We start from the raw sequence: 54,328 nt of genomic DNA on the forward strand, positions 1-54,328 counted from the left end.
AGCGCGCGCTCGTCGAGAAGGGCGGACGCATGGAGTGGGTGTCCGGAAGCATGGGGTCGAAGGCGACGATGCTGTACCCGTGTTCGGTGCTGAAGGGCCGAGGCGCGTCGGCGAACCAGATTTCGATCGCGTTCGCGGGCGAAGGCCAGAACATTGACACCGGTGCGAAGGTCTATCACAACGCGCCGCATACGAACTCGACGATCGAGTCGAAATCCATCAGCAAGGACGGCGGGCGCACCAACTACCGGGGGCTGGTCCACATCTCGGAGGGGGCCGAACACTCCTCGACGTCGGTGGAGTGTGACGCTCTGATGTTCGACAACGAGTCGACGTCGGACACGATGCCGTACATGGAGATCGACGAGTCGAAAGTCGACGTGGCCCACGAGGCGACGGTGGGGAAGATCGGCGACGAGGACGTCTTCTACCTCCAGTCTCGAGGGCTCGACGACGACGACGCAAAGCAGATGATCGTCTCGGGGTTCATCGAACCCATCACCGAGGAACTCCCGATCGAGTACGCGGTCGAACTCAATCGGCTCATCGAACTCGAAATGGAGGGGAGCCTCGGATGACTGCGACGCAAGTCCACGAGACGATCTCGGAGGACACCGTCCGGGAGATCTCCGAGTCGCTGGGCGAGCCCCAGTGGCTCCTCGACGTGCGTCTCGACGCACTCGACGCGCTCGAAGACCTGGAGATGCCCGACGTGATCCGGACGCCGGGCCGCGACTGGACCAACCTCCACGGGCTCGACTACGAGAGTTTCGTCGACCCCCTGAACGCCGCCGAGGACAAAGACCAGGTCGGTCCCGACGAGGTCGACGTCCTCCCGTTCGCGGACGCGGTCGACGAACACGAACCGCTCCTGAAAGAGCACTTCGGGTCGGTCATCGACCCCCAGGAGAACTATCTGACTGCGCTCTCGACCGCGCTGTTCAGCACGGGCACGGTCGTTCACGTCCCGGAGAACGTCGACGCGGAGGACGTGACGATCCGGACCACCCAGAACTCCCAGTCGCTGTTCAACTACACGCTGGTGGTCACCGAGCAGTCGAGTTCGGCGACGATCCTCGAACGTCAGGACACCGGCGAGTCGGCCGACGGCGAGCAGTACTACAGCGGCATCGTCGAGGTCGCCGCGGGCGAGAACAGCCACGTCCAGTACGGCTCGCTCCAGAATCTCGACGAGGAGACGTACAACTACACGCTCAAGCGCGGTGACGCCGACGACTACGCCACGGTCAACTGGGTCGAGGGCAACCTCGGCTCGCGGCTCACCAAGTCCTCGGTCGAGACCGAACTCAACGGCGAGGGCTCGGAGACCAAGACGGTCGGGGCCTTCTTCGGGCACAACGACCAGCACTTCGACATCGCGGCCCGCGTGTGGCACAAGACGGCCCACACGACCGCCGATCTGGTGACCCGCGGCGTGCTCGACGACGACGCCCGGTCGGTGTACGAGGGCGTCCAGGACGTCGGTCGCGACGCCTGGGACACCAACTCCTACCAGCGCGAGAACACGCTGATGCTGTCGGACACCAGCGAGGCCGACGCTTCGCCGAAGCTCATCATCAACAACCACGACACCGAGGCGAGCCACTCGGCGACGGTCGGCCAGATAGACGAGGAAGATCTCTTCTACATGACCTCGCGGGGCGTCGACGACCGGTCCGCGCGGAACATGCTGGTCGAGGGCTTTTTCGTCCCGGTCCTCGAGGAAGTCGAGGTCGAGGAACTGCGCGAGGACCTCGAAGCGAACGTCGCGGCCCGGCTCCGGTAGCCGAGGCGGCCCGCCCTCGACGGTCCGACGCCGTTCGGCCCGAAACCGCCGACAACCACATCTGTTAAGTCCCCGAGAATCCGAGCTATCCACGATGACTGACGTATCGACGTTCGAGCGCGGGTGGTCGGCGTGAGCGTCGGCAACCGCGTCTCGAACGACCACCAGCTCGCTCGCCTGCTCCAGATCGGCGTGGTTCTGGAGGAAGTCGTCGAGGTGCGGGCGGCGCGTCACTACGAGACGCTGTCGGCCAACGAGCGCGACGCGGACGTCGAAACCCTGCTGGCCGACGCCCGGGAGGAGTCGGCCGACCACCGCGAGCGCCTCGAAGCCCTGATCGACCGGCTCGACGCCGATCCGGTGCCCTTAGCGGAGGTCGAGGCGCTGGTCGAGGCCCAGTACGCCCAGACGCGACCGGAGGACTTCGACGGCGTCCTCTACGATCAGCTCAACGGCGAGGAGACCGCGTACAAGTTCTACGACGACCTGATCGAAGCGATCGAAGCCAGCGAGGCCTCGTTCGCGCTCGACCGCGAGGAACTGCTCGCCACGTTAAAGGAGATCCGGGCGGAAGAGGCCGAAGGCGTCGAGGAAGTGACCGAATTTATGGAGGACCGAGCATGAACACGGCAGATCAGTATCTCAAAGCGATCTACCTCGTCCAGCGAATGGAAAACGGCCCGGCGTCGACCGGCGCGCTGGCCGACCGCCTCGACGTGAGCCCCGCCAGCGTCAACGAGATGATCGGCAAGCTCCAAGATCGCGGGCTCGCCGACCACGAGAAGTACAAAGGCGTCAGCCTCACCGACGAGGGGATCGAACACGCCCGCGAGGCGCTCCAGACCTACTGCATCATCGAGCGGTTCCTCCACAACGTCCTCGAAGTCGAGGAGTTCCCGAGCGAGGCCAAGGCCCTCGAGAGCGTCATCGACGAGACGGTCGCCGAGCGACTCGACACCATCATCGACCGCGAGCCCCAGTGTCCCGACTGCTTCGATCCGAAGGCGGACATGTGCGCCGAACTCGTCCCGGAGGGCGAGGCCGACTGACCGATCGCGGCCGCCGATTGCGATACGTTCAAGTGTTTCTTGGCGCTAGGGTGGACTGCAGTCCCGTGGTGTCGAGAGAATCGATAGATTCTCGAGGGTCACGGGACGACGAGTGACGCGAGGAGTCCCGTGGTGTAGTGGCCAATCATATGGGCCTTTGGAGCCTATGACGGCGGTTCGAATCCGCCCGGGACTACTTCTGCTGCGAGTAACACCGCAAGCAGGATATGAGTGTAGCAGAGATTTCATTTTCCATCCGGGACGCCGAACGCCACCGAAGGCTCTCGGAACAGATCGCACGTCGCCGAGACGTCCCGGACGGACTCCGTAGCGTCGGTGCGGGCGAGACGTCCTCGAATCGACGCCGCATGGATTTGGTAGACCTCGATTACCCCGATTTCAGCCCGCCGCTATTCGACGGCCAGCCGACCCATAACAAAGCCGCTCGGTCCCGTCGTTTCGCGTGCATGGTCCTCTCCACAACGTCGCACCGCTTGGCCGACCGGCGTCGGCGCCCGAACGCATGGAGCTGACTCTCCTCGCGGGAGCCGGTGTTCTCGCGGCGGGGCTCTGTGTCGTCGCCGTCCGGAGGGCCGGCCGACCCCGAACGGTCGTCTGGGCCCGACTGTGCGGGGCGCTGGTCGGGCTGGCGACCCGCGATCTGTTCCGACCGCGCCACCGCGGAGGTCCGCGACCGACGCCCCGCGATCGCTCCGCGAATCGCAGTCGGGCGGTCGCCGACGGCGGCGACGGCTCGGGACGCTCGGACGACGCGGCCCGGTCGTCGCTGGTCGCCAGACTCCGGCGCCGGGTCGACGGCTGGCTCGGCTGAGTCGGCCGTCGAAAACGGCTTCCGCCGACCCATGAGTTAACTGCCTCCGAACCCTCCGACCGCCCGTGACCGAACAGCGCTACCTCCCCGACGAAGACGGCGTGACGGAGTTCAAGGCGACGGTGACCGAGGCGACCGACGACTACGTGATCCTCGACGGGACCTACTTCTACCCCGAGGGCGGCGGCCAGCCCGCCGATAGGGGTTCGCTGTCGTGGGACGGCGGTCGCGCGGCGGTCCGAGACGTCCGGAAGAATCACGGCGACGTTCGCCACTACGTCGAGGAGATTGAGGGCGAAGTCCCCGAGTCGGGCGCGACGGTCCGCGGAGAGATCGACGCCGAGCGCCGGGCGGCCCACCGACGGATGCACACCGCCCAGCACGTCGTCTCGCGGGTAGTTCTCGACGAGTACGGCGGCGAGACCGCGGGCAACCAGATCCACGCCGACCGGTCGCGGATCGACTTCGAACCCGTCGCGTTCTCCGAGGACGACGTCGAGGCCATCGAGCGGACCGCCAACGAGATCATCGCCCGCGACCTCGCCGTGACGAAGGCCGAGCGCCCCCGGGCGGAGGCCGAGCGGCGGGTCGACGACGGCCGGGCGTTGCTCGATCTCATTCCCGACAGCGTCGACCCGCTTCGGGTGGTCGAGATCGAAGACTACGACTACTGTCCCTGCGGCGGGACCCACGTCGACAGCCTCGGGGAGATCGGCCGGATTCGGATCACCGACTGCGAGTCGAAGGGCGCCGACACCGAACGCATCGAGTTCGTGCTGGACGACGCGTAGGGGTCGAGTGTTCGAGCCGCGACTCCGGGACCGGACGGCGGCCCGGCCGGATCGCGTCGGACCGGATCGGGCGATCGAAGCGTCCGCGCCCTGACGGGACGGTGACACACCACACGCACAATCGACCCCGAGGGGATCGCCCGTAACGGGGCTGAGACGGGGCGGCGCTCGGCGAAGCGCCCGGAATCGCGGCGTCGTAACTCTAAAGAGTCAATCATTCGTTTATACGAGTAAGAATGAGTACCGAGCGCAGACAACCGGGGTGGTTCGGTGGGCGTTGAAATCAAGGAGTCGCCCGTCACCGACTCGGAGTTCGAGGCGATGCAGGACTTCGTCTACGAGTATCTGGCGGCGAGCGTCGAGAACGAAGAGGGCGGCGGTCGGATGCGGTGGTACCCGTGGCACTCCGCGGAGTACCGGTTCAACCACATCCTCAACGTGGTCGACCTCACAGAGACCATCGCCGAACAGGAGGGCGCCGACGTGGACGTCGCGCGGGTCGCCGCGCTGTTTCACGACATCGCCAAACTCGACGCCGATCAGGACGTCCACGCCGAGGAGGGCGCCCGGATCGCCCGGAAGTACCTCCAGACTCACGGCGACTTCCCCGAATCGTTCATCGAGGCGGTCTGCAAGGCCGTCGAGAACCACTCCTATCAGGGCGACCTGACCGACCTGCCCAAAGAGACCCAGTGTCTCATCGAGGCCGACCTGCTCGACAAGGTCGGAGCCAACGGGACGGCGCTGATGTTGCTCCGGATGGGCTACGAGGCCCGCACCCACATGGACGCCGCCGAGATGGTCGACCGGGTGATGAAGCGGGGCAAAGACGCGGCCGATCGGGTCGAGACCGACACCGCCGAGGGCATCGCCCACCGGCGGCTCAAGCGGGTCAAGTGGTTCCGCGAGTGGCTCGAAGGCGAGGTCCCCGAGATGGACCACGAGCCCGACTCCTCGCCACGGAGCTACGAGCGGCCGTAGTTCGGGGCGATCGCTCCCGCGCGGCGCGATCTCGCCAGGGCTAACGAGCGACCGGGAGACGTCGCGACCAGCGGTGAGCGAACCGACCGCCGCGCACGTAGCCGCGCGCCCGCGCCGAGTCGGACGGCGCCTACGTCGCGATCCCGACCGCCTCCGAGAGGAACGAGAGCCCCGCGAGCGCCAGCACCGCGGCGCTCGCGTAGGCGACCACAGGCGCGAGCGCGTCCACCCGACGGCCAGCCGCGACGAGCGCGGCGGGGAAGCCGGTGATCCAGACCGCGATGCCCGCAAAGAACCCGACGACGATCACCGGGCTCCCGGTCGCGACGGTGAGCCCGCCGAGCGCGTCGGTCGAGACGGTCCCGGGATCGAGCAGGCTCACGCCCGCGGTCAGCCACCACAGGATCTGGTAGGGGTTGGTGAGCGCGAGCACGAACGCCTTCCGGAACCCCTTGCTATCGTCGGCCACGTCCGTGGGGTCGCCCGTGAAGGCGTCGCTGGCGTCGCTGGCCGCGCCGTACGCGAAGTAAAGCATCAGGAGGCCGCCCGCGGCGAAGAGCGCGCCCTTGACGGCCGACACGTCCCGGACCACCGCGACGACCCCGAGCAGTGCCAGCATCAAAAAGCAGGCGTCGGCGGACATCGCGCCGAGTCCGGCTCGGAACCCCGAGCGCCACCCGCGAAGGACGCTCTCCTCGGCGATGATCGCGTTCATCGGGCCGGGCGGGGCCGCCAGCGAGAGGCCGAGCGCGACCCCTGCCAGCGCCGAGACCAGCGGTTGCACGAGTCACGAGTTGGCCCCCGTCCGTCAAAAGGCCTGCTACACCGGCAGACGCGTCGGCCGAGCCGACCTCAGACCGCCGCGAGGACCGCGGTCGAGACCCCGCCGACGATCTGCTCCCAGACCGAGAAGCCGGTCACGAGCGCGAGTGCGGTGTCGGCCGCGAAGAACGCGAACAGCGCGGCGGCGAAAAAGTGCGCCTTCCGGGCGTCGAACCGACCGGAGAACCGGTGGAAGAAGTAGGCGTTCGCGAGGCTCACCGGGATGATGGCGGCCATCTCGCCGACCCAGATTGCGGGGGTCGCGCCGAACCGGGCGGCCAGCCCGATCGTCACCAGTTGGGTCTTGTCGCCGAACTCGCCGGCGGCCATCAGCAGGAAGATCGGGACGAAGCCGCCGAACGACGACGAGAGGTCCCGGCCGAAGACGGTCGGGAGGTCGACGTCGGGCGAGAGCGTCGCGACCCCGCCGTCGGATTCGAGCCCGCCGGTGGCGTCGCGGGCGGGCGCCGACCGCCACAGCAGGACCGCGAACGCGAAAAAGAGGACCGCGGTGAACGCATCGAGGACGTTCGGCGGGAGCGCGTTCTTGAGCGCCTGTCCGAACAGGATCTCCAGCGCGGTCCACCCCGCGAACGCGGCGCCGGCGGCGCTCACGACGACGATCGGCCGGAACCGGGTCGAGAGCCCGGCGATGATGAACTGGACTTTCTCGCCGGGCAACACCGCCAACTGGGCGACCGCCGCCACGACCGCGATTTCGAGCCAGCCAGTCACGCGCCGCCCACCCCGGATTCGGGAGTCGCGGTCTCGGAGTCACCGCTCCGGACTCGGATCGACGCCGCGACCGACTCGGGGAGGCTCTGCTCGCGTCGGTCGTCGGGGGCGGCCTCGCCGCCGCGGATCCGAACGGTGACCATCCCGAACGGCGCGACATCGACGACCTCCAGCCGGGTGCCGGGCGCCACGCCCGCCTCCGAAAGGTATCGGAGCTCCTCGTCGTCGCGGTCGCTCACCCGGGCGACGACGACAGTCTCGCCCTCGCCGTGGTCGCTCAGGGGCGTGGTGTCGTCGTCCTCGATCGGGGCGAGGTCGGCGTTCGGGATCGGATCGCCGTGCGGGTCGACTTCGGGATCGCCGAGCGCCTCGGCGACCCGGCGCTCGAACTCCTCGCTGATGTGGTGTTCGAGCCGGTCGGCCTCGTCGTGGACCTCGCTCCACGCGTAGTCGAGGTGTTCGTTCAGGTACGCCTCCAGCAGTCGGTGGTGGCGCAACACCTCCAGCGCGACCGTCTCGCCCTCCGGGGTGAGCTCGACGCCCTTGTACTTCTCGCGCTCGACGAGTTCGCGCTCTTCGAGCTTCTCGACCATGCTCGTGACCGTGGGCGGGGTCACGTCGAGGTACTCCGCGATGGCGGAGGTGGCCACCGGGTCGCCGTCCTCGGTCTGGAGCGTGTAGATCGCCTTCAGATAGTCCTCCATCACGTCGCTCAACATCTTCGTGGGTCGTATTAGACTCGTCTAAAGTATAAATTTGTCTGTCCGTCACTTCGCGTTCGGTGTGGGCGAACTCAGGCGGTCGGTCGGCCGGGACGACGCCCCGACGGGTCGACCGGTAGCCGGCGACCTGCGAGTCGTGCGACCCGGCGGGCCGGGTCTGTCGGGACCCGTAGACGGCGTATAACTAACGGTCCGGCCGACGTCGGTGGGGGTATGTCGAAAGCCGACGCGAGTATCGGATGTCCGAACTGCGAGTCGCCCGCCGTCGACGTCTCGGAGGCAACCGACCGGACGGCGGCGTTCGGCGACGGCCAGCGCCTGAAGGGGACGAGCGTCGACTGTCGCAACTGCGGTGACGAGTTCGAGCTGTACTTTTACTGACTGTTTCGGTTCGTTCGACCTCAGAACGGACCGCCTGACGCGAGGGTAGACGGCGAATAACGATGTGGAACCCGGGCGTCGGTGAAGCCATGTCCGACTCCGAATCGAACGGACGCATCACCGAAAACCGCGACGACGGCCGACTCGAACTCCGGTCGAAGGGCTCGCCCGAGGCGTGGATCCAGTGTGAGAACCCGGCGATCGTCGAGCGCTAGATCCCCTTGCTCATCAGGTGGCTCCGGAGCACGTCGTCGTCCTTGTTGCCGGCGCCGGTGTTGAGCAACACTACGGTGTCGTCGTCGTCGAACTCCCCGCGGCGCGCCAACTCCCACGCCCCGCTGGCGGCGGCCGCGCAGGTCGCGCCCATCTCGAGGCCCTCCTGCTGGGCGACCGCGATCGCGCTGTCGAGGATCTCCTCGTCGCTGGTCGCGACCGCGCCGCCGTCGCTCTCCCGGAGCGCGTCGAGTATCATGGGGCTCGCGCCGGGGTCGGGGATCTCGATGCCCCCACAGATGGTGTCGGGGACCTCCCAGACCTCGTGGACGTCTTTGCCCTCCTCGAACGCCTCGACCACGGGCGCACACCCCGACGACTGGGCGGCGTACATCGCCGGGAGCTCGTCGGTCAGCCCGAGTTCGCGAAGCTCCGTCGCGGCCTTGTGCATCCCGACGAGCCCGACCCCGCCGCCGGTCGGGTAGACCACCGCGTCGGGCACCTCCCAGTCGTTCTGTTCGACGACCTCGTACAGCATCGTCTTCTTGCCCTCGTGGCGGTACGGCGTCACGAACGTCTTGACCGAGTACCAGTCGTCGCGGTCGGCCATCGCGTCGGCGTAGGCCTCGCCGGCGTCACCGATGCGGCCCTCGACGACGTTGAGGTCGCCGCCGTGGACGTTGACCATCGCCTTGTTGGTGAACCCCGCCCGCGAGGGGAGAAAGACGTGCGAATCGAGGTCGGCGCGGGCGGCGTAGGCCGCGGCGGCTTGGCCCGCGTTCCCCGCGGAGTTGAGCGCCACGTCGGTCGCGCCGTGCTGGACCGCCGCGGTGATCGCGGCCGCCTGCCCGCGGTCCTTGAACGTCCCCGTGGGGTTTCGCCCCTCGTCTTTGAGCAGGACTCGCCCGACCCCGAGCTCGTCGGCGAGGCTCGGACACTCGACGAGCTGGGTCGCGCCCTCGTCCATCGAGACGGCCGCAGACCGGGCGAACGGGAGCAACTCCTCGTAGCGCCACATCGACTCGAACGGCCGGGAGTCGAGCTCCTCGCGGGTCAGCTCGATCGCCTCGTAGTCGTACTCGGGGTCGAGGATGCCGTCGCAGTCCGGACATCGGTGGGTCGCGGTCCCGGCGTCGAACGTCTCGCCGCAGTCGACGCACGTCAGTCCGACGAACGCCTCTGTTGTCTCCATGCGCGGGGGGTTCGGAGTCGAGCGACTAATCGCTACCCCTTCGGGACCGACCCGGGCGCGGTCGCCGATCCCGGGAGCGCCGACTTTTATCAGCCCGATAACCATAGTGGGACACGATCGACGATGGCCGCGATCCAGACGACAGCGCTCACGAAACGCTACGGGGAGACCCTCGCGGTCGACGAACTCGACCTCTCGATCCCCGCGGGCACCGTCTACGGCTTTCTCGGCCCCAACGGAGCCGGCAAGACCACCACCATGCGGATGCTCACCGGGCTCGCGCGCCCGACCAGCGGCTCGGGCGCCGTCGCGGGCGTCGACGTCACCGACCGCGACGGTCTCCGTCCCCACATCGGGTACCTGCCCGAAGAGCCCCCGCTGTACGAGCAGGCGACCGGCTACGAGCAACTCGAATACGTCGCGGGCCTGCGCGGCATGGCCGACGACGCGACCCGCGACCGGATCGACCGGCTCCTCGGGGAGCTCGATCTCGCCGACGACGCCGCGACCCGGATCGCCGACTACTCGAAGGGGATGCGCCAGAAGGTCGCCTACGTGCAGGCGGTGCTCCACGACCCCGACGTGGTCTTTCTCGACGAGCCCACCTCCGGGCTCGATCCGCGGGCCGCCCGCACCATTCGGGAGATGATCCGCGGGCTCGCCGACTCGGGGACGACGGTCTTTCTCTCGACCCACATCCTGCCGGTCGTCGAGGCGGTCGCCGACGAGGTCGGTATCCTCTACGACGGCCGACTCGTCGCCGAGGACGCCCCCGACGCGCTCGCGCGTCGGGCCGAGGCCGGCGCGACAGGCACGCTCGAAGACGCGTTCCTCGACCTGACGGCGACCGACCCCGCCGCCGACGCGAGCGCGGAGGCGACGGATGGCTGAGCCGGGGTGGCCGCGCCACGCCCTCGACGTGGGTCTGTTCGAGTTCCGACGCTCGGTCCGGGCGATCTGGGCGGACAAGGCCCGGTTCGCGCTCATGTCGCTCGGCGTGGTGATCCCGTCGGCGTCGCTCGGCGCCTTCGTCGTGGTGTTCGCCGACGCGATTCGCGGGGTCGACGCGCTCGCGCTCCCCGCACAGCTCCGGGGCACCGTCGCGCTGTTCTGGCTGTTCGGGGTCTTCGTGGTCGGCCAGCGCGTGGCGTCGGCCCGCACCCGGGTCGACGCCGAGCCCCTGATGCTGACGACCGTCTCGGCACGCACGATCGCGGCCGGACTCGCGATCGCCGAGACCCTCCGGATCTTCGCCTACCTCGGGCTACCGGTCCTCGTGGCTACCGGGGCGGCGGTCTACCTGTTCGAGTCGGTCGCCAGCCTGGTGGCGGTGCCGGCGGCGGCGCTCTTGTTCACCGCGACCGCGGTCGTCGTCGGGTCGACCGCCGGCTACGCGGTCGCGCTGTTGGTCGCGACCTCGCGGTTCGTCGCCCGTCACAAGACGGTGCTGGGGTCGGCGGCCTCGCTGGGTGCGATGGGGCTGTACTTCCTGTTTCTCTACCCGGAGCTCGGCGGCGTCAGTCAGGCGTGGCTCGCGTGGCTCCCGGTTGGGTGGTTCGTCGACCTCGCGGCGGTCGGGACGCCGCTCGTCGGCTCCCAGACCCGGATGCTCGTCGTCTTACCGGCGAGCCTCGCGATCCTCGCCGCGGGCGGCGTCGCGGTCGAGCGGACCGCGGTCTCGCTCTGGTTCACCGATCCCGTGAGCGTCGAAGAGTCCGAGGGTCCCGCCCCCGAGACGTCGGGCGCGAGCCGACCCGACGCGCTCGCGGCGGCCGTCGCGCCGCTCGCGATCCCGCGGGCGGTCTCGGTCCCGGTCCGGCGGGTCGGCGAGTGGGCGCTCCTCCGGACCCGCCGGGACCCAAACCGGCTGACCTTCCTGTTTCTCCCCGTGCTGGCGGTCGGGAGCGCGATCATCAGCTCGGGGCTCCAGTCGGGCGCGATCGGCGCGCTTCTCGCCCCGATCGCCGCGGTCGTTGTGCCGTGGCTCGCGGGCGCGCTGTTCGCGATGAACCCGTTCGGCGACGAGGGCGCGGTGTTGCCGGTGACGCTCACGGCGGTCTCGGGCCGCCAGTTCGTCCGCGGGCTGATGGTGCCGGGGGCGGTCTACGGCCTGCCGATCGCGGTCGTCGCGACCGGCGCGGCGACCCTCGCCTCCCCGTACGGGCTCGCCGAGCGGGCCGGGCTGGTCGCGCTGGCCGCGTACGCGACGTGCGTCTCGGTCGCGGTCGCGCCCGCGATCGGGATGGCCCTGCCCCGGTTCAGCGCGATCAGCGTCGGCCAGAGTCGCGACGTGCTTCCGCCCCGGATGACCGCGGTGATCGCCCACATCGCGGTGACCGCACTCCCCGCGGGCTGGCTCGCGGCGCTCGTGGTCGCCCCGCGGATCGCACGGGCGGCGCTCGCGGTCGTCTTCGGCTTTCTGCCGGCGGTGGTGCTCGGACTCGCCAGTCGATCGAGCGACGGCGCGCTGGCGGCGGCCGGCGAGCAGTTCCGCGAGGTCGCGGCCCAGATTCAGGCGATCGGTCTCGATCAGTTGTGGGTGGTCGGCGCCGCGGTGGCGGTCGCCGGCGCGGTCGTCGCCGCCCTGCTGTACGCGAACGCGGTCCGCCGGTTCGACGGCTACGCGCCGCCGTGAGCCGGGCTACTCCCAGTCGGGCTCCCGGTCGTCGAGGAACGCCGCCATCCCCTCGCGCTGGTCGTGGGTGCCGAACAGGCCGCTCCACGCCCGTCGCTCGTAGCGCAGGCCGGCCTCCTGGCCGGTCTCGTGGGCCTGATTGAGCAGTTCCTTGGCCGTCCGGAGCGCGTAGGCGGGCTTGGCCGCGAGGTCGGCCGCGAGGTCGGCGACGTGGTCGTCGAGCTGATCGGACGCGACGACCTCGCCGACCAGCCCGTGCTCGTGGGCGTCCTGGGCGTCGATGCGCTCGCCGAAGAAGATCAGCCGACGCGCGATCTCGTCGCCGACCAGCCGGGGGAGCCGCTGACTGCCGCCCCACCCGGGGACGATCCCGAGGTCGATCTCGGTCTGGCCGACCACGGCGTCCTCGCTGGCGACCCGGAGGTCGGCCGCGAGCGCGAGCTCGCACCCGCCGCCGAAGGCGTAGCCGTTGATCGCCGCGATCACCGGCGCGGGGAACCGCTCGATCTTGTCGGCGACGCGGTGGCCCAGTTCGGCGTAGGCCTGCGCCTCGGGCGTCGAGAGTTCGCGCATGTAGCCGATGTCCGCGCCGGCGACGAACGCGTCGTCGCCCGCGCCGGTGAGCACGAGCGCCCGGGCGCCCTCCCGCTCGGCCTCCTCGAGCGCGTCCTCGATGGCTTCGAGGGTGTCGACGTTCAGCGCGTTCAGCCGGTCCGGTCGGTCGACGGTCAGGGTCGCGACGTCGTCGGAATCGAACTCGAGGCGAATGGTCTCCCAGTCGGACATACCCGTCGGTACGGACGCTCGCCGAATAATCCTTCCCTTCCGGAAAGCGGAAATATCACCCCGCCGTAGCGCCGACCGATGACTCTCTCGGAGGAGGCCCGCGAGCGGCTCGCCGATTTGGTGGAGCTACAGCCGACGAAGAACGCCGAGCTACAGGACCGCTGGGGTCTCGAAAGCGGGAGCGAGGTCCACGGCTACCTCGAAGACGAGCTCAAAGAGTACTACTACCGCGACGACAACAGCCTCATCCGGGCGACCGCCGAGGCCGCCGACCTCGTCGACGTCGAGCCCGGGGTCGAGAGCGACGAGGAAGGCGGGGTCCCCGACGTGATCCGAGTGCCTCGGCTCCAACAGCAGGTGTTCGAGGTCGTCGCGGGTCCCGACGAGGACTCGGAGAGCGTGGTGTCGGTGTTGAACAAGCTCCGGGAGGCGTTCGACGTCGACCCCGAGGCCGAAGACGTCCGGAGCGCGCTCCAGAGCCTCCGGCGAAAGGGGGTCGTGGAAGTCGTCTATCGGACCGTGCCGACGTTCCGGCTGGCGGTCGAGCGCGACGCGGTCGCCGTCGAGCGCTCGGATTAATCCGGGCGCTCGCGCTCGCGTCGCCGTCCGAGTAGTCGCCGAACCCCCTTTCCCGGGCCGCCCTCGATCGGCCAGCCGCCGGTCCGCCACTGGGGCGGCTCCGGGGAGAACTCCGGACACGACCCCGAACAGGCCGCCCCGGTCTGGTGACAGTCGTTCGCCCCGCAGTAGGGCAACAGCGCCCGGCCGTCGCGTCTGAGCTCGAAGTGCCGACAGTCCGGGCGCATCGTGTCGGCGAACGACCGCCACCCCGTCTCGTAGGCGCGCTCGGCGATTTCCAGCCGCTTGTCGGCCTTCCACTCGGGGTCGGCGTACTCGAAGGTCGCCGCCGAGGCGTCGTACTCGCCGCCCTCGGGACGGTCGAGGATCCGGGTGCCGGGCGCGTCGGCGTCCAGCGACCGGGGAAACCACTCGACGCTCGCCCGCGTCTGCGCGTCGCCCTCGGCGTCGACGGTCAGGATGCCCGCCTCGACCGGGACGCCCTCCAAGAGCGCGGGCTCGACGCGCTCGCCGGTCGCGCGGGTCGCCACCCACACCTCGTCGGCGAGCGACAGCGCCACGTCGTACTCAAGTTGAGAGCCCAGAGCGCGGGCCGCGCTCGCGTCGAGGTCGGGCTTGTTCTCGATCGCGACGATCCGGTCGACCCAGTCGGGGTAGGCCCACTTCCGGCGGATCTGGAGCCGGTTTCCCGACTTGCGGGTGTCCAGAATCCCGCGGTCGGCGGCGCGGTGGATCGCCTCCCGGACGTAGCGCCACGGGTAGCCGGGGTCGGCCAGCGCCTCGCGGTACCACGCCCACTCGGCCGGGGCGTCCCTGAGGACCGCGAGCAGGTCCGAGTCGAGGCGCTCGGGGCCGAAGTTCCGGCGCCGGGCGAGCCCCTCGGGATCGACCTCGACGACGATGGTGTCCCACCGGCGGCGTCTGGTCCCGAGCTGGCGGGCGACGAGCGCGGGACGCGCCGTCGACTCGCTCGGGGGCCACTCGCGTTCGGCCCACCGGCAGGTCCGCAACTCGAAGACGAACTCGGGGTCGGCGTCCGCGTCGGTCACGGTGGCGGTTGGCGTCGGGGCGGCCTAAGTGGTTCGGAACCCGGGGACGCTCCGGGCGCGAGTTCCGAGCGCGGCTGACGCTTCGAGGGCGTCGGCCCTTCGGGGCGACGACGACTCAGATGTCGCCGTTCTCCTCCTTCTCGTTGAGGAACTCGTGGGCGTCTTCGAGGATCTCGCGGGGGCCGTCCTGCGTGATCGTGTTGATCGCCTGATCGTAGTCGCGCCACTGGTGGTCTCGATGCTCGTGGGAGAGCTCGGCGCTCGCCTCGTAGGACTTGGCGACGAACAGGTGGACCGTCTTGTGGATGGTGTCGCCGTTGGCCTCGAAGACGTAGTCGTAGTCGTCGCGAAAGCCGTCGAGCAGTCGGAAATCCTGGATGCCCGACTCCTCTTTGACTTCCCTGATCGCGGTCTGCTGTAGCTCTTCGTCTCCCTCGACGCCGCCCTTGGGGAACTCCCAGTCTCCCGGTCGGCTCTTCAGGAGGAGGTATTCGCGTCGACCGCGGGTGTCCCGGTAGAGGATCGCACCCGCGCTCGTGGCTTGAACCGTCATTTGATGGGTTCTATACGGCGGTGCGTTAAGAGAATGTCGGAGACCCGCGCAGTCGAGGAGGTCCGCGAACCGAGAGCAGTCGATTTACGTACCTCGACGCTGAAGGGGACGGACACCCAGCACCCAGCCATGACCTTCGTAACCAGAATCCGACTCCAGAGCGGGAATCGCCCCGCGCTGGAGCACGTCGTCGACGAGATTCGCACGAAAGCAGAACGAAAGGGCGCCGAGCTCCGCGGCCCCCACTCGGCCCCGCCGACCGACCTCACGGTCCCCCTGTACAAGACGACCGACGGCGACCAGTCTCGCCACTTCGGCTCGTGGGACTACACCGTCTACACTCGCCAGCTCGAGATCGTGGGTCACAACGACCTCGCACGGCGGGTGGCCGAGTTCGACTTCCCCGAGGGCGTCCACGTCGAGGTCGAACTCGAACAGATCGAGCAGATGGCCTGAGCCGGCCCCGTCCCCGGCTCCGGCTCCGAAGCGACTCTCTTATTGTCTCTCGGCCGACCGTACCCCACATGCAGAACGTCTCCGCCGCGGGGCTGGGCATCGGCGACGACCACCCGCCCCGGATCATGGGCGTGTTGAACGTCAGCGCCGAGTCGCCGTACGACCCGAGCGTCTACGACGACCCCGGCGAGGCCGCGGCGTACGTCGACACCGAGCTCATCGACGAGGGCGCAGACATCGTCGACGTGGGGCTCGAATCGGCGAACAAGCGCTTCGAGGTCCTCTCGGCCGACCAGGAGCTCGACCGGCTCGACACCGCGATCGAAACCATCGAGAGCGTCTCTGGCGACGCGGTGTTTTCGATCGAGACGCGCTACGCCGAGGTCGCCGACGAGGCCCTCTCGCGGGGCTTCGACATGGTCAACGACATCTGTGGCTTCGCCGACCCCGAGATGCCCGCTGTCTGTCGCGAGCGCGACGCCGCGGTGGTGAAGATGGCGAGCCCGCCCGATCTGGAGCGGCCCGGGGCGGTCGAGAAGCCCGACGACATCTACGACGCCCTCGAACGGGGCGGGCTGACCGACAAGACCGTCGTCGACCCGGCGTTCGGCGGCTGGTCGGAGGCCAAGACGCTCGAAGACGACCGCGAGACGTTCCGCCGGCTCCGGGAGTTTCGCGGGCTCGACCGACCGATCCTCGTCTCGATCAACCGCAAGAACTTCCTCCGGGAGCTCGCGGGTCGCACGACCGAGGCGGCGCTACCGGTCTCGCTGGCGGCGACCGCGATGGCGGTCGAGCGTGGCGCCCACGTCGTCCGGACCCACGACGTGGCCGAGACCGCCGACGCCGCGAAGATCGGGTCGGCGTTCGCCCGCGACCGCGTCCGGGACACCGGCGTCGGCGTCGAGGAACTCGATGTGACGACCGCGGGCGAGGCGTCTCGGCACCTCCACCGCGTCGGCGCCGACGAGTCGGTCGCCGAGCGCGTCCCGGTCCGCGTCTTCGAACTGACCGGGCTCGCCGACGCCGACCGGGACGCGCTCGCGGCGGCCGCGGCCGACGCGGGCGTCGCGTTCGCGCCCGGCGACGCCGGCTGTATTCTGGCGGGGTCGCCGGCCGATCTCGACCGGCTTCGAACCCTCTCTACGGGCGGCTCGGACCGTCTCGACGCCGTCTTCGATGCTGTCAGCGAGGCCGAACGCTAAGAGAAAACTTATGCCGGGCGAAAAACAACCCCCGGTGGGAAGCCGGAAGGGCGTCCGCGGGTAGGGGTACTTGCAGACGAACTTCCGGCTCAGACGGTTCTGACAATGCACTACGACACCTGGAGCCCCGTCTATCGGGAGTTACTCGACGACTTGGGCTACGACCGGGCGGGCGACGAGCGGGCCCGCGATCGGCTCGCGGAGTTGACCGAGCCGTTCGACTGCGAACTGCTCGACGTCGACGGCGACCGAGTCGCCGTAGCTGGGGCGGGCCCCTCGCTGTCCGACGAACTCGACCGGGCCCGCGAGGCCGACGCGGTGGTCGCCGCCTCCTCGGCCGCCGACGTCCTCCGGGCGGCCGGCGTCGGGGTCGACTGCGTGGTCACCGACCTCGACAAGACCCCCGAAACCGCCCGCGAGCTCGCCGCCGAAGGCGTCCCCGTGGCGGTTCACGCCCACGGCGACAACGTCTCGGCGGTCGAGACGTGGGTCCCGCGGTTCGACGCCGAGGCCGTGCTGGCGACGACGCAGGCCGAGCCGGTCGGCCACGTCCGGAACTTCGGGGGTTTCACCGACGGCGACCGGGCGGCGTTCCTCGCTGACCACCTCGGGGCGGCCGAGCTCGCGTTCGTCGGCTGGGACTTCGACGATCCGTCGGTGAGCGCCGAGAAAGCCGAAAAGCTCGAGTGGGCCGCCCGCCTGCTCCGCTGGCTGGAGCGCCGACGCGGCGAGTCGTTCGCGGTGCTCGACGGCCGGCGCGCCGAGCTGGACGTGAGCGATTTCCCGGCGTAGCTGGCCGAGAAAAGTCGTGAGACGGTCGCTGGTCGAATCGAGCGCGAGCGATCGTTCGTCCGCCGCGGTCTCAGGGAGTCAACACGACCTTCCCGACGGTCTCGCGGCTCTCGATGGCCTCGTGGGCGGCCGCGGCGTCCGTCAGATCGAAGCTGTCGCCGACCACGACCTCCAGATCGCCGGCGGCAAGCAGTTTCTGGAGTTCGGGCACCGACTGGAGGACGCGCTCGGGAGTCCGTTCGAGCGCGTTGCCGAGGTGGAACCCCCGGACCGACTTGTTCTCGAACAGGAGGTCGGTGGTGTCGACCTGTCCGGGGACGCCGCTGGCGGCGCCGTACGTCACGATCCGGCCGAAGTGCGCGAGCGCGTCGACGCTCCGAGAGAACGCGTCGCCGCCGACGCCGTCGAGGACGAGGTCGACGCCCGCGCCGTCTGTCTCCTCGGCCACGACCTCGCGGAGGTCGGTCGTCTCGTAGTTGATCGGGTGGTCACAGCCCAGCCCCTCTGCGAGTTCGAGCTTCTCGCCGGTGCTCGCGGTGCCGAACACGGTCGCGTCGGCCGCGGCCGCGAGCTGGACCGCCGCGGTGCCGACCCCGCCGGCCGCGGCGTGGACGAGCACGTTCTCGCCGGCCTCCAGCCCGCCCCACTCGTGGAGGACCGCGTGGGCCGTCAGGAACTGCACCGGGAAGCCCGCGGCGGCCTCGAACTCCATCGACTCGGGCACCTCGAACAGCGAATCGGCGTCGGCGAGCGCGTACTCGGCGTACCCGCCGACGCCGGTCATCGCGACCACGCGGTCGCCCTCGGCGGCGTCGGCGCCCTCCCCGACCGCGTCGACGGTGCCGGCGGCCTCCATCCCGGGGACGAACGGCGGCGTCGGCCCGCCCTTGTAGTGGCCGCGCCGTTGCATGATGTCCGCGAAGTTGATGCCGGCGGCCTCGACGTCGATCCGGACCTGTCCCGCGTCGGGCTCGGGCGTCTCGGCGTCGATCACTTCGAGCGCGTCGCTATCGCCGAACTCCGTGACTTGGATCGCGTTCACCTCCGGTGGTTCGGCCGGCGGGCGGATAAGTGGCGTGCCCGAGGCAGGACGGGGCGCTACTCGAGGGTCTCGACCCCGGCGTCCGGGGCGTTCTGTTTCACGCTCCGGAGGCCCTGTTCGGCCTTCTGTTTCGAGGCGTACCCCTCGCCGGAGTCGGCGATGATGTTCCCGTTGTCGTGGACGAGTCGCCACCGCCACTCGTCGGTCTCGTCTCGGTACAGTTCGAAGGTGGCGTTGCTCATGGGTCGTCGGCCGAAGGCTCGGAGTCGCGATACAAAAGCGTTCCCCGCCGTCGACCGCGAGCGCGGATCTCGGCCGCGCCAGTCCGTGACGCGGTATCGCGGTTCCGGCAAGCCTCAAGGCGACGTGGCCACTACGAACGTTTCTCTGAACACGATGTGGAACACGACGCTTCGATCTCACTCTGCGGTCGGTCTGTTCGTCGGTCTCGCGGCCGTCTGGGGCACCGCGTATCTCGCGATTCAGGTCGGCCTCCGGTCGATCCCGCCGATCACCTTCGCCGCGCTCCGCTACGACGTCGCCGGGCTGGTGTTGCTCGCGGCGACCGCCGGGCTCGCGCTCCGCACCGGGAGTCGGTGGCGCCCTCGAACGCGCGAGGAGTGGGCACTGGTCGGGACGGGCGGACTGCTCGTCGTCGGCGTCCACTTCGCGCTGTTGTTCGCGGGCCAACAGTACGTCTCGGGCGGGGTCGGCTCGATCGTGATGAGCCTCTCGCCCGTCCTGACGCCGGCGTTCGCGCTGGCGCTGTTGCCCGACGAGCGCCCGGACCGCCGGCAGGTCGTCGGCGTGGCGCTCGGACTCCTCGGCGTGGTCGTCGTCGCCCGTCCGGACCCCTCGGGCGGCCAGACCGCCCTCGGCGTGGGGCTGATGGTCCTCTCGGCGGCGAGCTTCGCGCTCGGCTCGGTACTCACCCGCCGGTACGACAGCGGGCTCTCGCTGATAGCCGCCCAGGCGTGGACGATGCTGATCGGCGCGGCGTTTCTCGACCTGCTCGTGGTCGGACTCCCCGGCGAGTCGTTCCGCGCGGTCGCGCCGACGCCGACCGCGCTCGCGGCGCTCGCGTACCTCTCGATCGTCGCGAGCGTCGGGGGCTTTCTCGCGTACTTCCGACTGCTCGACCTGTTCGGACCCAACGAGGCGAGCCTCGTCAACTACGCGGTCCCGATGTTCGCCGCCCTCGGCGAGTGGCTCGCGCTCGGTCGCGCGCTCGCGCCGCCGACCGTCGTCGGGTTCGGGATCATCCTCGCCGGGTTCGGCGCGGTGAAGTGGCGGACGCTCCGCCGGGCGACGACCCCGACGCCCGACCGGCCCGCCGCCAGAGCACAGGCCGCGGACGCCGGCGCCGTGATGGTCCGGGAGAACGTCTACTACCGGGACGTCGAGTAGGCTACGCCTCGGGCGCGAGCGCGTCGAGGGTCGCTTCGACCTCCTCGGGCTCGGCCCCGCGCGGGAACGACACCGCCAGCCGGTCGACGCCGTCGATCGCTTCGAACTTCTCGAGCTGTGCGCGGGCCTCCTCGGGCGTCCCGACCGCGCCGAGGTCTTCGAGCAGGTCGTCGTCGATCGCCGCGAGCGCGGCCTCCTGATCGCCGTTGCCCCACGCCGCCGCGACCTCGTTCGCGGTCTCCTCGTAGCCCTGTCGGGCGAGCGCGTTCCGGTAGAACGTCCCCATCGCGCCGACGTAAAACGAGAGGTGCTGGCGGGCGAGCCGGCGAGCCCGCTCGCCGTCTTCCGAGACACAGCAGGTCAGCGAGACGGTCGTCCGCACCGCTTCGGGATCCCGGTCGCCGAGCTCGGCGCCCCGCCGGAGGTCTTCGATCCGGTCGCGCAGGCCGTCGGGGGTGAGCATCAGCGCGTGCCAGCCGTCGGCGAACCGGCCCGCGAGCTCGACCGACTTCGGGCCCATCCCCGCGGCGTCGATCGCCACCGGGGTCTCGGGCGGATCACACCGGAGTCGGAACCCGCCGAGGGTGAACACGTCGCCGTCGTAGTCGACCTGCTCGCCCGACAGCACCGCCCGGATCACGTCGAGGTACTCGCGGGTCCGCCGGAGCGGGCGGTCGAACTCGGCGCCGTGCCAGCCCTCGATGACCGCCGGCCCCGAGGGGCCGATTCCGAGCCGGAGCCGGCCGTCCGAGAGCTCCTGGAGCGTGGCGGCGGTCTGGCCCACCAGCGCCGGCGACCGCGAGTAGACGTTGAGGATCGACGGCCCGATGCCGACGGTGTCGGTGCGTTCGGCGATGGCCGAGAGGACGGTCGCGGCGTCCCGGCCCCACGTCTCGGGGAGCCAGACCCGTCGGTAGCCGAGGTCTTCGGCGCGCTGGGCGTAGCCGACGATGTCGGAGATGTTCGGCTGGGCGGCCACCGGCAAGTGGACGGTTCGGTCGGTCATAGGAGCCACCACGGACCCCGCCACCATAGTTCCGGTGTCAACTCCGCGACCGACAAACGGCGTTTATCGCGTCCGGGGTTTGCCCTCGGGTGCTCGCGACCCCGTCGATCAGGCGAAACCGGTACTCATTACGCTTTCGGTCGATGCGCGCTCTCTCCGTTTCCCGGTAAACCTTTTAGAGTTACACCCAACGACACAGTATGGACTTCTCGGTCGCGACCGCGCGAGCCCGGCGGCTCTCGCTGTCGACCGGCGAGATCACCGGCGCGGTCGGCGACTCGGTGACCGTCCTGCCGGTGGTGGTCGCGGTCGCGGCGCTGACCGAGCTCCGGCTCCCGGTGCTCCTGCTGTGGTTCGGCGCGTTCCAGATCGTCTGGGGACTGTGGTATGGCTCGCCGGTGTCGGTCGAGCCGATGAAGGCGCTGGCGGCGCTGGTGATCGCCGGATCGCTGACCGTCCCGGAACTCGCGACCGCCGGGCTCCTCTCGGGGGGCGTGCTCCTCGCGTTCGGGGCCGCTGGCGCGCTGGGCGCGCTCGCCGAGCGGGTCGACGACGCGGTGATCCGGGGCGTGCAGGTCGCGGTCGCGCTCGTGCTCGCCCGGACCGGGCTCGAACTCGGGGCGGGCGCCCCGACGGTCGCGCTGGGAGCCGCGGCGGCGGGCCTCGCGGTCGCGGCGGTCGGCTACCCCCGGGCGAGCGCGCTGGTCGTTCTCGCGCTCGGCGCCGGAGTCGCGGGCGCCGCGACCGGACTGCCGTCGGTCGCGATCCCCGACGTTCGTCCGAGTATCGCGCTCGCGCCCACCGCCGACGCGCTCGCGGCGACCGGCGCCCAGTTGGCGATGACCGTCGGGAACGCGGCGGTCGCGACCTCGCTCCTCCTCGAGGACCTCTACGACGCCGACGTCTCGCCCGACGAGCTGTCGGCGAGCATGGGCGCGATGAACCTCCTCGCGGTACCCCTCGGCGGACTCCCGATGTGCCACGGGAGCGGCGGCGTCGCCGGGAAGTACGCGTTCGGAGCCCGGACCGCGGGAGCGAACCTCGTGCTCGGCGCGCTCTACGTCGGCGCGGCGCTTGGCGCGGCCGAGGTGGTCGCCGCCTTCCCGCTGGCCGCGCTCGGCGTAGTGTTGGTCATCGTCGCGGCCCAGCTCGGCCGCTCGGGGCTCCGGACCGACTCGCCGGGGCTGACCGTCGGCGTCGGGATCCTCGGGGCGGCGACGAACGTCGGGCTGGCGTTCGCGGTCGGGATCGTCGCGTCGGTCGCGCTCGGGCGGGTCCGCTCGGGCGCGTGAGACCGGCCCTTTGACAATCCGGCGGTCCTTCGCTTCGGGCATGAACGTCCACTGGCACCGTCGGGACCTCCGCGTCGCCGACAACCGCGCGCTCGCTGAGGCGGCGGCCGACGACGCGGTCCTGCCGGTCTTCGTCCTCGATCCGGGCGTCCTCGATCACGCGGGCCCGCCCCGGGTCGCGTTCCTGCTCGACGCGCTCGAATCGCTCCGCGAGGCGTACCGCGGACTCGGCGGGGACCTCCTCGTGGTCCGGGGCGACCCCCGCGAGGAGCTCCCTCGGATCGCACGCGAACGCGACGCAGAGGCCGTCTACTGGAATCGAGACTACTCGGGGCTGGCCCGCGAGCGCGACAGCGCAGTCCGGCTCGCGCTCGACGACGCCGGCGTCTCGCGGGGCGCATACCACGACGAGCTCCTCCACGAGCCGGGGTCGATCCGAACCAACAAGGGCGAGCACTACTCGGTGTTTTCGTACTTCTGGAAGAAGTGGGCAGACCGCGAGAAAGACCGCCCGATCGACGCGCCCACGGCGGGCCGGATCGTCGACCCCGGAGACGCCTCCCCGATCCCGACGCTCGACGATCTCGGCGTCGAGGCGCCGGCCGCCGAGATCCCGCCGGCCGGGACAGAGTCGGCCTGCGAGCGGCTCCGGGCCTTTTGCGAGGACCCGATCTTCCGGTACGACGAGTCCCGCGACGACCCCGCGGCCGACGCGACCTCCCGTCTCTCGGTCCAGCTCAAGTACGGCACGCTCGGCGTCCGCGAGGTCTGGGCGACGGTCGCCGACGCCGCCGAGCGCGCCGATGGCGACGAGGCCGACGCGGTCGAGGAGTACCAGCGCCAACTCGCGTGGCGGGAGTTCTACGCCCACGTCCTCGCGGCCCGGCCCGACGTGGTGACCGAAGACTACCGCGGGTACGACAACCCCGTCGAGTGGCGCGACGACCCCGAGGCCCTGCAGGCGTGGAAGGACGGCCGGACTGGCTATCCGATCGTCGACGCCGGGATGCGCCAGCTCCGGGCGGAGGCGTGGATGCACAACCGCCTGCGGATGGTCGTCGCCTCGTTTCTCACCAAGGACTTGCTGATCGACTGGCGGGCGGGCTACGACTGGTTCCGCGAGAAGCTGGTGGACCACGACACCGCCAACGACACCGGCGGCTGGCAGTGGGCGGCTTCGACCGGAACGGACGCCCAGCCGTACTTCCGGGTGTTCAACCCGATGACGCAGGGCGAGCGCCACGACCCCGACGCCGAGTACATCAAGCGCTACGTCCCCGAGCTCCGGGACGCGCCCGCCGACGAGATCCACTCGTGGCACGAGCTTTCAGACGCCGAGCGCGACCGGATCGCGCCGGCGTATCCCGCGCCGATCGTCGACCACGCCGACCGCCGCGAGCGCGCCATCGAGATGTTCGAACGCGCCCGCGGAGAGGACTGAGACGCGAGAGTCGGCCGTGTGAACCTCCGACACACTTTACTGCCCACTCGTTTCATTATTCGAGAGCATGTCTGACGATGGGTTCGGTTCGGGGGCCGACGAAGAGAAACCGACCGTCAGCGACGGCGGGACGTCGCTTCTGAGCCGCGTCTTCGGGGCGCTCGCCGAACCGCGACGCCGGTACGTCCTCTACTACCTGCGCGAACACGGCCGGGCTAGAGTCGACGACCTCGCGATCCAGATCGGGGCGTGGGAGCGCGACGTTGCGACGGCCGAACTCTCTGTCGACGACGTCGAGCAGATCACGCTCGAACTCGTTCACACTCACCTCCCCAAGCTCGAAGACGCGGGTCTGGTCGGATACGATCGCCGGACCGAAACCGTGAGCTACGACTATCCGCCGTCGCTGCTCGACGAGGCGCTCGACATCGCGGCCATGATCGAAGACCACCCGTGACCGCCCGGCGGCGACACCGTCCGACTACTCGCCGAACGGGTTCTCGAAGTCCCCCCGGATGAAGTACCGAACCCAGTTGCCGTGCGTGCGGTCGGCGGGGTCGTCTGCGATCTGTTCGTACCTCACGGTGGCGTCGGTGTCGACGACGTACGTGCCGGCGACCGCGGTCAGGCCGTGGTCGGTCTGTTCGGTGCCGCTGTACTGGTCGGCGACCGACCCGTCGGGGTCCGCGAGCAACTGGAAGTTGTAGCCAAAGCGGTCGCGCATCTCGACCAGTTTCGGACGCGGGCTCGTCACCACCGGCAGGACGTCGACGCCCTCGTTGAAGTGGAGGTCCTCGTAGACCCGGCTGAACGTCGCGAGCTGTTCGGCACAGAAGCTACACCAGTGGCCGCGGTTGACGAGCACGACCGTCGGGCCGTCGTCGAGGGTCTCGCCGAGCGAGACCTCGCCGCCGGACGTGCTTTCGAGCGTGAAATCGGGCGCGGTAGTGCCTTCGAGAGACATGGACCGATAGACGGCGCCCCGATCAAAGGCGCTTGTGCCCGCGGCCGCGCTCGCCGGGGCGGTCCCGGCGTCCAACGAGTGTCCGAGAACCCGCATATCGGGGTTTCGACCACTGGGTCAACGCTTAACACCGGCCCCGTTGAGCGACTCGACGGGGGAGATACTGTGAGTACCTACGAGCTTCCGGAGCTACCGTACGACTACGACGCGCTCGAACCGGTCATCGACGAGCGCATCATGGAACTGCACCACGACAAGCACCATCAGGGGTACGTCGACGGGGCGAACGCCGCGCTCGAGGCGCTCGACGGGATGCGCGAGCGCGACGAGTTCGGCGACACCCGCGCGGTCAAGCGCAGTCTCGCGTTCAACCTCTCGGGCCACGTCAATCACACCGTCTTCTGGCAGAACATGTCGCCCGACGGCGGCGGCGAGCCCGGGGGCGAACTCGCCGACGCGTTCGAGGACCACTTCGGCGGCTACGACGGCTTCAAACGGGACTTCTCGGCGGCCGCCAAGAACGTCGAGGGGTCGGGCTGGGGGATGCTCGTCTACGACCACATCGCCGACAAGCCGATGGTCGCGGCCGCGGAGAACCACCAGAACCAGCACCCGCAGGGCGCGACGCCCCTGCTCGTTCTCGACGTGTGGGAGCACGCCTACTACCTCCAGTACGAGAACAACCGCGGCGACTACGTCGAGAACTTCTGGGACGTCGTCGACTGGGACGACGTCGAACGGCGCTACCAGCAGGCGCGGGACGCCGACGCGATCCCGGTCCACACCGGTTCCGAGTAACGGCGACTCCGCGGCGGGTCGTGCCTCGGCCGTCACCCCGATTGTGGGGGCCGACCAGACGTATCTGAATTCTTACTTTAATCGAGTTCACCACTCGACGGTGAAACGGTCGCGTTCGAGGCTCAAATCCAGAATTAGGGGCGTCCTAGAGGCGTGGTACCAAACGACTACTCAACCTTTAAGAGCGAGAAGTGACATATATAGGTTGGAGGTAATATTCATGCCCGAGCAATCCAATCCCGAGCTGCCACCGCTTCCGTACGACTACGACGCGCTCGAACCGCACATCTCCGAGCAGGTGCTGACCTGGCATCACGACACCCACCATCAGGGGTACGTAAACGGCCTCGACAGCGCCGAGCAGACGCTGGCGGAGAACCGCGAGAGCGGCGACTTCGACGGCACCGCCGGCGCGCTGGGCGACGTGACCCACAACGGATCGGGTCACTACCTGCACACGCTGTTCTGGGAGAACATGGACCCGAACGGCGGCGGCGAGCCCGAGGGCGACCTGCGCGACCGCATCGAGGAGGACTTTGGCTCCTACAAGGGCTGGAAGGGCGAGTTCGAGACCGCAGCGAGCGCCGCGGGCGGCTGGGCGCTCCTCGTCTACGACCCCGTCGCCAAGCAACTCCGTAACGTCGCGGTCGACAAGCACGACCAGGGCGCGCTCTGGGGATCGCACCCGATCCTGGCGCTCGACGTGTGGGAACACTCCTACTACTACGACTACGGTCCGGACCGCGGCGACTTCGTGAGCAACTTCTTCGAGGTCGTCGACTGGGACGCCGTGGCCGAGCAGTACGAGACCACCGTCGGCAACCACGAGTAGCGTCGACTCCGCACATTTCTTTCGCGCCTACCCGACAGCCGCAGGTGTCCTGAAATCCCCCCGCGACCGCTTCGCACCGTCGCGGTGGTCGCCGACTACCCCGGCAGGAACGACTCGACCGCGTAGTCGCCGACCACCGACTGGATGTCCCGATACAGCGCGCCGAAGTCGTAGCCGATGTCGCGCCGGTCGAAGCTGGCGAACACGCCGATCTTCTCCTCGTCGACCGACAGGAACGTCCGGAACTGCTCGAAGCCGTCGAACCCCCGGACGGTGTACTCGTAGTCGGCGTAGTGGAGGTCGCCGTAGGTGTCGCGGGTCACGAAGCCGTAGCGTTCGTTGTCCACGTACCGCTCGACGTCGAACCCGGCGAGCTTCTCGGAGACGTCCTCGCGGAGGAACAGCGACTCGTGGTCCGTCCGATCGAACAGCCAGACGTCACGGAGCGCGCCGCCCCCGAACGTCTCGAACGTCTCGACAAGGGCGGTTTTCGCCTCGCACCGGCTTGCCCCGTCAGATGTTGGCATGTGAGAAGCAGTTTGTTAACAACCACGGATAAAAATTGAGGTTCGGCGCCGACCGAACCGAGAAGACGAACGATTTACCCGGCGGTCGACCGTATCGCCTGCCATGCCCAGACCGAAGTCCGCGTTCGACGAGCTGTATCCCTGCGACTTCTACGAGCCCGACGAACTGCTGGAGCCCGATCAGATGTACACCGTCTACGAGATCGCACGCCTCCTTCAGGAGCTCGACACCGACGCCGAGCTCGAACCCGAGACCGAGAGCGTCCTGCTCGACTGGGCCATCCCGTGGGTCGTCGACAACGCGGCCGATCTGGTCGTCGCCGAGCCCGACCGCGACGACGAGCCGGGCTACTACGGGCTGAAGACCGACGACGAGCGATGAGGCTGTTGGTCGCCGGCGCCGACCGGGTCGACGCCGGCAAGACCACGTTCACGACCGGACTGGTCGACCGACTCGACGGGGTGGGGTTCAAGCCCCGCGCCGGCAACGACTACTGGTTCGACCACGACGACTACCGACGCGCGGTCGCGGCGGGCCGACTCTACGGGAAGGACGCCCGGCGGCTCGCGGCGGCGAGTCGCGGGGACTTCGACCCCGAGGAGCTCAATCCTGTTCACAGGCTCTGGCGGCCGGCGCCGGGGCCGGCGACCGGACTGATCGGCGGCGCCGACCGACGGTTCGTGCTGGATCGGGTCGGCGAGTCGTTCGTCGTCAACGCCGAGGCCGACCTGCCCGAGGCCGCCCGCGAGGCGCTCGCGCTCGACGACGCGCCCCGAGTCGAGACGGTCGCGGAGCTGAACGAGATCGCGACGAAGCGCCACTTTCCGACGCTGGCGGCGTTCGCCGACCGGGTTCGCGCGGCCGAGCGCGCGGTCGTCGAGTCGTACGGCGACGTGGCGCTCCCGATCCGGGACCTGTCGGTCGACGCGGTGGCGGTCGTCGAGCCCGGCCGGATGGCCGCCTACGACGGCGACCGGTTCCTGAAGGCCTGCGAGGTCGCCGGCGGGACGCCCCGCGAGGGCCGACTCGAAGTCCACACCGGCGAGGTGACCGACCTCGCCGACCCGAAGGCGACCGCGACCCTTCCGGCGCTCGCCGACGACGACCGCCGGGACCCCCGAGCGGTCGCGCGGGCGTACGAGGCCGCCTACGACGAGCTGGTGGCGGTCGCGACCGACTAGAATCCGATGTGGGAGGTCGAGTCCGGCTCGTCGTCGCCGTCGGTTCCGGCCCCGTCCTCGATGGCCCCTTCGTGGTCGAACTCGTAGCCGCGGTCCGCGAGGTAGACGTCGCCGCCCTCGACCGCGAGTTCGACCGAGACCAGCGTGGTGTCGGCCGCGTCGCCGTTGTCGCAGTACCCCGAGCAGGCGTCGAACATCGAGCCGTGTCTCGGGCAGATGATCTGGCCGTCGCGCATCGGGGCACCGGTCCCGCGGTCGAGCCGCTGGGCCTCGTGGGTACAGCGGTTGAGCCACGCCTCGACGCCGTCTTCGCAGGGCACGACGACGACCTCTTCGGGTTCGCCGTACCGGTCTCGGGCTGTGAACAGCCACGACCCCTCCTCGTGGACCGTCTCGACGCTCGTGAGTCGCGTTCGCTCGGACACGGGTGGAGTGGTGGCCGCCCGAACAGTGAACCTTTCGACGACTCGCCGGCCCCTCCTGGGGACTCGACCGCTCACCCCATCCGGGCGGCCTGGCCCGCCATCTCGATGTCGCGGGCGGGGTCGGTCGTCACGCTCGGGCCGTGGCCGGTGTGCATCTCCGCGAGGTGGCCGTCGACGCGCTGGCTCAGCCGGTCGATGCTCTCGATCAGCCGCCCGCGATCGCCCTCTTCGAGGTCGGTTCGGCCGAAGCTCCCGTTCTGGAAGACGAGATCGCCCGCGAACAGCACGCCCGCCCCGGCCGAGTAGAAACAGAGGTGGTCGTTCTTGTGCCCCGGCGTGTGGAGCGCGACGTAACCGTCGTCGCCGAGTCGGACCGTCTCCTCGTCGCCGATGGCGTTGTCGACGCCCGGTTGGTCGGCGTCGAAGCCCCACGCCTCGACGCCGAACGCGTCTTTGACCGAGTCGAGGTTGCCGACGTGGTCCGAGTGAGTGTGGGTGAGAACGACGGCGTCGAGGTCGGCCTCGCGTTCGTCGAGCGTTCCGACGGCGTCGAAGTTCGCACCCGTATCGACCAACACCGTCCGGTCGCCCTCGACGAGAAACGCGTTGCTCGTGAACGCCTGCACGCCGCGTGCGATGTTCGTTATCATGGTCGACCGTACGGACGGGCGCGGTTTGTGCGTATCGCTACCGGTCGAGACGACGATGTCGCGTGGGTTTATGTAGGCCTGCGGTACTCCCCACACGTATGGAAGTCCGCCTGCTCGAAGCGACCGAGGACCCGGAGGAGGTCATCTGTACCGCGGCGCGAAACGACTACATGGAGGCGTTCGTCGGCGATCGGTCGTTCGAAGAGGTCATGGCGACCATCGAGGGCGACGATATCGAGGCGAAAAAAGAGACGCTCATCGGCCACCTGCTCAAGCAGGGCCACTTCGGCCCGTTCGAGCACGCGCAGGCCACCTTCGCGGTCAAGGGGATCAGCCGGTCGTGCATGGCCCAGATCACCCGCCACCGCCACGCGTCGTTCGACGTCCGGAGCATGCGGTACGTCTCGTTCGACGACGTCGACCCCGAGGACGTGGCGGAGGGCGAACTCGTGGTCACGCCCCCGTCGGCGACCGATCCCGACTGGATCGGCCGGAATCAGAAGACCGGCTCGGTCGACGAGGAGACCGTCGAGGAACGCGAGGCGATCTTCCGGGAGTCGGTCGAGCGCTCGGTCGAGGACTATCAGGAACTGCTCGATCTGGGGATGCCGCCCGAGGACGCCCGGTTCGTCCTCCCGATCGGGACCGAGGTCAACATGGTGTTCTCGGTGAACGCTCGGATGCTGATGCACGTCGCCGACATGCGGGCGGCGGCCGACGCCCAGTGGGAGATTCGAGAGATGACCGAACGGATGCTCGATCTCGCGGCCGAGTGGTGCCCCCTCACCTTCGAGTACTACGAGGAGAACATGAAAAACCGGAAGAACCGCCTCGCGCCCTGATCGCCGCCTACTCGTCGGCCAACTCCTCGATCAGGCTCTCTAAACTGTAACTCCGGAGCGGGCGCTCGTCGTCCCGGAGCGACGAGATGACGAACGTCGAGTTCGTCCGCTCGACGCCCTCGATGGCCTCGAACTCGCTGATGAGTCGCTCGACGGCGTCGCTGTCGGGGAGTCGCGCGACGAGGATGAAGTCGGTCTCGCCCATCGTGAAGTACGCCTGCGTGACTCCCTCGACTTCGAGGAGTCGGTCGCCGAACTCCTCGTAGGGACCCTCGTAGTCCGCCAGCACCTCCACGAGCACGGTCACGCCGAGGCCCGCCGCTTCGAGGTCGATGTCGTAGAGGTCGTTTTCGATCACGCCCTCTTCCCGGAGGTTGGTCAGCCGGTAGTGGATCGTCGACACCGGGATGTCGGTCTCCTCGCTGAGCTGTTCGGGGCTCCCGGTACCCAGGTCCGCGATGGCCTTCAGAATGGTGACGTCGCGCTCGTCCATTTTCGTGGCACTTCGGTCGTCCGCCTAATTAACACCGGCGTTCGACCGTCACCGACCCCCAGTTCCGTCTTTTGACGTGTCCGCGACCGCGCATAGTAGCCAGAAACGCGCAAATATTACTTCTATATCTAGGGTCAGTTCGAGTATTTTGAGAGTCTTTGTAGAAAGGTTTAACTCTACCGCGCTATTTCGTGCTACCAGAACCATGTTATCGGACGATATTTGGCGTTTTGTCTCGCGCACCCCGGTGCTGTTCGTGCTCGTCGCAACCCTCTGGGGCGGCTCGTTCGTCGCCATCGAAGTCGGACTCCACTACTTCCCGCCGCTGTTGTTCGCCGGCGTTCGCTACTCGATCGCGGGCGCGATCATCCTCGGCTACGCGGTGTTCGCCGCCGATCGGTGGCGGCCCGCGGGCCGCGACGAGTGGCTCTCGATCGGCGTGGTCGGCGCGTTCATCATCGCGGGCCACCACGCGTTCGTCTACATCGGCGAACTGTACGTCTCGGGCGCGATCGCGTCGATCGTGATCAGCCTCTCGCCGGTCCTGACCGCGGTGTTCGCGTCGCTCGTCCTCGGCCGGCGGCTGTCGACGACCGAGATAGTCGGCTTCGTGATCGGGCTCGTCGGCGTGCTGATCGTCGCGGACTTCGACCCGACGAACGCCGCCTCGGCGAGCGCGGTCGGCGTCGGACTCGTGTTCGTCTCGGTGGTCTGCTTCGCGCTCGGGGGCGTGTTGCTCCGGCCGCTCCGGACCGACCTCCCGGTGTCGTCGCTTCAGGGCTGGGGCATGGTCAGCGGGTCCGGGGTGCTGTACGCCGTCGGCGGACTCCGGGGCGAGACGTTCGCCGCGGTGGCGTGGACCTCGACCGCGATCGCGTCGCTGACCTATCTCACCCTGCTCTCTGGCGTGGTCGCGTTCCTCGTCTACTTCGCGCTGCTCGACCGGGTCGGGCCGACCCAGCTCAACCTCGTCGGCTACCTCGAACCCGTGATGGCGACGCTGTTCGGGTGGCTGTTGCTCGGCGACCTGATCGACGGGACCACGGCGGCGGGCTTCGGGGCGATCTTCCTCGGGTTCGCGCTGGTGAAACGCCGGGCGCTCGTCGACGTCGTCCGATCGGCACTCGACACCGACGACGCCGACGAGTCGGCCTCGTGGTCCGAGCGGAACGCCGTCGCTCCGGCCGACGACTGAGGCGTCGGTCCGGGCGACGCCGCCGGGCGCCGAGTCGATTTCTGTGGCGATTTTCTTTGTCTCGTCGTCCCTGATCGGCCGCCGGGGGTTCCGGGACCCGGACGTTTAGGATGTGTCGGGACAACTACTCGCACATGCTGGCACTCCGAGGCGGGACAGTCGTAGACGCGGACGGCACTCGAAAAGCGGACGTCGCCGTCGAGGACGGCGAGATCGCGGCGGTCGGGGACGTGCCCGACGCTGACGAGGAGATCGACGCGACCGGACAGTTCGTCGCGCCCGGACTCGTCGACGCCCACGTCCACCTCACCCTCGACGGCCGGCCGGATCCGGGGTCGGCGCGCGGGGCCTCCGAAGCGACGCTCGCCTACCGGGCCGCCAACAACCTCGAGGGCGCGCTCGACGGCGGCGTGACGACGGTTCGAGACCTCGGGGCGGCGGCGTCGGTCGCGCTCGACGCCGCCGACGCCGTCGAGTCGGGCGTGCTCGACGGGCCCCGGGTCCTCGCCTGCGGCCAGAGCGTGGTGATGACCGGCGGCCACGGCCACTGGCACGCCCGCGAGGCCGACGGCGTCGCCGAGGTACGGAAGGCGACTCGCGAGCAACTCAAGCGGGGTGCGGACGTCGTGAAGACGATGGCGACCGGCGGGGTCCTCACCGAGGGCGCGCTGACGGGCGCCCCGGAACTCACCGAGGAGGAGCTGTCGGCGCTCGTCGAGACGGCCGCGGCCAAGCGCGTGCCGACGGCGGCCCACGCTCACGGCGCGGCGGGCATCAAGAACGCGACCCGGGCGGGTATCACCAGCGTCGAACACGGCACCTTCATGGACCGGGAAGCGGCCGAGCTGATGGCCGATCGGGGCACCTACTGGGTCCCGACCGCGAAGGCGCTCCACGGCATCGTCGACGCCGGGACCGAAGCCGGGATCCCCGAGTTCGCGGTTCGGAAGGCCGAAGAAGCGGCCGAGGCGTTCGACCACGCGATCGAGGCGGGCGTCCCGATCGCCATGGGAACCGACGCCGGCACGCCGTTCAACCACCTCGCCGACGCCCCGGAGGAGTTGGCGTTGATGGTCGACCACGGCCTCTCGCCGGCGGCGGCTCTGGAGGCGGCGACGGTCAACGCCGCCGACCTGCTGGGTCTCGACGGCGAGGTCGGGCGGGTAATCGAAGGCTACCGGGCGGACCTCCTGATTCTCGACGGGGACCCGCTCGACGACGCGACCGCGTGGCAATCGCCAGCACGCGTCGTGGCCGATGGCACCGTCGTCCGGTGACAGCCCCACGTCAAAAGGTCTTTTATACCGGGCAATGGAGGAATAACGTGCATGAGACGGCTGCTGGCTGTCGGCCTCGTAGTCGTGTTACTCGTCGGAGCGGTGCCCGCGGCGGCGTTCGCGGGCGGGCCGTCCGCAAGCTCGCCGACCGCCGAGCCACAGCGGCTCGGCGTCGGCGACGACTTCGACGACGTCACGTTCCACATCACGGTGTACGGCAACGGCACCGCCAAGTGGACGTTCACCTACCAGCAGACGCTCAACGAGACCGAAAAAGACGAGTTCGAGGCGTTCGCCGAGGAGTTCAACAACAACTCGACCGCACTCTACGACGGCTTCCGAGGGCAGGCCAAGGACCTCGCGAGCGCCGGCCAGAACCGGACGAACCGGACGATGGACGCCGAGCGCTTCTCGAAAGAGGCCCGCGTCGGCGGGATCGTCAACGAGAATCGGGGGATCGTCCAGATGTCGTTCCACTGGACCTCCTTCGCGGTCGCCGACGGCGCTGACGTGGTCATCGGGGACGTGTTTCAGGACGGGCTGTATCTGGGTCCGAACCAGTCGCTGGTCGTCCACGCGGGCCCCGAACTCCGGTTCACCGCTGTCGATCCGAACGCCACCGTCTCTGACGGCACGCTGGCCCAGTCCGAATCGGTGACCTGGGAGGGCCGACGCGACTTCAACGACGAGCGCCCGCGCGTTCGATTCGAGCCGGTCCCCGTGACTACGACGGCCGCCGAGACGACCCGCTCTGGCGGCGCGGCCGGCCCGAACGCGACGACCACCGCCGTCGCCCAACAGCCCGGGGAAACCGGATCGCCGCTGGCGCTGTTCGTCGCGGCCGTCGTCGTCCTGCTCGGGCTCGCGGCGGCGTTCGCGTGGCGACAGGGCGATTTCGGCTCGTTCGCGGACCGCGGCGACGACCCCGGCGGGACAGCCGGCTCGGCCGCCGCCAATCCCGACTCGGGCTCGCCCGCCCCGTCGGTCAGCGACGAGGAACTGCTGACCGACGAGGCCCGGGTCAAGAAGCTGTTAGACGAGAACGGGGGCCGGATGAAACAGGTCAACATCGTCGACGAGACCGGGTGGTCGAAATCGAAGGTGAGCATGCTACTCTCCGAGATGGAGGAAGACGGCGAGATCAGCAAGCTCCGGGTCGGTCGCGAGAACATCATCAGCCTCGAAGGCCACGAGCCCGACGCGGCCGGCTCGCCGCTCGAAGAGTGACCCTCGGGCCTGTTTTCTGAGTAATGCCCGCGTGCGTTTGTATACCGACCGTTACCGTCGGGAATTCCCAGTCGTGAACTGTTCACGCCGGGCCGGATCCGTGTGGAACCGGGACACGGCGGCACGAAAACGCAACTGTTAAACGGTCCGTCCGACTACGATTGAGTGCAGAGGCGACGCACGCTCCGTTGGTGTAGTCCGGCCAATCATCTTGCCCTCTCACGGCAAGGACCAGGGTTCAAATCCCTGACGGAGCACTCCTTCCTGCCGCCGTTCGACCTTCTAACAGTGCGTATTTCACCACCTATGTGTGATCGAAGACAGCCATCCGAGAATCGCACACAATCCGAGTCGTCTCTACTCGTTTAGACGCAGTAGCGCGGCCCGCCTCTCGGATCTGAAGCGGAGAGAGAGAGAAACGACGTTCCGGATCTCCCGTACCACTGACGATACCCCGAGAGTCGCGTCGTCTCCCTTCGTCTATCCCTCGAATACCAGTAGTTGAAAACGCGATTTCTTTATTCAGTGTGAGAGATGAAACAGCCGGTCAGTACAGCTCAAAGACTGAATGCCCCGTGCCACCGAGAGACGGCTTACGCCGGCGTCCCGATGGCCTCTTAGATGTCCGGCTGCTCGACATTCGATTCCCAGAAGTAGTCTCGTAAGTATCGGTCGTCCATCGCACTACGCCCGGTCAATCGCGCGACTCGACAGACAGAAGCCCAGAGTAGCTGTTGAACGATCTTCGGCGCGATAGTAATCCGTGTTTCCTCCTTGACGTACTCGGCCAGCAACAGCCCTTGGACGAAATCAGGTTCTCCGTATCCGTCGTCAGTACCGAAGTATCCCTCGTGGTCGAGCCCCGCAGTCATGTATTGGGTGTCGATCGTCTTCTTCCACGGTACTTCTACCTCGAATGCGACAAAATCGTCGGTATCGTTCTGAAAGTAGTGTGGGTCTCCCGGTTCGACGGTGAGTTCTTCACCGGTAGCGAGGTGTCGAGGGCTGTCATCAACGACGACAGTCAGTTCGCCTTTGACCGATCGAAAGACCTCTGTGCTCTCCATATGTACGTGGGCCGGCAGTGTCGTGGCCTCCGGACTCAACCAGACGAGCATGGCGGGAGTCTCTTTCTCGCTTGATTCTGGGTACCGCAGTATCGTCGACCACATTCCCATACCCGGACTTGATGCGAGTGCATGAGGAGACTCTGAAAACAGTTCTATAGCCCGTCCTTCCGGGTCAATTTCGAGAGCGGGCCCTTCGGTCGGCTCACCGGTGTCATCGAGTGGCCGGCCTGTAGTCTGAGATACCATACTGTTATTTGTAATTCTATTCACATGTGTCTGTCGGAAAGCTTCTCCTGACTCCGCATTCTCACGTACCGATTCAGCCGCCTCATTTTCAGCGCCTGCTCTGAATAAAGAAATTGCGCTAATAACTACTGATACGGGCGGGGTTTTCGCGCCGAAACGAAACCTATCGGGGAATATGCGAGCCACGGCGCTCCGTGGGTATTCGAGGCGCCACCTACTTGTGCCCGCGTATTTTATCCGTTTTAGAAGATAGCTGTACAGTGAGAGACCAACTCGCGCGCCGAGTTACCGAACGGTAAGCCGCCCCTCGAAGAATCGCCCGGAGCGCCAACAGTAATCGAACACCGACTTCGGAGACCGTCCGACCGACTCGACTCATGGATCTGAACGCTCTCAAAGGGGTGGTAGAGCGCACTCGCGACGGCCAACTCGGGCTACCGGAGGTCGTAGCCATGGGCGTCGGCGGGATGGTCTCGGGAGGCATCTACGCCGCCCTCGGTGTCGCGATGCAACAGGCCGGCAACGCCGTCGCGCTCTCGTATCTGATCGCGGGAATCATCACGTTGCTCACCGCGTACTCGTATCTCAAACTGACCTTCCACTTCGGGGAACACGCCGGGGCGTTCACGTTCGTCGAACACGTCGTCGACAGCCCGACGATCGCCGCGTACACCGGGTGGGTGTTAGTCGTCGGCTACGTCGGCGTCATGGCGATGTACGCATTCGCGTTCGGCGCGTACGCCCTCACCGCCGCGCGGGCCGTCGTCGGGATCGAACTACCGCGAGTCCTCCGCCCCGTCGTTTCGGTCGGGATCGTCGGCCTCTTCGTGGGATTGAACCTCTCGGGCGTCCGCGAAACCGGCCTGTTCGAGGACGTCGCGGTCTACCTCAAGATCGTAATCCTGCTCTCGCTCGCCGCGCTCGGAATCGCCTTCTTCCGGGGCGATCCCACTGCAGTCGACTTCTTCGACGAGGGGTATCTGAGCCCGATCACCGGATTCGCGATCATCTTCGTCTCTTACGAGGGGTTCCAGTTGCTGATCTACGAGTACGAAGAAATCCGGAACGTCGAGCGGACTCTCCCGATCGGGATGTATCTCGCCATCCTGATCGCGATCGCGATCTACGTCGCGGTGTCGTTCATGGCGACCCTCCAACTGAGGCCCGAACAGCTCGTCGCACACGAGGAGACCGCGCTCGCGGCGGCCGTCTCGAACATCCCGCTCCTCGGGACTGCCGGGTTCGCGCTCGTGATCCTGTCCGCGATGAAAAGCACGTCGTCGGGGATCAACGCGACGCTCTTTGGCGCCTCGCGGCTCGCTCACGAGATCGCGACCGAGGGTGCGATCCCGCGACTCTTCTCGTTTCGGAACCGGGAGGGCATCCCCGTCTACTCGCTTGTCCTCATGGGCGGGCTGACCGCCGCCTTCGCCGCGCTCGGGACGCTCAAGCAGATCACCGAGTTCGGGTCGGTCGCGTTCTTGCTCGCCGACGCGGTGACCAATTTCGTGAACCTCCGGCTCGCGGACGAGACGGGATCGAATCGCCTGTTCCCCGCGCTCGGTCTCGTCGGGACGACCGCGGCGATTCCGATCGTCCTCTATCACCTCTATCGGACCGACGTCGAGATCCTGTTCGGAATCGCGGGCATCTTTCTCACGCTCTTTTTGTTCGAGGCGCTCTACATCGAGCGCAGTCCGTTCGAGCCCGATGTCGACGACGAGCGATGACGCCGACGCTCGTCGAGGCCCGCACCCACTCCGCGATCACCGCTCGACGTTGGCCGCCGTGTCGGACCCGGCGACACCGCCCGCGGTCAGTCGCCGGTCTCACACTCGAAGGGGTCGACTCGCGGGTACGACTGGCGCTGGCCCGTCGAGTTGCGCGCGACGAGTCGGACGACCGCGCCCGAGCGACCGTCCGCCCGCGTTTCGGTGCGCTCGTCGTAGTAGAGCACCGTGAGGTCGAGACAGTCCCGGAGGAGCTCGTTGGCCCCGTACCGGTAGCGGTCGCCGCTCGGTCCCGACCGGAGGTCCTCGGACGACCGGAGGTGGTGCTGGACGAACAGCGCGCCGCCCGGGGCGAGCGCGGCCTTGATGTCGGGAAACCGGTCGACCGCACGATAGAAGCTGATCGCGATGACGTCGTAAGTCGACTCCGGAAACGCGTAGGTCGGCACGTCGGCTCGAATCCACTCGGTCCGGTCGGCGACGCCGCGGTCGATCGCGTTCTGACGGGCAATCTGCAGTCCCTCGCGGGACCTGTCGATGCCGTCGACCCGATAGCCCGCCTCGGCGAGAAACACCGCGTTGCGGCCCGTCCCGGTCGCCACGTCGAGCGCGCGGCCGTCGGGAAACGAGTCGACGTACCTGCGAAGCACCGGCGACGGATCGGGATTTCGGGGGTAGTCGCCGTCCCGGAACCGCTCGTCCCAACTCGGCATCGTTCGATCACCCGCTCCGGGACGGTCCGGTCGGTCTCGCGGTGTCGGTGTCGGTCGGGCCCGGTTCGTCGAAGGCGAGCGTCGAGACCGGCTCACTGCCGATCGGGGCGGTTTGGCGCGGGGGACGGTGCGGTCTCGTCGCGATCTCGACGCTCGCCGAAACGGTCACTGTCCCGGCTCGAATGGTGGCCATCGGCTCGGGCTACGGCCGCCGGTCGTTTAAGCGTCACCGTGAACGCGACCGGCGGGCGGTCCAGCGGTCGCGAGGTGTCGGTGCGCCGTCCCGTCGGCGCTCCTCGACTATCGACCGTGGCTCCTCACTGCTCGGCGTCGACTTCCCGGGCGATGACGAAAAACCGCGCGTCGCCGTCGAGGTCGACTCGCGCGAGGTGGACCTCGACCGGGAACGTCGATCCGTCGCGTCGGCGGTATCTCCCCCGAAGCGTTCGCATCTCGCCGGGCGCCATCTCGGCCCACAGTTCGCGGGCGGTCTCGGGGTCGATCGCCTCGTCGACCTCCCAGACGCGCTTTCCGATCAGTTCGGACTCCGTGTATCCGAGCGCATCGCACAGCCGGCGGTTGGCGTCGATCAGTTCGCCGTCAGCGTCGTGGATGTCGATCAGGTCCGGCGACTGCTCGAAGAGCACGTCGAGTTTGGCGGCCTTCGCTCGGAGCTCGGCCTCGCGCTCTTTCTGATCGGAGATGTCGCGGATCACACACACCCGACCGCCGTCGCCGAGGTCGGCCAGCGACAGCAGTTTCGGGTAGACGCTGTCGTCGACGCGCTTGCCGACCGACTCGCTCGACCAGCTCTCGGCTTCCAGCGTGGGAAAGACGTCCTCTCTGAGCCGCTCGACCTCGTCCTCGGGGACCGTCTTCACCCACGGCTCGCCGATCAGCTCGGCGGGCTCGACGCCGTAGAGGTCGGCGTACGCCCGGTTCATCTCGGCGTACCGGCCGTCCGGGCCGACGATCGCGATCCCCTCGTTGGCGGCCTCGATCGCGTCGGTCCAGAGTTCGGCCCGGCGCTCGGCGCGGCGCCGCCGGACGGCGTTTCGGATGCGGTTGGCGAGCAGTTCGTAGCGGTCGGCGCCGGACTTCTTCTTGAGGTAGTCGGTGACGCCCTTCGAGATCGCCTCGCTGGCGACCGCCTCCGATCCCTTCCCCGTAAAGAGGATGAACGGGAGATTCGGTCGCTCGGTTCGAACGTTCTCGAGGAACTCGATGCCGTTCTGTCCGGGCATATCGTAGTCCGAGACGACGCAGTCGAACTCCCCGTCGGCGAGGTGTTCGAGACCCTCGGTCACGTCGGTCGCCGTCTCGACCGAGAACCGGTCGTCGATGCGTTCGAGATACGTGGCCGCGAGATCGGCGAACTGCGCGTCGTCTTCGACGTGAAGCACCCGGATCGGGGTGTCCATACCGAGTGGTGGGACCGCGAGGTGAAATAACCTCCTTAATATTACGAGTACAAATTATTGAAATCATACTTGAACGGTCTCGGTACCATCGGCGAGACGGCTCGAGACGACTCGACGCCCGAGACGTCCCCGGTCTCGCGGATCACGACCACCGCCACCTCCCGGTCGGTGTTCGCTTCGATCCGGTCGCCGAGCGCCGTCGCCGACCCGCCCGACCCGCCGACCGTCCGGACCGTCACCGTCTCGGGGTGTCGGAAGAAGAGTTCGGTCCGGTAGGACACCTCGACCGAGAGGACGCGGGCGTCGGTCTCCGACGCCAGATCCGTGACCGACCGCTCGAACTCGGCGTTCTCGGCGACGTTGACCGACGTGACGACGAGCGCCGACGAGAGCACCACCACGACCGCGAGCAACACCGCCGCCCGGCGGACGACGGCCCGCCGGGCGGTCCCCTCGGCGTGCCACTGCTCGGGGCGATACCCTTGCAACCAGAGGGTGGCGAGGCTCGCGACGTTGATCGAGAGGACGTTGATCAGCACCAGCAGTCCGGCGCTCACCGCGGCGGTCAGATCGCCGTAGGCGATCCCCAGCCCGACGGTGGCCGCCGGCGGGATGAGCGCGACCGCGATGGCGACCCCGACGAGCGCGACGCTCGTGGCGGCGGTCAGCGACATCGCGCCCGCAACCCCGGCGCCGACCGCGACCACGAGCGCGAGCGCGCCGGGGTTGACACGCTCGGCGACCTGCCCGATGAGCTGAAGGTCGGCGTGGGGCACCAGCGTCGCCCGGAGGAGCCCGGCGAACACCGCCGCGCTGGCGACCGCGATCAGCAGGCCGGCGAACTGGGCTTTGACGCTCGTTCGGAACAGGTCGGCGTCGTCGAGGATGCTCCCGACGCTCGCGGCGATCGGCGGCCCGATCAGCGGGGCGATCACCATCGATCCGACGACGACCGCGGCGCTGTCCATCAACAGCCCCGCGGTCGCGATGATCGTGCTCACCACGGTGAACACGACGTAGTTGGTCGTCACCGGCGCGACCGCCGCCGCCCGGGCCCGGAGCTCCTCGCGGGCGATCCGGCCGTTGGTCTCCTCGATGTCGCTCTCGTCGGCCGCGTTCGCACGATTCCGGCGCTCGAAGCGCTCGGAGACGACGGTTTCGAGTTCGCTCACCGTGACGTAGCCGTCCCGGTGGACGCCGAGCCCCCGGAGGTCGTCGACCAGCGACTCGACGTTCTCCGAGTCGGTCGGGACGAACGCGAGCGCCGCGTAGTCCCGTCCCGACGTCTCGTCGGTGAGGAAGTACTCGACCCCCGCGTCCGACAGCGTCCGCTCGACGGCGTCGCGCTCGCCGAGGGGCACGGCGATCTGGAGCAGTCGCATACCACGGTCCACCCAGCCCGGTTCAAATAATCTTGTGAAGGGCCGGCCCCGAGCGCCGCCGGCGCGAGGGCCGTCCCCGACGACGAGGCCCCCGGGGACCGCACGACTCGACCACAGGGTTATCCGACTCCGCGGCGTATGCGGATAGATGGCAGACGACAAGCAAGGCAGAGACAAGCAGGCCCGCGACGAGGAGCGACGACAGCGAGAGCGAGAGCTCGAAGCCACACTGGAGCGGGGCGACGAACCCGAGCCGCCGATCGAGGCCGAGGAGCTGACCGACCTCGAGGCGGAGCTCGAATCTGTTTCGTTCCCGGCCCCGGCCACCGAGGTAGTCGCGACGATCGGCGATCGCGAAATCGAGGTCCCGGACGGTCGCGTCGCGGTCGCGGAACTGGTGGCCAACGCCGACGCCGAGACGTTCGATTCGCCGGCGGCGGTGCGCAAGCGCGTCCAGCGACCGACCGTCGCGGCCGCGATGAAGCGGGTCGCGGAGGCCGCCGACACGCTCCGGAACGTCGAGCTCGGCGGGTCCCAGCGCGACGCCTACGAGAAGACGTTCGAGGAACTGAAAGCGATCGACGCGGACGACGACGAGGGGATTCGGGCCATCGCCGACTGGATCGTCGACCGAGTCCGGGAGAAAGAAGCGCTTCCGGGCTCCCGGGCGGTGCGCCGACAGGCCGCGGAGTTCTGCCGGGCGAACGGCTACGAGGTCCGGAACGACGAGTGGCTCGGCGTGTAGCCGCGGGCGTTCGGACGCCTACAGCGCGATGAAAGGACGTAAGAGTAGCCGTCGCGTACGGTCGGCCAACGAGCGGTCCGAACCATCCCGCCGGTCTCACAGTAGCGATGAATCCGAAACCCGTTCTCGCAGTGATCGCCGCCGTGTTGCTGGTGAGCAGTGGGTCGTTCGCGGTCGACGCCGGCGGCGACCGGCCCGACCCGGTCGCGTTCGAGGACACCATCACCACGGGCATGACGGCGGCCGCCACGGTACAGGCGGGCGAACGCGGCGTCGAGATCCCCCGGGCGCAGGTGTTTTACTCACAGTATCGGTACGTCGTCGGTTACAACGGCGTCACCGCGCTGGTGGACGAACTCGGCCGAGAGGGCCACGACCGCCAGTTCGGGGTCCCGCTCACCGCGTACGTGAGCGACTACGCTACCGCAGAGCCGACACTCGACGATCGGGGGTTGCTCGGAGTCCCCGATAGCCCGTCGACGTACGTGGGGTGGGTCGCCGCCGAGGAGGCGTACTTCGTCGTCGGGAGCGAGGCGCGAACCCCCGCCGGCGAGACGGTCGTCCCGTTCTCCGAGCGGGGCGCCGCCGAATCGTTCGTCGCGTCCTACGGCGGCGAGATCCGGCGCTGGAGCGCGGTTCGGTCGATGTCGTTCGGTACCGGGCCGGCGACGAGCGCGGCGTTCGAACGCGACGTGATCGCCCACCACGAGTGGGCCGACCGGCGCGTCGCCGACGCCGCGGCGGCGCTCGACCGGCCGGTCTCGGTCGTCGTCGGCGACGACGCCCCGACGATCGCGGCGGCGCTCGAGGCGGCGCCGCCCAACACCACCGTCTTCGTCCCGCCGGGTCGCTACGACGCCAACGTCACGATCGACGAGCCGGTGACTCTCCGGGGCGCGGGCAACGCCACCCACCTCCGGGGCGGCGGCGAGGGGAGCGTCGTGACCGTCACCGCCGACCGCGGGGCGGTCGCGGACCTGCGCCTCTCGGGCGTCGGGGCCACCCACACGCCCGAAGACGTCACGACCGACCGGACCGGCGAGTGGGACTACCGCATCCAGCTCGGCTACGGCTACGGCGACGCGGGCGTCACGCTCGACTCGGCGAACGGGTCGGTGGTCCGGAACGTCTCGATCGACACGCCCGCGAACGGCGTCGTCGCCCGGTGGAGCGACAACGCGGTCGTCGACGGCGTGCGGGTCAACGGCACCGAGGAGTGGTCAGAGGGCTTCATGGGCGTCATGGTGATGGACTCGCGGCTCGTCGTCCAGAACTCGACGTTCGTCGGGGGCCGGGACGGCGTCTACACCCACCTCGGAGACGGGACGGTCGTCCGGAACAACCGGATGGTTGGCGAGGACGGGATGCGGTACGGCGTCCACGAGATGTACACCTCCGACGCGCTGGTCGCCGACAACACCGTCACCGGTGCCAGCACGGGCGTGATCGTGATGACTCGGCCGACCGCTAACCTCGTCGTCGGCAACGTCGTCCGGGACAGCTACTCCGGGATCAACGTGGGCGGTCGAGCGTCCTACGTCGCCCGGAACACGGTCGTCGGCAACCACTACGGCCTCGAAGCGCCCTCGACCACGTCGATGTACGAGCAAAACACCGTGGTCGGCAACGACATCGGGTTCCGGGCCGCCTCGCTGATCCCGACCAACCGGGTCGCGGCGAACGACTTCGCGGACAACCGTCGGTCGGTCTCGGCGTCGCTCGGGCCGCTCCGAGTGTGGACCGTCGACGGGCGGGGCAACTACTGGGCGAACGCGCCCGGCGACGACGCCGACGGCGACGGCGTCCTCGACCGATCGTTCCGCCCGACCGGCCCGGTCGACAGCCGGGTCGGCGACGTCGCCGGCGCGTCGACGCTGGCCGAATCACCCGCGCTGAAGGCGCTTCGAGGCCTTCAGGGGCTCGTCCCCGGGCTCAGACCCACGGGCGTCGTCGACGAAGCGCCGCTGGCCCAACCGGTCGCTCCCGACCGCCTCGCCGCGGCCCGCGGGTCGAACCAGACTGGAGAAAACCGATGACAGACGCCACATCCACCCAGCGAGAGAGCGAGGAGTCGAGCGACCGAGCGACCGTCCTCGACGTCGAGGGGCTGAGCCACTCGTTCGGCGAGGTCGACGTGTTCTCGGACCTGTCGTTCTCGGTCGCGTCCGGGAGCGTGACGGCGCTCGTCGGCCCGAACGGGTCCGGAAAGACGACCCTGCTCCGGGCGGTTCTGGGCCTGACGCCGCCCGACGACGGTCGAGTCAGGCTGACCGCCGGCGACCGATCCGGTCGCGACGTGGGCTACCTCCCGCAGAACCCCGACTTCCGGTCGGCGTTCACGGTCGAGGAGACCCTGCAGTTCTACGCCGACCTGTTGGACCGCGAGGTCGACGTGTCGGCGATCGTCGATCGCGTCGGTCTCGGCGAGGCGTCCGACCGCCGAGTCGACGCCCTCTCGGGGGGGATGCGCCGACTCCTCGGCATCGGGCAGGCGATCCTCGGCGAGCCGTCGGTCGTCGTCTTAGACGAGCCGACCGGCGACCTCGACCCCCGGATGACCGAGTACATCTTCGAGGTGGCGCGCGACCTCGCCGACGACGGAATGGCGGTGGTGGTGGCGACCCACAACCTCGCCGGCGCCGAGACCGCCGACACCGTCCTCCTGCTCGACCGCGGCGACGTGGTCGCGGACGGCTCGCCCGCCGACTTCGCGGCCCGGACCGGGGCGGAGTCGTTTCGCGAGGCGTTCCTGTCGCTCACCGCCGCCGACGACGACCGGGACTCGCCCGCGATCAGCGCCAGCGCCGACGGGGGCCAGCGATGAACCGCCAGTCGATCGACCAGTTGTTCGCGGTCGCGGGCCGGGAGCTGACAACGGTGGCTCGGACCCGGGCGTTCCTCGCGCTCGCGGCCGGATTCGGCGCGATCGTGGGCGTCCTCGGGTGGACCGGCGAGGCGGTCGGATACGTCCCGCTGGTGCTCGACCTGCTGACGCCCGTCGAGGTGCTGGTGCCGGCGCTCGCGCTGGCGGTCGGCTACCGGGCGATCCTCGGCGACCGCGAGCGGGGCGAACTCGACGTGCTCCGAACGTATCCCGTCTCGCGGCCGACCTACGTCCTCGGGGTGTATCTGGGCCGGGCGTCGGCGCTGGTCGTCGCGGTGGCGGTCCCGCTGGTCGCGGTCGCCGCGCTCGTGCCCCTGTTCGGCGGCGTCGGGACGACCGTGATCGCGTCCCACGGCGCGGCGGACTCGCCCGTGCTGTACCTCCGGTTCGTCGTCCTCTCGGCGGCGTTCGCGCTGGTGCTCGCGGCGACGGCGACCGCCATCTCGGCGGCCGCGACCACGACCCGGACCGGGCTCGTGCTGGCGGTCGCGCTCGGACTGGCGCTGGTGATCGGCCTCGACGCCGGGATCGTCGCGGGGCTCGCCGGAGGCGTCGTTCCCGACGAGGCGCTCGGCGCGGCGCTCTCACTCAGCCCGAACAGCGCGTTCCGCGGGCTCGTACTCTCGACGGTCGTCGGGGGGGTCGAGTCGAGCGCCCCCGTCTCGTCGGCCGCCGGCGTCGTCGGCCTGCTCGCGTGGCTCGCGGGGTCGCTCGCGATCGCCACGCTCACCGTCTGGTCCGAGTCGTAGCGTCGACACCGCGAATCCGCGAGCCATAGGTGCCGACGCGCCGAGACCCGCCGCGTTTGCCAAGGTATTTGAACCGAGAGCCACTCTGTAATAGTATCCGTGTATTCTCGCATATTTGGTAGGAAGCGGCTCGCTCACGCGATCGAACGGTCCCCCGAAGGTTCGGGTGAGCGATGAACCCGAGCCGGGTCGACTCGATCGTCGACCTCACCTACGGGCTGTTGATCGCGATCTCGGTCGGGCTGATCGTCGTGGCCGGCAACGCCGTCGGACTCGCGTTCGGGTTCGGCGTCCTCCTGTCGTACGTCATCCACGTCGTCTGGAAGATGGCCCGATTCGACCCCGACTGGATGACCACCGCGGTCAAAGAGACCGTCGAGGAGACGGTCGACGAGACGGTCGAAGAGAAGGTCGGCGAGACGGTGGAGAAGACCGTCGACGAGACGGTCGGCGACGCGGTCGAAGAACAGGTCGGCGAGACGGTCGAGGAGACCGTCGGCGAGACCGTGGAAGCGACGGTGGGCGAGACGGTCGAGGAGACCGTCGAAGAGACTGTCGGCGAGACCGTCGAGCAGAAAGTGGGTGAAACCGTCGAGCAGAAAGTCGGCGACGCGGTCGAAAAGCAGGTCGGCGAAACCGTCGAAGAGACTGTCGGCGAGACCGTCGAGGAGACTGTCGAAGAGACGGTCGAGGAGACGGTCACCGAAACGGTCGACGAAACCGTCGAGGAGACCGTCGAGAAGACCCTCGAAGAGCAACTGGGCGACGGAGACGACGCCGAGAACGCCGAAGACGACGCCACGGACGGAGACCGCTGATGGTCGAACTCCTGCTCGTCGTCGGCGTCCTCGTCTCGATGTTCGTGGCCTACAACATCGGCGGGTCGACGACGGGACCGGCGTTCGGCCCGGCGGTCGGCGCGGACGCGATCTCGAAGAGCGGGGCGGCCGCGCTGATGGGCGTGTTTTTCTTCATCGGCGCGTGGACTATCGGCCGCAACGTCGTGACGAAACTCGGGACCGAACTGGTGGTCGATCCGGCCGTGTTCACGCTCGAAGCGTCGATCACGGTGCTGTTTTTCATCGGGATCGCGCTCCTCGTGGGCAACGTCTTCGGGGTGCCGGCCTCGACGTCGATGACCGCGGTCGGCGCGATCGCGGGGCTGGGGCTGGCGGGCGGCGTCCTCGATCTGGCGGTCATGGGCGAGATCCTCGTCTGGTGGGTCGTCTCGCCGATCATCGGCTTCTGGGTGTCGCTGATCATCGGCCGGTACTTCTACGCGCGGCTCAACCGTGCGGTCGCGATGGAGCGAAGCACCGGGCCGCTCCTCGAAGTCGACCGGTCGGGCGTCGTCCCGATCCCGCGGGTCCACCCGACCACGAACCGCCGGGAGCTGATCGGGACGATCACGGTCGTCGCGATCGGCTGTCTGATGGCGTTCAGCTCCGGCACCTCGAACATCGCCAACGCTGTCGCGCCGCTGGTCGGTAGCGGCGAGTTGGCGATGAACCCCGCGATCATCTTCGGCGGGGTCGCGGTCGCGATCGGCGCGTTCACGATCGCCCGCCGGACGCTGGAGACGATGGGAAGCGACATCACCGAACTGCCCCTGACCGCCGCGATCGTCGTCGCCGGGGTCAGCTCCACGCTCGTGGTGTTCCTCTCGGCGCTGGGGATCCCGGCGAGCTTCGTCGTCATCGCGACGATGTCGATCGTGGGACTCGGCTGGGGCCGGGCGACCCGTCCGGTCACGGTCTCGGAGGTCGTCGGCGACCAGCAGACCCCGCCGGTGACCGTCGACGCGCTGGCCGGCGACGAGCCGGGCGAGGAGCTACCGCCGATCGGCGAGGAGCCCACCGAGAGCGCCCCGAGTGGCGGGGACCTGTTCAAGCCCGCGACCACCGCCCGGGTCGTGTTGATGCAGAACATCGTCCCGGCGATCGCCACCGTCGGCGCGTATCTCACCTTCCGATTTCTCCCGGTGTTCGGGTTCTGAGCCGAGTCCTCTGACCGCCCCCGTCTCGTCCGGACGAACTGCCGTCTCGCTTCCGGTATCGGTAGCGCTGGCGGTACGTTCGGCGCGTCGGCGAATCGGGCGACGGGATGGTCTCGCTCCGGCGAGGCCGGCCAAATGTTTAAGAGACTGACGATAGTGGTACGCCTGACGGCTACTGTGTCGATGAACGTGAGAAGAGTCACACTCGGGGAGTGGGAGAATAGTCTGCCGGCGACCGGAACTGAAGTGTTTCACTCACCGGAGGTGCTTCGGGTCGTAGACGAGTACGCGACGGGGGAGCTACGGCTGTACGTCGGCTACCGCGGCGAACAACCGGTCGGATTTCTCCCCGCGTTCGTCAGGGAACTGGCCGGCGTCCGGGCGGTGCTCTCGCCGATCCCGGGGTTCAGTCTCTCCCGGATGGGGCCGATCGTCGCGTCGAACAGCCCCAAACAGCGAAAGCGCGAGCGCGTCAACCGGACGTTCACCGAGCAACTGCTCGAAACGCTTCGCGAGGGGAGCCTGCTCACGCTGGTGGCGATGGTCTTCAGCACCGAGTACGTCGACCCCCGGCCGTACCTGCGCGACGGGTTCGACGTCGTCCCGCGATTTACCTACGCGCTGGACCTGCGCGAGACCGACGCCGAGTCGGTTCTCAAGGGGTTCACCCGCGACCTCCGATCGGAGATACGCAAGCTCGAAGACACCGACCTCGACGTCACTGTCGGCGGCGCCGCCGACGCGGTTCGGGTGTACGACGACTACTGCGAGCGGTTCGCCGAGCAGGGCGCGGAGTTCCCCACGCCGCGGGCCTACACTCGCGAGATCGTGGCCGCGCTCGGCGACCGCGCCCGCGTCTACACCGCCGCGAGCCCCGACGGGTCGTTTCTGGGCGGCGTCTCGGTGCTTTACTCCGGAGAGACCGCCTACTTCTGGCAGGGCGGGATGCGCGCCGACTACGACGGGCTGAGCGTCAACAGCCTCCTCCACTGGCGGATCGTCGAGGACATACTCACGGACCCGGAGCTGGACTCGATCGAGCGCTACGACCTCGGTCGCGCCGCGGTCGAGCGCCTCGGCCGGTACAAGAGCAAGTTCAACCCCGAGCTGGTCCCGTACTACGAGGTCCGATCGAGCAAACTGCTGTGGGTCGCAAAGAAGCTCTACGAGTTCGTGACCTACTGATCGGTCGAGCGACGACCGGGCTCGGTCGGACTCTCGGCGGCCCGGCGCTCGACGCCGCCCTGAGTTCACAGACAGCCGGTATCTTTTATTCTATTCGGGTAGTGGTCGTGTCGTGATGGACGCAGTTTCGAGCGGCGCCGCCCGGTCGGTGCCGCCCGTCCCGAGTCGAGTGAGTTCGGTCACCCCGACGGGCGCGTGCGGGTCTGCCGGACGCGATCGCCGGCCGACGGAGGCCGTCGCGTGACCGCGACCACGTCGATGCGGACGCTACTCGTCGGGATCGACGCGGCGTGTTTCCCGGTGCTCGATCCGCTGTTCGAGGCCGGGGCGACACCGACGCTCGACCGACTGTTCGCGGACGGCGTCGCCGGCCGACTCGAATCCCAGATTCCGCCGTGGACCCCGAGCGCGTGGCCGTCGCTGTACACCGGGGTCAACCCCGGCAAGCACGGCGTGTTCGACTTCCTGACGTTCGACGGCTACGACTGGGACGTCGTCAACCACAGCCACGTCCGCGAACACGCCCTCTGGGAGGTGCTCGATCGACGGGGGCTGTCGAGCGTCGTCGTGAACGTCCCGGTGACCTACCCGCCCCGCGAGTTCGACGGCGCGCTCGTGCCGGGCTACACCGCCCCGGAGGACCCCGAGTGCCACCCGGCGGGGCTCCTCGAAGACGTGCGGGCGGCGATCGGCGGGTACAGCGTCTACGCGCCCGGGGAGCTCTCGGACCGCGACCGCGGGGAGACGATCGACGGCTACCGGGAGGCCGCCCGGATGCGGGGGGAAGCGTTCCGGTATCTCGCCGACCGGTTCGACCCCGAGTTCGGGTTCGTGGAGTTCCAGTACACCGACACCGTGTTTCACGAACTCCCCGAAGACGACGGGGCGATCCGGGCGGCGTACGCCGCGGTCGACGAACAGATCGACGCGATCCTCGAGGAGTGCGATCCGGACACCGTCGTGGTCGCCAGCGACCACGGCATCGGCGAGTACGACGGCTACGAGTTCCGCGTCAACGAGTTTCTCAGAAACCGGGGGTACGCCGAGACCACCCGGGGCGGCGGCTCGCTCCCCTCGTGGTCGTCGGTGGTGCGCAACAACCTCATGCGGGGCGAGGCCGACGCCGACCGAACGCCGTCCCCGCTCGAACGCGCGCTCGACCTCGCCGCTCGGGTCGGACTCACGAGCCAGCGCCTCGGCGCCGCCCTCGAAGCGGTCGGCCTCGACGACCTCGCGCTCGAATACGTGCCCGACGACGCGATTCGCGCCGGGACCGAGCGGGTGTCGTTCCCGGAGTCGGCGGCATACATGCGCTCGCGCATCGAGTGCGGAATCCGGCTCAACGTGGCGGGCCGCGAGCCCGAGGGCGTCGTCGCGCCCGAGGAGTACGACGCGGTCAGGGAGTCGCTGATCGAGGCGCTCCGCGAGGTCCGGACGCCCGACGGCGAGGCGGTGTTCGACGCCGTCTTGCCCCGCGAGGCGGTGTTCGACGGCCCGTACGTCGAGGACGCGGCCGACGTCGTGCTCGTGCCCGCCGACTACGACCACTACCTCTCGTCGCTGTTGCTCGGCGACGAGTTCGGCGAGCCGTGGCAGTCGCACAACCACAAGCGGTACGGAATCGTCGCGGCCGCCGGCGCCGGCGTCGACGCCTCGGCCGGCGTCGGCGACGCCCACCTCTTCGACGTCGCGCCCACGGTGCTCGCGACCCTCGGCGTTCCCGCGAGCGAGCGCATGGACGGGCGCCCGTTGCCGTTCGTCGAGCCGGTCGGCACGGAACGCTACTCCGACTTCGAGGGCGACCCCGCCGCCGAGGCGGTCGACCGCGACGTCGAACGGCGACTCTCGGACATGGGGTATCTCGAGTGACGGGCCAGCTAAAACGTGTCGCGATCGCGACCGACGTACAAGATATCCGTCACGCAGACATATAGTAAATCGTGTGTAATATATGAATTCGGAGGATGCTTTGAAGTTCTAGCGGCGACTACACGCGGTCACTGATGCTTCCTGACGAGGAGACAAACCGGGAGGGAGGGGGTTCGCCATCTGTCGAGGGGTCGAGCGATTCGCACGAGGAGACCGATCGTTCCACCGAACGCGACTGTTCCGATTCCGACGACGTCCGCACCACCAGCCGTCGGTCGTACGTGAAACTGCTCGGCGGTGCCGTCGCCGTGACCGGACTGAGCGCCGGCCGAAACACCGCCACAGCGGTTCAGGAGGGCGGCCCGCCGAACCGCGCCGACAGGGTGATCGCGCTCGAAGACCGCTTCGAGGACGGGTCGCTCGACAGCGACACCTGGGAGACCGGCTGGGGGTGGGGGACCCGAACCCGGACGAGCCCGACCCGGATGGTGCCCGAGAACGTGACGGTGACCGACGGCCAGCTCAGGCTCGAAGCGAGCCACGAGGGCGGCAAGATCCTCTCAGGGTCGGTGAACACCAAGAACAAGGTGACCGTCGAGCCCGGCTCGTACTTCGAGGCGAAGATCAAGTTCCCCGACCGGGACGGATTTCTGCCGGCGTTCTGGGCCAAACCGAACGACGAGACCTGGCCGCCCGAGATCGACGTCGTCGAACTGTTCCAGAAGGGCGGCGGGCGCCCCGACACCCACTACTCTCACCACCACCTCCACTACTCGACTTCGACGAACCCCGGCGATAGGTCGACCTACGAGGGGATGGGCAAGTCCTACACGCCCGGCGACGACCTCACCCAGAACTTCCACGTCTACGGGGTCGACTGGCGGCGCGACCGGATCGTCCACTACGTCGACGGCGAGCCGGCGATGGTGACGACCGATCCGACGGTGCTGGACGCGATGGCGAAGGGCGCGCCGTTCTACCTGATGTGTACGCTCGAAGTCAACAAGATCGGAACCGCGCCGACCGACGAGGAGTGGGACGAACAGTTCGTCGTCGACTGGACGCGAGTCTGGGAGTGATCGGCTCGCGGCCAAACAGAAATAGAGCGGGTGTTCTGACCGAACGGGCCTACTGCTGCCAGACGCGCACCCACTCGGCGTCGAACGTCTCGCCCCACTGCTCGGAGCGGTCGGCCCGACCGAGCGACTCGCTGAGGTCGCCGTCGACGTTGATGCTCAAGTTCAACTTGAGGTAGAAGGGCGCGCCCTTCCGGAACGACTCGAGTATCGTGCTGTCGGTCCAGGTTTTGATCTCTTGGCCGTCGACGTAGTAGGTGATCCGGTCGTTCTGCCACTCGGCGGCGTAGATGTGGAAGTTCTGGGTGAGGTCGTCGCCGGGCTGGTGTAACTTACTGACCCGCTGGCTGGTCGAGTCGTCGCCGGGGGTCGTCGAGACCGAGTAGTGCATGAAGTGACGCGACGTGTGGGTGTCGTCGCGCCCGCTCCCGTCCTGAGCCAACTCGACGACGTCGAGTTCGGGCGGCCAGTCGTTGGTCGCGGGCTGGCCCCAGAACGCGGGGTGGAAACCGACCCGACTGGGGAATCGGAGTTTGGCCTCGACGTAACTGCCGGGACCGAACTCGACGTTGCCTCTGGTGTTGACCCCGCCGGTCAACACCGAGTCGCCGTCGTGGGTGCCTCGGAGGCGGAGGCCGGTGCCGTCGACGCTTACGTTTTCGGGAACGATCGTGGCGTCGCTGGCGGTCGACTCGTCGCCCCATCCCCAGCCGACGCTCCAGGCCGATTCGTCGAGCGATTCCGCATCGAACGTGTCCTCGAAGGCCGGCGACCACGCGTCGGGGTTGGGCGGGCCGCCCTCGGTGTCCTGAGCGCCGAGCGCCGCCGTCGTTCCGAGACCAACCGCGGCGAGACTCCCACCGGAGAGTCGGAGGAACCGCCGTCGGCTCGAACCGCGGTCCGCCTCGGCGTCGTTCGGGGGTCGCCGCTCGGACGGGGGCTGGTCGTCGCCGCGCTGCTGTGTCGCGTTAGGTAGGTTCTCTGACCGACGCATACGACTCGACTAACCACGGCCTTAGTTAAATTGATTGCGGGCTATTGAATTAGTAGGCCGGAACTGCGATCTCTAAACTCCGGGTTTCTCGGGTTCAACCGCACGTTGTGATCGGTAAGTGAGCGCGCGCGGTCCCGACGTCCGGGTAACGGTCCGTTTCCCAACCGCAGACGGGTGGCGCGGCCGACTTCCCTGCGACACGTTGACGGACGCCTAGTCCCGGAGTAACGCGGACGGCCGCGGTTCAACGAACGGTCGTTATCGGCGGTCTCCGGCGGGTAATGTGACCTTACCGGACCGTTGCAACGGGACGAAACGGTCAACGTCCCGTTTCCGATTGAGCGCGCCCCCGATAGCTTACACTTAAATCCTAGACCTGTCATTGAAGATTTCCGGAAGCTATATCAATGACCGGTTAACCATTGAAAATTGCATGGCACGCGACGATACTGCACGCGAACGCTCCCCCGAAACGACCGCCCCCGACAACCGCGAGAACGACTCGAAGCTCCTCGGCCGCCGCGAGTACATGCGGCTGGCAGGCGCGAGCGTCGCCGCACTCGGTCTCGGTGCCTCCTCGGCCACGGCCGACGAGGGCGGCCCCGCGAACTCCGACGACTGGGAACTGGCCTTCGAGGACCAGTTCGAGGCCGGCTCGCTCGACACCGACAAGTGGGGTATCGGCTTCGGTTGGGGAATGGATACTTCCGCCTCCTACGAGCGCATCTCCGAAGACAACGTCCAGGTCGAAAACGAGAAGCTACAACTGGCGGTGACTCACAATGGCGGTCCCGATTCTGTCTACGCCGGATCCGTCCACACCAAGAACAAGCACTACTACGGTCCTGGCTCCTACTGGGAGGCCAAAATCCGCACCCCCGACCGTCATGGACTTCTTCCGGCGTTTTGGGCGAAGTCGAACGCGCCGACGCCGAACTGGCCGCCCGAGATCGACTTCTTCGAGATGCTCGGCAACAATCCGAACCGATCGAGCCACAATATCCACTACGACACCAGTGGCGGGATGAGCGGTAACCACGCCTCCGACACGATGGCGTACGACGGTATCGACTCGACCACGAACTGGCACGTCTACGGCTGTGCGTGGTTCGAAGACCGCATCGAGATGTACGTCGACGGCAATCGTGTCGGCACTCACACCAATGCCACAGCGATGGAGTCGATGCGGACCGGCGCCCCGTTCTATATGATGCTGAACATCCACGTTGGCAAGACCGGCGAGCCCGATTTCAGCGAGCAGTGGGGCGACACGATGGAAGTCGATTGGGTGCGGGTCTGGGAACACACTGATGGTTCTTCGACCTCACAGGAGAGCACGCAGACGGAGTCGCAAACTGAGACGGCCGATCTACCGAACACACTCAGCATCTCCGGCGACGGTTCGGGGTCTACCTCCTACCGCTTTACCGTTACCGACACGATCGAGAAGAGCACCGCGCGCGACGCCAGCATCGACGACGAGGACACCATTGACAGCAGCGATGTCGAGGGTATCGTCGGCGGCGGCACCGACAGCTACGAGTACGCCGGTAAAGTCACCGAGTTCAGCCTCGACGGTAACGCGACGGTATACAAAAACGGTAGCCAAGTCGAGCCATCCTCGCTCCAGGCTGACCCCTCGACCGATGGCGCACTCCCGAATTTGGTAGTCATAGACGGCTCGAGCTCGCCAAATCAGGTGACGACTTACGAGTTCGAGGTGGACGGCGACGTCGCCAAAGACCCCGAGCACGGATCGATCAACGCCTTCGACGAGATCGCCGACGGGACGGTCTCCGGACGAGTCGTCGGCGGCAAGGACGCCTACCGCTTCGCCGGCGAGATCACCCGGTTCGAGACCGACGGCGCGGCGTTCGTCTCGGTGCGGGACAGCGTCGACTCGAACTAACTCCGACTCGGGGGACCGGTCCCCGATCCCGCGACCACGCCCTCCCGTCGTCCGAGTCCCCGTTTCGGCTTCGGGCATTGTTCAGATTAGCTGATTCCATGCGAAGGCGAAGGTCTGCAACCAATTTTCGGCAGAGCGGTGAGTCGCGTGGCGAAAATGATTGGCGAACTGTTTCGTTCGGCGTTTTAGCTCTTTGAAGA

General features: G+C 68.3%; 57 protein-coding genes, 2 tRNA genes and 2 pseudogenes. 40 read left to right on the forward strand and 21 right to left on the reverse strand.

Features of this window, described 5'->3' with window-relative positions; genetic code table 11:
- The 8 genes from EPL04_RS17815 to EPL04_RS17850 form a co-directional block, all read left to right on the forward strand.
- On the forward strand, positions 1-578 hold a 578-nt coding region (locus EPL04_RS17815), incomplete at its 5' end, for a SufD family Fe-S cluster assembly protein (protein ID WP_209019666.1).
- Positions 575-1,786 carry a Fe-S cluster assembly protein SufD gene (gene sufD / locus EPL04_RS17820; RefSeq protein WP_134672533.1) on the forward strand — a complete coding sequence of 404 codons (1,212 nt, stop codon included), beginning with the start codon at positions 575-577 and terminating at the stop codon, positions 1,784-1,786. The genes EPL04_RS17815 and sufD, both read left to right, overlap by 4 nt.
- 132 nt (positions 1,787-1,918) lie before the next feature.
- Positions 1,919-2,410 (forward strand): ferritin-like domain-containing protein, encoded by a 492-nt coding sequence (locus EPL04_RS17825; RefSeq protein WP_134672534.1) that lies wholly within the window; start codon positions 1,919-1,921, stop codon positions 2,408-2,410.
- On the forward strand, positions 2,407-2,835 hold the full coding sequence (locus EPL04_RS17830; protein WP_134672535.1) for a metal-dependent transcriptional regulator: 429 nt from the start codon (positions 2,407-2,409) through the stop codon (positions 2,833-2,835). The genes EPL04_RS17825 and EPL04_RS17830 overlap by 4 nt, the downstream gene beginning before the upstream one ends.
- A gap of 123 nt (positions 2,836-2,958) precedes the next feature.
- A tRNA-Gln gene (locus EPL04_RS17835) sits at positions 2,959-3,031 on the forward strand.
- 327 nt (positions 3,032-3,358) lie between these two features.
- A complete protein-coding gene (locus EPL04_RS17840; protein WP_134672536.1) occupies positions 3,359-3,667 on the forward strand; it encodes a hypothetical protein in 309 nt (102 codons plus the stop codon).
- 65 nt (positions 3,668-3,732) lie between these two features.
- Positions 3,733-4,458, forward strand: coding sequence for an alanyl-tRNA editing protein (locus EPL04_RS17845; RefSeq protein ID WP_134672537.1), 726 nt, complete (start codon positions 3,733-3,735; stop codon positions 4,456-4,458).
- A gap of 270 nt (positions 4,459-4,728) precedes the next feature.
- Complete coding sequence (locus EPL04_RS17850) at positions 4,729-5,439, forward strand: HD domain-containing protein (RefSeq protein WP_134672538.1); 711 nt, start codon at positions 4,729-4,731, stop codon at positions 5,437-5,439.
- 130 nt (positions 5,440-5,569) lie between these two features.
- On the opposite strand, the gene EPL04_RS17855 is transcribed toward EPL04_RS17850, so the two are convergent.
- The 3 genes from EPL04_RS17855 to EPL04_RS17865 all read right to left on the reverse strand — a co-directional run bounded on the left by EPL04_RS17855 (position 5,570) and on the right by EPL04_RS17865 (position 7,715).
- Complete coding sequence (locus EPL04_RS17855) at positions 5,570-6,223, reverse strand: LysE family translocator (RefSeq protein WP_280633733.1); 654 nt, start codon at positions 6,221-6,223, stop codon at positions 5,570-5,572.
- 68 nt (positions 6,224-6,291) lie between these two features.
- Positions 6,292-6,996 (reverse strand): TMEM165/GDT1 family protein, encoded by a 705-nt coding sequence (locus tag EPL04_RS17860; RefSeq protein ID WP_134672539.1) that lies wholly within the window; start codon positions 6,994-6,996, stop codon positions 6,292-6,294.
- On the reverse strand, positions 6,993-7,715 hold the full coding sequence (locus EPL04_RS17865) for a metal-dependent transcriptional regulator (protein ID WP_134672540.1): 723 nt from the start codon (positions 7,713-7,715) through the stop codon (positions 6,993-6,995). Before EPL04_RS17865 ends, EPL04_RS17860 begins: the two co-directional genes overlap by 4 nt.
- Positions 7,716-7,931: 216 nt before the next feature.
- Between EPL04_RS17865 and EPL04_RS18940 the strand changes: the two genes are divergently transcribed.
- Positions 7,932-8,099, forward strand: a complete 168-nt coding sequence (locus EPL04_RS18940; protein WP_167599519.1) for a hypothetical protein — start codon at positions 7,932-7,934, stop codon at positions 8,097-8,099.
- Positions 8,100-8,188: 89 nt separating this feature from the next.
- Positions 8,189-8,314, forward strand: coding sequence for a hypothetical protein (locus tag EPL04_RS19380; protein ID WP_280177947.1), 126 nt, complete (start codon positions 8,189-8,191; stop codon positions 8,312-8,314).
- Here the strand turns inward: EPL04_RS19380 and EPL04_RS17870 are convergent.
- Positions 8,311-9,504 (reverse strand): threonine synthase, encoded by a 1,194-nt coding sequence (locus EPL04_RS17870; protein WP_134672541.1) that lies wholly within the window; start codon positions 9,502-9,504, stop codon positions 8,311-8,313. The two genes, EPL04_RS19380 and EPL04_RS17870, sit on opposite strands and share 4 nt — an antisense overlap.
- Positions 9,505-9,627: 123 nt before the next feature.
- Between EPL04_RS17870 and EPL04_RS17875 the strand changes: the two genes are divergently transcribed.
- Positions 9,628-10,395, forward strand: coding sequence for an ABC transporter ATP-binding protein (locus tag EPL04_RS17875; protein WP_134672542.1), 768 nt, complete (start codon positions 9,628-9,630; stop codon positions 10,393-10,395).
- Positions 10,388-12,139: a hypothetical protein gene (locus EPL04_RS17880; protein ID WP_134672543.1), complete on the forward strand. Its 1,752-nt coding sequence runs from the start codon at positions 10,388-10,390 to the stop codon at positions 12,137-12,139. The genes EPL04_RS17875 and EPL04_RS17880 overlap by 8 nt, the downstream gene beginning before the upstream one ends.
- 6 nt (positions 12,140-12,145) lie before the next feature.
- Here EPL04_RS17880 and EPL04_RS17885 read toward each other — a convergent pair whose 3' ends face one another.
- Entirely contained in the window at positions 12,146-12,925 is a 780-nt protein-coding gene (locus tag EPL04_RS17885; protein ID WP_134672544.1) for an enoyl-CoA hydratase/isomerase family protein, read from the reverse strand.
- Positions 12,926-13,003: 78 nt separating this feature from the next.
- On the opposite strand from EPL04_RS17885, the gene EPL04_RS17890 reads away from it, so the two are divergent.
- Complete coding sequence (locus EPL04_RS17890) at positions 13,004-13,504, forward strand: DUF5797 family protein (protein WP_134672545.1); 501 nt, start codon at positions 13,004-13,006, stop codon at positions 13,502-13,504.
- On the opposite strand, the gene EPL04_RS17895 is transcribed toward EPL04_RS17890, so the two are convergent.
- Both EPL04_RS17895 and EPL04_RS17900 read right to left on the reverse strand, forming a co-directional pair.
- Entirely contained in the window at positions 13,501-14,553 is a 1,053-nt protein-coding gene (locus EPL04_RS17895; protein WP_134672546.1) for a DUF5787 family protein, read from the reverse strand. The two genes, EPL04_RS17890 and EPL04_RS17895, sit on opposite strands and share 4 nt — an antisense overlap.
- Before the next feature lie 115 nt (positions 14,554-14,668).
- Positions 14,669-15,106 (reverse strand): bis(5'-nucleosyl)-tetraphosphatase, encoded by a 438-nt coding sequence (locus EPL04_RS17900; protein ID WP_134672547.1) that lies wholly within the window; start codon positions 15,104-15,106, stop codon positions 14,669-14,671.
- Between the two features lie 129 nt (positions 15,107-15,235).
- On the opposite strand from EPL04_RS17900, the gene EPL04_RS17905 reads away from it, so the two are divergent.
- From EPL04_RS17905 to EPL04_RS17915, 3 genes are all read left to right on the forward strand, one after another.
- On the forward strand, positions 15,236-15,562 hold the full coding sequence (locus EPL04_RS17905; RefSeq protein WP_134672548.1) for an uS10/mL48 family ribosomal protein: 327 nt from the start codon (positions 15,236-15,238) through the stop codon (positions 15,560-15,562).
- A gap of 68 nt (positions 15,563-15,630) precedes the next feature.
- Positions 15,631-16,767, forward strand: coding sequence for a dihydropteroate synthase (gene folP / locus EPL04_RS17910; RefSeq protein ID WP_134672549.1), 1,137 nt, complete (start codon positions 15,631-15,633; stop codon positions 16,765-16,767).
- Between the two features lie 105 nt (positions 16,768-16,872).
- On the forward strand, positions 16,873-17,559 hold the full coding sequence (locus tag EPL04_RS17915; RefSeq protein WP_134672550.1) for a 6-hydroxymethylpterin diphosphokinase MptE-like protein: 687 nt from the start codon (positions 16,873-16,875) through the stop codon (positions 17,557-17,559).
- Positions 17,560-17,629: 70 nt separating this feature from the next.
- Here the strand turns inward: EPL04_RS17915 and EPL04_RS17920 are convergent, their stop codons facing one another.
- Entirely contained in the window at positions 17,630-18,601 is a 972-nt protein-coding gene (locus EPL04_RS17920; RefSeq protein ID WP_134672551.1) for a quinone oxidoreductase family protein, read from the reverse strand.
- A gap of 56 nt (positions 18,602-18,657) precedes the next feature.
- Positions 18,658-18,840, reverse strand: a pseudogene (locus EPL04_RS17925) (HVO_2922 family protein); the annotation flags it as partial.
- Positions 18,841-18,997: 157 nt separating this feature from the next.
- Here EPL04_RS17925 and EPL04_RS17930 point away from each other — a divergent pair.
- Positions 18,998-20,008 (forward strand): DMT family transporter, encoded by a 1,011-nt coding sequence (locus EPL04_RS17930; RefSeq protein ID WP_134672553.1) that lies wholly within the window; start codon positions 18,998-19,000, stop codon positions 20,006-20,008.
- A gap of 1 nt (position 20,009) precedes the next feature.
- Here the strand turns inward: EPL04_RS17930 and EPL04_RS17935 are convergent, their stop codons facing one another.
- On the reverse strand, positions 20,010-21,014 hold the full coding sequence (locus EPL04_RS17935; protein ID WP_134672554.1) for a TIGR04024 family LLM class F420-dependent oxidoreductase: 1,005 nt from the start codon (positions 21,012-21,014) through the stop codon (positions 20,010-20,012).
- Positions 21,015-21,214: 200 nt separating this feature from the next.
- On the opposite strand from EPL04_RS17935, the gene EPL04_RS17940 reads away from it, so the two are divergent.
- The 3 genes from EPL04_RS17940 to EPL04_RS17950 all read left to right on the forward strand — a co-directional run bounded on the left by EPL04_RS17940 (position 21,215) and on the right by EPL04_RS17950 (position 24,204).
- Complete coding sequence (locus tag EPL04_RS17940; RefSeq protein ID WP_134672555.1) at positions 21,215-22,306, forward strand: putative sulfate/molybdate transporter; 1,092 nt, start codon at positions 21,215-21,217, stop codon at positions 22,304-22,306.
- Between the two features lie 40 nt (positions 22,307-22,346).
- A complete protein-coding gene (locus EPL04_RS17945; RefSeq protein WP_134672556.1) occupies positions 22,347-23,747 on the forward strand; it encodes a cryptochrome/photolyase family protein in 1,401 nt (466 codons plus the stop codon).
- Positions 23,748-23,814: 67 nt separating this feature from the next.
- Positions 23,815-24,204 carry a DUF7344 domain-containing protein gene (locus EPL04_RS17950; RefSeq protein ID WP_209019667.1) on the forward strand — a complete coding sequence of 130 codons (390 nt, stop codon included), beginning with the start codon at positions 23,815-23,817 and terminating at the stop codon, positions 24,202-24,204.
- 24 nt (positions 24,205-24,228) lie between these two features.
- On the opposite strand, the gene EPL04_RS17955 is transcribed toward EPL04_RS17950, so the two are convergent.
- A complete protein-coding gene (locus tag EPL04_RS17955; RefSeq protein WP_134672557.1) occupies positions 24,229-24,711 on the reverse strand; it encodes a peroxiredoxin family protein in 483 nt (160 codons plus the stop codon).
- A 165-nt stretch (positions 24,712-24,876) separates the two neighbouring features.
- Here EPL04_RS17955 and EPL04_RS17960 point away from each other — a divergent pair, with 165 nt between their 5' ends.
- Positions 24,877-25,509 carry a superoxide dismutase gene (locus EPL04_RS17960; RefSeq protein WP_134672558.1) on the forward strand — a complete coding sequence of 211 codons (633 nt, stop codon included), beginning with the start codon at positions 24,877-24,879 and terminating at the stop codon, positions 25,507-25,509.
- 220 nt (positions 25,510-25,729) lie between these two features.
- The gene (gene sod, locus EPL04_RS17965; protein ID WP_134672559.1) at positions 25,730-26,341 is read left to right on the forward strand and encodes a superoxide dismutase; all 612 of its coding nucleotides are present in this window, start codon (positions 25,730-25,732) and stop codon (positions 26,339-26,341) included.
- A 95-nt stretch (positions 26,342-26,436) separates the two neighbouring features.
- On the opposite strand, the gene EPL04_RS17970 is transcribed toward sod, so the two are convergent.
- On the reverse strand, positions 26,437-26,868 hold the full coding sequence (locus EPL04_RS17970; protein ID WP_134672560.1) for a DUF7522 family protein: 432 nt from the start codon (positions 26,866-26,868) through the stop codon (positions 26,437-26,439).
- A 103-nt stretch (positions 26,869-26,971) separates the two neighbouring features.
- On the opposite strand from EPL04_RS17970, the gene EPL04_RS17975 reads away from it, so the two are divergent.
- On the forward strand, positions 26,972-27,250 hold the full coding sequence (locus tag EPL04_RS17975; RefSeq protein ID WP_134672561.1) for a DUF5827 family protein: 279 nt from the start codon (positions 26,972-26,974) through the stop codon (positions 27,248-27,250).
- Positions 27,247-28,050, forward strand: coding sequence for an ATPase (locus EPL04_RS17980; RefSeq protein ID WP_134672562.1), 804 nt, complete (start codon positions 27,247-27,249; stop codon positions 28,048-28,050). The genes EPL04_RS17975 and EPL04_RS17980 overlap by 4 nt, the downstream gene beginning before the upstream one ends.
- On the opposite strand, the gene EPL04_RS17985 is transcribed toward EPL04_RS17980, so the two are convergent.
- Positions 28,047-28,475, reverse strand: coding sequence for a Rieske (2Fe-2S) protein (locus EPL04_RS17985; protein WP_134672563.1), 429 nt, complete (start codon positions 28,473-28,475; stop codon positions 28,047-28,049). The genes EPL04_RS17980 and EPL04_RS17985 overlap by 4 nt on opposite strands.
- 71 nt (positions 28,476-28,546) lie before the next feature.
- Positions 28,547-29,125, reverse strand: coding sequence for an MBL fold metallo-hydrolase (locus tag EPL04_RS17990; RefSeq protein ID WP_134672564.1), 579 nt, complete (start codon positions 29,123-29,125; stop codon positions 28,547-28,549).
- 98 nt (positions 29,126-29,223) lie between these two features.
- Here EPL04_RS17990 and thyX point away from each other — a divergent pair, with 98 nt between their 5' ends.
- Positions 29,224-29,967 (forward strand): FAD-dependent thymidylate synthase, encoded by a 744-nt coding sequence (thyX, locus tag EPL04_RS17995; protein WP_134672565.1) that lies wholly within the window; start codon positions 29,224-29,226, stop codon positions 29,965-29,967.
- A 7-nt stretch (positions 29,968-29,974) separates the two neighbouring features.
- Here the strand turns inward: thyX and EPL04_RS18000 are convergent, their stop codons facing one another.
- Positions 29,975-30,460, reverse strand: a complete 486-nt coding sequence (locus tag EPL04_RS18000) for an Lrp/AsnC family transcriptional regulator (protein WP_134672566.1) — start codon at positions 30,458-30,460, stop codon at positions 29,975-29,977.
- A 205-nt stretch (positions 30,461-30,665) separates the two neighbouring features.
- On the opposite strand from EPL04_RS18000, the gene EPL04_RS18005 reads away from it, so the two are divergent.
- The 4 genes from EPL04_RS18005 (at position 30,666) to EPL04_RS18020 (ending at position 34,416) form a co-directional block, all read left to right on the forward strand.
- Entirely contained in the window at positions 30,666-31,655 is a 990-nt protein-coding gene (locus EPL04_RS18005) for a DMT family transporter (RefSeq protein ID WP_134672567.1), read from the forward strand.
- Positions 31,656-31,789: 134 nt separating this feature from the next.
- Complete coding sequence (locus EPL04_RS18010; RefSeq protein WP_134672586.1) at positions 31,790-32,932, forward strand: metal-dependent hydrolase family protein; 1,143 nt, start codon at positions 31,790-31,792, stop codon at positions 32,930-32,932.
- 51 nt (positions 32,933-32,983) lie between these two features.
- Positions 32,984-34,159 (forward strand): helix-turn-helix transcriptional regulator, encoded by a 1,176-nt coding sequence (locus EPL04_RS18015; RefSeq protein ID WP_134672568.1) that lies wholly within the window; start codon positions 32,984-32,986, stop codon positions 34,157-34,159.
- Positions 34,160-34,341: 182 nt separating this feature from the next.
- Positions 34,342-34,416 (forward strand) — tRNA-Glu (locus EPL04_RS18020).
- Positions 34,417-34,776: 360 nt separating this feature from the next.
- Here EPL04_RS18020 and EPL04_RS18025 read toward each other — a convergent pair.
- Entirely contained in the window at positions 34,777-35,475 is a 699-nt protein-coding gene (locus EPL04_RS18025) for a cupin domain-containing protein (protein ID WP_134672569.1), read from the reverse strand.
- A 377-nt stretch (positions 35,476-35,852) separates the two neighbouring features.
- On the opposite strand from EPL04_RS18025, the gene EPL04_RS18030 reads away from it, so the two are divergent.
- Positions 35,853-37,205: an APC family permease gene (locus EPL04_RS18030; RefSeq protein ID WP_134672570.1), complete on the forward strand. Its 1,353-nt coding sequence runs from the start codon at positions 35,853-35,855 to the stop codon at positions 37,203-37,205.
- An 86-nt stretch (positions 37,206-37,291) separates the two neighbouring features.
- Here EPL04_RS18030 and EPL04_RS18035 read toward each other — a convergent pair whose 3' ends face one another.
- From EPL04_RS18035 to EPL04_RS18045, 3 genes are all read right to left on the reverse strand, one after another.
- Positions 37,292-37,918, reverse strand: coding sequence for a class I SAM-dependent methyltransferase (locus tag EPL04_RS18035; protein ID WP_134672571.1), 627 nt, complete (start codon positions 37,916-37,918; stop codon positions 37,292-37,294).
- Positions 37,919-38,235: 317 nt separating this feature from the next.
- The gene (locus EPL04_RS18040; RefSeq protein ID WP_134672572.1) at positions 38,236-39,339 is read right to left on the reverse strand and encodes a PAS domain-containing response regulator; all 1,104 of its coding nucleotides are present in this window, start codon (positions 39,337-39,339) and stop codon (positions 38,236-38,238) included.
- A 41-nt stretch (positions 39,340-39,380) separates the two neighbouring features.
- Positions 39,381-40,721, reverse strand: a complete 1,341-nt coding sequence (locus tag EPL04_RS18045) for a TIGR00341 family protein (RefSeq protein WP_134672573.1) — start codon at positions 40,719-40,721, stop codon at positions 39,381-39,383.
- A gap of 148 nt (positions 40,722-40,869) precedes the next feature.
- Here EPL04_RS18045 and EPL04_RS18050 point away from each other — a divergent pair, with 148 nt between their 5' ends.
- The 9 genes from EPL04_RS18050 to EPL04_RS18090 all read left to right on the forward strand — a co-directional run bounded on the left by EPL04_RS18050 (position 40,870) and on the right by EPL04_RS18090 (position 51,228).
- Positions 40,870-41,466 carry a DUF5789 family protein gene (locus tag EPL04_RS18050; RefSeq protein ID WP_134672574.1) on the forward strand — a complete coding sequence of 199 codons (597 nt, stop codon included), beginning with the start codon at positions 40,870-40,872 and terminating at the stop codon, positions 41,464-41,466.
- Between the two features lie 107 nt (positions 41,467-41,573).
- Entirely contained in the window at positions 41,574-43,502 is a 1,929-nt protein-coding gene (locus EPL04_RS18055; protein ID WP_134672575.1) for a NosD domain-containing protein, read from the forward strand.
- Positions 43,499-44,290: an ABC transporter ATP-binding protein gene (locus EPL04_RS18060; RefSeq protein ID WP_134672576.1), complete on the forward strand. Its 792-nt coding sequence runs from the start codon at positions 43,499-43,501 to the stop codon at positions 44,288-44,290. Before EPL04_RS18055 ends, EPL04_RS18060 begins: the two co-directional genes overlap by 4 nt.
- A complete protein-coding gene (locus EPL04_RS18065; RefSeq protein ID WP_134672577.1) occupies positions 44,287-45,099 on the forward strand; it encodes an ABC transporter permease in 813 nt (270 codons plus the stop codon). The genes EPL04_RS18060 and EPL04_RS18065 overlap by 4 nt, the downstream gene beginning before the upstream one ends.
- A 173-nt stretch (positions 45,100-45,272) precedes the next feature.
- Positions 45,273-45,917 (forward strand): hypothetical protein, encoded by a 645-nt coding sequence (locus EPL04_RS18070; RefSeq protein ID WP_134672578.1) that lies wholly within the window; start codon positions 45,273-45,275, stop codon positions 45,915-45,917.
- A complete protein-coding gene (locus EPL04_RS18075; RefSeq protein ID WP_134672579.1) occupies positions 45,917-47,095 on the forward strand; it encodes an inorganic phosphate transporter in 1,179 nt (392 codons plus the stop codon). The genes EPL04_RS18070 and EPL04_RS18075 overlap by 1 nt, the downstream gene beginning before the upstream one ends.
- Before the next feature lie 183 nt (positions 47,096-47,278).
- Positions 47,279-48,280 (forward strand): GNAT family N-acetyltransferase, encoded by a 1,002-nt coding sequence (locus EPL04_RS18080; RefSeq protein ID WP_134672580.1) that lies wholly within the window; start codon positions 47,279-47,281, stop codon positions 48,278-48,280.
- 258 nt (positions 48,281-48,538) lie between these two features.
- On the forward strand, positions 48,539-50,149 hold the full coding sequence (locus tag EPL04_RS18085; RefSeq protein WP_134672587.1) for an alkaline phosphatase family protein: 1,611 nt from the start codon (positions 48,539-48,541) through the stop codon (positions 50,147-50,149).
- 281 nt (positions 50,150-50,430) lie between these two features.
- Positions 50,431-51,228: a glycoside hydrolase family 16 protein gene (locus EPL04_RS18090; RefSeq protein WP_167599520.1), complete on the forward strand. Its 798-nt coding sequence runs from the start codon at positions 50,431-50,433 to the stop codon at positions 51,226-51,228.
- A 49-nt stretch (positions 51,229-51,277) separates the two neighbouring features.
- Here the strand turns inward: EPL04_RS18090 and EPL04_RS18095 are convergent, their stop codons facing one another.
- The gene (locus EPL04_RS18095) at positions 51,278-52,219 is read right to left on the reverse strand and encodes a glycoside hydrolase family 16 protein (protein ID WP_134672582.1); all 942 of its coding nucleotides are present in this window, start codon (positions 52,217-52,219) and stop codon (positions 51,278-51,280) included.
- 433 nt (positions 52,220-52,652) lie between these two features.
- Between EPL04_RS18095 and EPL04_RS18100 the strand changes: the two genes are divergently transcribed.
- Positions 52,653-54,128, forward strand: coding sequence for a glycoside hydrolase family 16 protein (locus EPL04_RS18100; protein ID WP_134672583.1), 1,476 nt, complete (start codon positions 52,653-52,655; stop codon positions 54,126-54,128).
- A gap of 81 nt (positions 54,129-54,209) precedes the next feature.
- On the opposite strand, the pseudogene EPL04_RS19270 reads toward EPL04_RS18100, so the two are convergent.
- Positions 54,210-54,328 (reverse strand): annotated as a pseudogene (locus tag EPL04_RS19270) (IS6 family transposase); the annotation flags it as partial.

Source organism: Halorussus marinus, assembly GCF_004521895.1.
Taxonomy (GTDB): domain Archaea; phylum Halobacteriota; class Halobacteria; order Halobacteriales; family Haladaptataceae; genus Halorussus; species Halorussus marinus.

What these genes read in the sequence shown, in the direction of transcription:
- EPL04_RS18050 (WP_134672574.1), top strand. Translation starts at nt 40,870, where the DNA reads ATGGCAGACGACAAGCAAGGCAGAGACAAGCAGGCCCGCGACGAGGAG.
- EPL04_RS18075 (WP_134672579.1), top strand. Translation starts at nt 45,917, where the DNA reads ATGGTCGAACTCCTGCTCGTCGTCGGCGTCCTCGTCTCGATGTTCGTG.
- EPL04_RS17990 (WP_134672564.1), bottom strand. Translation starts at nt 29,125, where the DNA reads ATGATAACGAACATCGCACGCGGCGTGCAGGCGTTCACGAGCAACGCG.
- EPL04_RS18035 (WP_134672571.1), bottom strand. Translation starts at nt 37,918, where the DNA reads ATGCCGAGTTGGGACGAGCGGTTCCGGGACGGCGACTACCCCCGAAAT.
- EPL04_RS17950 (WP_209019667.1), top strand. Translation starts at nt 23,815, where the DNA reads ATGTCTGACGATGGGTTCGGTTCGGGGGCCGACGAAGAGAAACCGACC.
- EPL04_RS18080 (WP_134672580.1), top strand. Translation starts at nt 47,279, where the DNA reads ATGAACGTGAGAAGAGTCACACTCGGGGAGTGGGAGAATAGTCTGCCG.
- EPL04_RS18015 (WP_134672568.1), top strand. Translation starts at nt 32,984, where the DNA reads ATGAGACGGCTGCTGGCTGTCGGCCTCGTAGTCGTGTTACTCGTCGGA.
- EPL04_RS17830 (WP_134672535.1), top strand. Translation starts at nt 2,407, where the DNA reads ATGAACACGGCAGATCAGTATCTCAAAGCGATCTACCTCGTCCAGCGA.
- sufD (WP_134672533.1), top strand. Translation starts at nt 575, where the DNA reads ATGACTGCGACGCAAGTCCACGAGACGATCTCGGAGGACACCGTCCGG.
- EPL04_RS17915 (WP_134672550.1), top strand. Translation starts at nt 16,873, where the DNA reads ATGCACTACGACACCTGGAGCCCCGTCTATCGGGAGTTACTCGACGAC.
- EPL04_RS18005 (WP_134672567.1), top strand. Translation starts at nt 30,666, where the DNA reads ATGTTATCGGACGATATTTGGCGTTTTGTCTCGCGCACCCCGGTGCTG.
- EPL04_RS17955 (WP_134672557.1), bottom strand. Translation starts at nt 24,711, where the DNA reads ATGTCTCTCGAAGGCACTACCGCGCCCGATTTCACGCTCGAAAGCACG.
- EPL04_RS17945 (WP_134672556.1), top strand. Translation starts at nt 22,347, where the DNA reads ATGAACGTCCACTGGCACCGTCGGGACCTCCGCGTCGCCGACAACCGC.
- EPL04_RS17870 (WP_134672541.1), bottom strand. Translation starts at nt 9,504, where the DNA reads ATGGAGACAACAGAGGCGTTCGTCGGACTGACGTGCGTCGACTGCGGC.
- EPL04_RS18070 (WP_134672578.1), top strand. Translation starts at nt 45,273, where the DNA reads ATGAACCCGAGCCGGGTCGACTCGATCGTCGACCTCACCTACGGGCTG.
- EPL04_RS18060 (WP_134672576.1), top strand. Translation starts at nt 43,499, where the DNA reads ATGACAGACGCCACATCCACCCAGCGAGAGAGCGAGGAGTCGAGCGAC.
- EPL04_RS18045 (WP_134672573.1), bottom strand. Translation starts at nt 40,721, where the DNA reads ATGCGACTGCTCCAGATCGCCGTGCCCCTCGGCGAGCGCGACGCCGTC.
- folP (WP_134672549.1), top strand. Translation starts at nt 15,631, where the DNA reads ATGCAGAACGTCTCCGCCGCGGGGCTGGGCATCGGCGACGACCACCCG.
- EPL04_RS19380 (WP_280177947.1), top strand. Translation starts at nt 8,189, where the DNA reads ATGTCCGACTCCGAATCGAACGGACGCATCACCGAAAACCGCGACGAC.
- sod (WP_134672559.1), top strand. Translation starts at nt 25,730, where the DNA reads ATGCCCGAGCAATCCAATCCCGAGCTGCCACCGCTTCCGTACGACTAC.
- EPL04_RS17885 (WP_134672544.1), bottom strand. Translation starts at nt 12,925, where the DNA reads ATGTCCGACTGGGAGACCATTCGCCTCGAGTTCGATTCCGACGACGTC.
- EPL04_RS17975 (WP_134672561.1), top strand. Translation starts at nt 26,972, where the DNA reads ATGCCCAGACCGAAGTCCGCGTTCGACGAGCTGTATCCCTGCGACTTC.
- EPL04_RS17900 (WP_134672547.1), bottom strand. Translation starts at nt 15,106, where the DNA reads ATGACGGTTCAAGCCACGAGCGCGGGTGCGATCCTCTACCGGGACACC.
- EPL04_RS18100 (WP_134672583.1), top strand. Translation starts at nt 52,653, where the DNA reads ATGGCACGCGACGATACTGCACGCGAACGCTCCCCCGAAACGACCGCC.
- EPL04_RS17935 (WP_134672554.1), bottom strand. Translation starts at nt 21,014, where the DNA reads ATGACCGACCGAACCGTCCACTTGCCGGTGGCCGCCCAGCCGAACATC.
- EPL04_RS17980 (WP_134672562.1), top strand. Translation starts at nt 27,247, where the DNA reads ATGAGGCTGTTGGTCGCCGGCGCCGACCGGGTCGACGCCGGCAAGACC.
- EPL04_RS18000 (WP_134672566.1), bottom strand. Translation starts at nt 30,460, where the DNA reads ATGGACGAGCGCGACGTCACCATTCTGAAGGCCATCGCGGACCTGGGT.
- thyX (WP_134672565.1), top strand. Translation starts at nt 29,224, where the DNA reads ATGGAAGTCCGCCTGCTCGAAGCGACCGAGGACCCGGAGGAGGTCATC.
- EPL04_RS18065 (WP_134672577.1), top strand. Translation starts at nt 44,287, where the DNA reads ATGAACCGCCAGTCGATCGACCAGTTGTTCGCGGTCGCGGGCCGGGAG.
- EPL04_RS17970 (WP_134672560.1), bottom strand. Translation starts at nt 26,868, where the DNA reads ATGCCAACATCTGACGGGGCAAGCCGGTGCGAGGCGAAAACCGCCCTT.
- EPL04_RS18940 (WP_167599519.1), top strand. Translation starts at nt 7,932, where the DNA reads ATGTCGAAAGCCGACGCGAGTATCGGATGTCCGAACTGCGAGTCGCCC.
- EPL04_RS18030 (WP_134672570.1), top strand. Translation starts at nt 35,853, where the DNA reads ATGGATCTGAACGCTCTCAAAGGGGTGGTAGAGCGCACTCGCGACGGC.
- EPL04_RS18040 (WP_134672572.1), bottom strand. Translation starts at nt 39,339, where the DNA reads ATGGACACCCCGATCCGGGTGCTTCACGTCGAAGACGACGCGCAGTTC.
- EPL04_RS18025 (WP_134672569.1), bottom strand. Translation starts at nt 35,475, where the DNA reads ATGGTATCTCAGACTACAGGCCGGCCACTCGATGACACCGGTGAGCCG.
- EPL04_RS18010 (WP_134672586.1), top strand. Translation starts at nt 31,790, where the DNA reads ATGCTGGCACTCCGAGGCGGGACAGTCGTAGACGCGGACGGCACTCGA.
- EPL04_RS18095 (WP_134672582.1), bottom strand. Translation starts at nt 52,219, where the DNA reads ATGCGTCGGTCAGAGAACCTACCTAACGCGACACAGCAGCGCGGCGAC.
- EPL04_RS17840 (WP_134672536.1), top strand. Translation starts at nt 3,359, where the DNA reads ATGGAGCTGACTCTCCTCGCGGGAGCCGGTGTTCTCGCGGCGGGGCTC.
- EPL04_RS17890 (WP_134672545.1), top strand. Translation starts at nt 13,004, where the DNA reads ATGACTCTCTCGGAGGAGGCCCGCGAGCGGCTCGCCGATTTGGTGGAG.
- EPL04_RS17875 (WP_134672542.1), top strand. Translation starts at nt 9,628, where the DNA reads ATGGCCGCGATCCAGACGACAGCGCTCACGAAACGCTACGGGGAGACC.
- EPL04_RS17940 (WP_134672555.1), top strand. Translation starts at nt 21,215, where the DNA reads ATGGACTTCTCGGTCGCGACCGCGCGAGCCCGGCGGCTCTCGCTGTCG.
- EPL04_RS18085 (WP_134672587.1), top strand. Translation starts at nt 48,539, where the DNA reads ATGCGGACGCTACTCGTCGGGATCGACGCGGCGTGTTTCCCGGTGCTC.
- EPL04_RS18055 (WP_134672575.1), top strand. Translation starts at nt 41,574, where the DNA reads ATGAATCCGAAACCCGTTCTCGCAGTGATCGCCGCCGTGTTGCTGGTG.
- EPL04_RS17905 (WP_134672548.1), top strand. Translation starts at nt 15,236, where the DNA reads ATGACCTTCGTAACCAGAATCCGACTCCAGAGCGGGAATCGCCCCGCG.
- EPL04_RS17865 (WP_134672540.1), bottom strand. Translation starts at nt 7,715, where the DNA reads ATGTTGAGCGACGTGATGGAGGACTATCTGAAGGCGATCTACACGCTC.
- EPL04_RS17930 (WP_134672553.1), top strand. Translation starts at nt 18,998, where the DNA reads ATGTGGAACACGACGCTTCGATCTCACTCTGCGGTCGGTCTGTTCGTC.
- EPL04_RS17880 (WP_134672543.1), top strand. Translation starts at nt 10,388, where the DNA reads ATGGCTGAGCCGGGGTGGCCGCGCCACGCCCTCGACGTGGGTCTGTTC.